The sequence below is a fragment of the Pseudomonas sp. genome (genome assembly GCF_030684895.1).
Classification (GTDB): domain Bacteria; phylum Pseudomonadota; class Gammaproteobacteria; order Pseudomonadales; family Pseudomonadaceae; genus Aquipseudomonas.
On record NZ_JAUXXP010000061.1, the window covers coordinates 1 to 56,996 of the forward strand.

51 protein-coding genes (1 of these 51 running past the window's edge) are annotated in these 56,996 nt (G+C 60.4%); 25 read left to right on the forward strand and 26 right to left on the reverse strand.

Translation table 11 applies throughout. The features are described 5' to 3' along the window. Positions 1 to 112 precede the first annotated feature (112 nt). The 7 genes from Q8M42_RS14395 to Q8M42_RS14425 form a co-directional block, all read right to left on the reverse strand. The gene (locus Q8M42_RS14395) at positions 113 to 2,074 is read right to left on the reverse strand and encodes an acetyl/propionyl/methylcrotonyl-CoA carboxylase subunit alpha (protein ID WP_304869236.1); all 1,962 of its coding nucleotides are present in this window, start codon (positions 2,072 to 2,074) and stop codon (positions 113 to 115) included. Positions 2,075 to 2,138: 64 nt separating this feature from the next. Further along, complete coding sequence (locus Q8M42_RS14400) at positions 2,139 to 2,933, reverse strand: gamma-carboxygeranoyl-CoA hydratase (RefSeq protein ID WP_304869234.1); 795 nt, start codon at positions 2,931 to 2,933, stop codon at positions 2,139 to 2,141. A gap of 96 nt (positions 2,934 to 3,029) precedes the next feature. Continuing rightward, complete coding sequence (locus Q8M42_RS14405; protein WP_304869233.1) at positions 3,030 to 4,637, reverse strand: carboxyl transferase domain-containing protein; 1,608 nt, start codon at positions 4,635 to 4,637, stop codon at positions 3,030 to 3,032. 109 nt (positions 4,638 to 4,746) lie between these two features. Continuing rightward, entirely contained in the window at positions 4,747 to 5,910 is a 1,164-nt protein-coding gene (locus Q8M42_RS14410) for an isovaleryl-CoA dehydrogenase (RefSeq protein WP_304869231.1), read from the reverse strand. Between the two features lie 29 nt (positions 5,911 to 5,939). After that, positions 5,940 to 6,341 (reverse strand): MerR family DNA-binding transcriptional regulator, encoded by a 402-nt coding sequence (locus tag Q8M42_RS14415; RefSeq protein ID WP_304869230.1) that lies wholly within the window; start codon positions 6,339 to 6,341, stop codon positions 5,940 to 5,942. 280 nt (positions 6,342 to 6,621) lie between these two features. Continuing rightward, entirely contained in the window at positions 6,622 to 6,843 is a 222-nt protein-coding gene (locus Q8M42_RS14420; RefSeq protein ID WP_304869228.1) for a hypothetical protein, read from the reverse strand. A 132-nt stretch (positions 6,844 to 6,975) separates the two neighbouring features. Next, the gene (locus tag Q8M42_RS14425) at positions 6,976 to 7,893 is read right to left on the reverse strand and encodes a LysR family transcriptional regulator (RefSeq protein ID WP_304869227.1); all 918 of its coding nucleotides are present in this window, start codon (positions 7,891 to 7,893) and stop codon (positions 6,976 to 6,978) included. Positions 7,894 to 8,100: 207 nt separating this feature from the next. Here Q8M42_RS14425 and Q8M42_RS14430 point away from each other — a divergent pair, with 207 nt between their 5' ends. Further along, positions 8,101 to 9,330, forward strand: coding sequence for an acyl-CoA dehydrogenase (locus tag Q8M42_RS14430; RefSeq protein ID WP_304869225.1), 1,230 nt, complete (start codon positions 8,101 to 8,103; stop codon positions 9,328 to 9,330). A gap of 54 nt (positions 9,331 to 9,384) precedes the next feature. On the opposite strand, the gene Q8M42_RS14435 is transcribed toward Q8M42_RS14430, so the two are convergent. From Q8M42_RS14435 to xthA, 4 genes are all read right to left on the reverse strand, one after another. Continuing rightward, a complete protein-coding gene (locus Q8M42_RS14435) occupies positions 9,385 to 9,636 on the reverse strand; it encodes a hypothetical protein (RefSeq protein ID WP_370692743.1) in 252 nt (83 codons plus the stop codon). 58 nt (positions 9,637 to 9,694) lie between these two features. Beyond that, complete coding sequence (locus tag Q8M42_RS14440; protein ID WP_304869223.1) at positions 9,695 to 10,444, reverse strand: ABC transporter substrate-binding protein; 750 nt, start codon at positions 10,442 to 10,444, stop codon at positions 9,695 to 9,697. 122 nt (positions 10,445 to 10,566) lie between these two features. Beyond that, positions 10,567 to 11,949: a phosphate ABC transporter substrate-binding/OmpA family protein gene (locus Q8M42_RS14445; RefSeq protein ID WP_304869222.1), complete on the reverse strand. Its 1,383-nt coding sequence runs from the start codon at positions 11,947 to 11,949 to the stop codon at positions 10,567 to 10,569. A 104-nt stretch (positions 11,950 to 12,053) separates the two neighbouring features. After that, positions 12,054 to 12,869, reverse strand: a complete 816-nt coding sequence (gene xthA, locus Q8M42_RS14450) for an exodeoxyribonuclease III (protein ID WP_304869220.1) — start codon at positions 12,867 to 12,869, stop codon at positions 12,054 to 12,056. Positions 12,870 to 13,012: 143 nt separating this feature from the next. On the opposite strand from xthA, the gene Q8M42_RS14455 reads away from it, so the two are divergent. The 9 genes from Q8M42_RS14455 to Q8M42_RS14495 all read left to right on the forward strand — a co-directional run bounded on the left by Q8M42_RS14455 (position 13,013) and on the right by Q8M42_RS14495 (position 30,695). After that, entirely contained in the window at positions 13,013 to 13,654 is a 642-nt protein-coding gene (locus tag Q8M42_RS14455) for an N-acetyltransferase (protein WP_304869218.1), read from the forward strand. A 99-nt stretch (positions 13,655 to 13,753) separates the two neighbouring features. After that, the gene (locus Q8M42_RS14460; RefSeq protein WP_304869216.1) at positions 13,754 to 15,481 is read left to right on the forward strand and encodes an autotransporter assembly complex family protein; all 1,728 of its coding nucleotides are present in this window, start codon (positions 13,754 to 13,756) and stop codon (positions 15,479 to 15,481) included. Further along, on the forward strand, positions 15,478 to 19,152 hold the full coding sequence (locus Q8M42_RS14465) for a translocation/assembly module TamB domain-containing protein (protein WP_304869214.1): 3,675 nt from the start codon (positions 15,478 to 15,480) through the stop codon (positions 19,150 to 19,152). The genes Q8M42_RS14460 and Q8M42_RS14465 overlap by 4 nt, the downstream gene beginning before the upstream one ends. A gap of 294 nt (positions 19,153 to 19,446) precedes the next feature. Then, a complete protein-coding gene (locus Q8M42_RS14470; RefSeq protein WP_304869212.1) occupies positions 19,447 to 20,790 on the forward strand; it encodes a sodium:alanine symporter family protein in 1,344 nt (447 codons plus the stop codon). 143 nt (positions 20,791 to 20,933) lie between these two features. After that, complete coding sequence (gene tpx / locus Q8M42_RS14475; RefSeq protein ID WP_304869210.1) at positions 20,934 to 21,434, forward strand: thiol peroxidase; 501 nt, start codon at positions 20,934 to 20,936, stop codon at positions 21,432 to 21,434. Positions 21,435 to 21,627: 193 nt separating this feature from the next. After that, complete coding sequence (locus Q8M42_RS14480) at positions 21,628 to 22,854, forward strand: MdtA/MuxA family multidrug efflux RND transporter periplasmic adaptor subunit (RefSeq protein WP_304869208.1); 1,227 nt, start codon at positions 21,628 to 21,630, stop codon at positions 22,852 to 22,854. Then, a complete protein-coding gene (locus Q8M42_RS14485) occupies positions 22,851 to 25,943 on the forward strand; it encodes an MdtB/MuxB family multidrug efflux RND transporter permease subunit (protein ID WP_304869206.1) in 3,093 nt (1,030 codons plus the stop codon). The genes Q8M42_RS14480 and Q8M42_RS14485 overlap by 4 nt, the downstream gene beginning before the upstream one ends. Positions 25,944 to 26,076: 133 nt before the next feature. Next, positions 26,077 to 29,184, forward strand: a complete 3,108-nt coding sequence (locus tag Q8M42_RS14490; protein ID WP_304869204.1) for a multidrug efflux RND transporter permease subunit — start codon at positions 26,077 to 26,079, stop codon at positions 29,182 to 29,184. Between the two features lie 86 nt (positions 29,185 to 29,270). Further along, positions 29,271 to 30,695 carry an efflux transporter outer membrane subunit gene (locus Q8M42_RS14495; protein ID WP_304869202.1) on the forward strand — a complete coding sequence of 475 codons (1,425 nt, stop codon included), beginning with the start codon at positions 29,271 to 29,273 and terminating at the stop codon, positions 30,693 to 30,695. Positions 30,696 to 30,753: 58 nt separating this feature from the next. Here Q8M42_RS14495 and Q8M42_RS14500 read toward each other — a convergent pair whose 3' ends face one another. The 3 genes from Q8M42_RS14500 to Q8M42_RS14510 form a co-directional block, all read right to left on the reverse strand. After that, positions 30,754 to 31,761, reverse strand: a complete 1,008-nt coding sequence (locus tag Q8M42_RS14500) for a DctP family TRAP transporter solute-binding subunit (RefSeq protein WP_304869201.1) — start codon at positions 31,759 to 31,761, stop codon at positions 30,754 to 30,756. A 190-nt stretch (positions 31,762 to 31,951) separates the two neighbouring features. Further along, on the reverse strand, positions 31,952 to 32,962 hold the full coding sequence (locus Q8M42_RS14505) for a DctP family TRAP transporter solute-binding subunit (RefSeq protein WP_304869200.1): 1,011 nt from the start codon (positions 32,960 to 32,962) through the stop codon (positions 31,952 to 31,954). A gap of 316 nt (positions 32,963 to 33,278) precedes the next feature. Continuing rightward, positions 33,279 to 33,779, reverse strand: a complete 501-nt coding sequence (locus tag Q8M42_RS14510; protein WP_304869198.1) for a disulfide bond formation protein B — start codon at positions 33,777 to 33,779, stop codon at positions 33,279 to 33,281. Between the two features lie 260 nt (positions 33,780 to 34,039). On the opposite strand from Q8M42_RS14510, the gene Q8M42_RS14515 reads away from it, so the two are divergent. After that, positions 34,040 to 34,540 (forward strand): DUF1203 domain-containing protein, encoded by a 501-nt coding sequence (locus tag Q8M42_RS14515; protein ID WP_304869196.1) that lies wholly within the window; start codon positions 34,040 to 34,042, stop codon positions 34,538 to 34,540. A 1-nt stretch (position 34,541) separates the two neighbouring features. Here Q8M42_RS14515 and Q8M42_RS14520 read toward each other — a convergent pair whose 3' ends face one another. Both Q8M42_RS14520 and Q8M42_RS14525 read right to left on the reverse strand, forming a co-directional pair. Beyond that, positions 34,542 to 34,940, reverse strand: coding sequence for a cupin domain-containing protein (locus tag Q8M42_RS14520; protein WP_304869195.1), 399 nt, complete (start codon positions 34,938 to 34,940; stop codon positions 34,542 to 34,544). A gap of 25 nt (positions 34,941 to 34,965) precedes the next feature. Then, positions 34,966 to 35,172, reverse strand: a complete 207-nt coding sequence (locus tag Q8M42_RS14525) for a hypothetical protein (RefSeq protein ID WP_304869193.1) — start codon at positions 35,170 to 35,172, stop codon at positions 34,966 to 34,968. Positions 35,173 to 35,378: 206 nt separating this feature from the next. On the opposite strand from Q8M42_RS14525, the gene katG reads away from it, so the two are divergent. Both katG and Q8M42_RS14535 read left to right on the forward strand, forming a co-directional pair. Continuing rightward, positions 35,379 to 37,589 carry a catalase/peroxidase HPI gene (gene katG / locus Q8M42_RS14530; RefSeq protein ID WP_304869191.1) on the forward strand — a complete coding sequence of 737 codons (2,211 nt, stop codon included), beginning with the start codon at positions 35,379 to 35,381 and terminating at the stop codon, positions 37,587 to 37,589. Between the two features lie 156 nt (positions 37,590 to 37,745). Then, on the forward strand, positions 37,746 to 38,297 hold the full coding sequence (locus Q8M42_RS14535; RefSeq protein WP_370692742.1) for an ATP-dependent zinc protease: 552 nt from the start codon (positions 37,746 to 37,748) through the stop codon (positions 38,295 to 38,297). A gap of 85 nt (positions 38,298 to 38,382) precedes the next feature. Here Q8M42_RS14535 and Q8M42_RS14540 read toward each other — a convergent pair whose 3' ends face one another. From Q8M42_RS14540 to dsbD, 4 genes are all read right to left on the reverse strand, one after another. Further along, positions 38,383 to 39,132, reverse strand: coding sequence for a 3-oxoacyl-ACP reductase family protein (locus Q8M42_RS14540; protein ID WP_304869189.1), 750 nt, complete (start codon positions 39,130 to 39,132; stop codon positions 38,383 to 38,385). A 260-nt stretch (positions 39,133 to 39,392) separates the two neighbouring features. Further along, positions 39,393 to 40,136, reverse strand: coding sequence for a thiol:disulfide interchange protein DsbG (dsbG, locus tag Q8M42_RS14545; RefSeq protein WP_304869338.1), 744 nt, complete (start codon positions 40,134 to 40,136; stop codon positions 39,393 to 39,395). A 29-nt stretch (positions 40,137 to 40,165) separates the two neighbouring features. After that, positions 40,166 to 40,975 carry a TlpA disulfide reductase family protein gene (locus Q8M42_RS14550; protein ID WP_304869187.1) on the reverse strand — a complete coding sequence of 270 codons (810 nt, stop codon included), beginning with the start codon at positions 40,973 to 40,975 and terminating at the stop codon, positions 40,166 to 40,168. Then, on the reverse strand, positions 40,975 to 42,735 hold the full coding sequence (gene dsbD, locus Q8M42_RS14555; protein ID WP_305284317.1) for a protein-disulfide reductase DsbD: 1,761 nt from the start codon (positions 42,733 to 42,735) through the stop codon (positions 40,975 to 40,977). The genes Q8M42_RS14550 and dsbD overlap by 1 nt, the downstream gene beginning before the upstream one ends. 175 nt (positions 42,736 to 42,910) lie before the next feature. On the opposite strand from dsbD, the gene Q8M42_RS14560 reads away from it, so the two are divergent. Both Q8M42_RS14560 and Q8M42_RS14565 read left to right on the forward strand, forming a co-directional pair. Then, positions 42,911 to 43,606, forward strand: coding sequence for a response regulator transcription factor (locus tag Q8M42_RS14560; protein WP_304869183.1), 696 nt, complete (start codon positions 42,911 to 42,913; stop codon positions 43,604 to 43,606). Then, the gene (locus Q8M42_RS14565) at positions 43,603 to 44,934 is read left to right on the forward strand and encodes a sensor histidine kinase (protein WP_304869181.1); all 1,332 of its coding nucleotides are present in this window, start codon (positions 43,603 to 43,605) and stop codon (positions 44,932 to 44,934) included. The genes Q8M42_RS14560 and Q8M42_RS14565 overlap by 4 nt, the downstream gene beginning before the upstream one ends. A gap of 7 nt (positions 44,935 to 44,941) precedes the next feature. Here Q8M42_RS14565 and Q8M42_RS14570 read toward each other — a convergent pair whose 3' ends face one another. From Q8M42_RS14570 to Q8M42_RS14585, 4 genes are read right to left on the reverse strand one after another with little or no spacing between them, the layout of a single operon-like run. Further along, complete coding sequence (locus tag Q8M42_RS14570) at positions 44,942 to 45,286, reverse strand: hypothetical protein (protein WP_275962701.1); 345 nt, start codon at positions 45,284 to 45,286, stop codon at positions 44,942 to 44,944. Between the two features lie 31 nt (positions 45,287 to 45,317). Then, positions 45,318 to 46,361, reverse strand: a complete 1,044-nt coding sequence (locus Q8M42_RS14575; RefSeq protein WP_304869179.1) for a hypothetical protein — start codon at positions 46,359 to 46,361, stop codon at positions 45,318 to 45,320. Beyond that, positions 46,351 to 47,481 carry an HlyD family secretion protein gene (locus Q8M42_RS14580; RefSeq protein WP_304869177.1) on the reverse strand — a complete coding sequence of 377 codons (1,131 nt, stop codon included), beginning with the start codon at positions 47,479 to 47,481 and terminating at the stop codon, positions 46,351 to 46,353. Before Q8M42_RS14580 ends, Q8M42_RS14575 begins: the two co-directional genes overlap by 11 nt. A gap of 48 nt (positions 47,482 to 47,529) precedes the next feature. After that, positions 47,530 to 48,054, reverse strand: a complete 525-nt coding sequence (locus tag Q8M42_RS14585) for a transporter suffix domain-containing protein (protein ID WP_304869175.1) — start codon at positions 48,052 to 48,054, stop codon at positions 47,530 to 47,532. An 806-nt stretch (positions 48,055 to 48,860) separates the two neighbouring features. Here Q8M42_RS14585 and Q8M42_RS14590 point away from each other — a divergent pair. The 10 genes from Q8M42_RS14590 to Q8M42_RS14635 all read left to right on the forward strand — a co-directional run bounded on the left by Q8M42_RS14590 (position 48,861) and on the right by Q8M42_RS14635 (position 53,637). Continuing rightward, a complete protein-coding gene (locus Q8M42_RS14590; protein ID WP_304869174.1) occupies positions 48,861 to 49,094 on the forward strand; it encodes a hypothetical protein in 234 nt (77 codons plus the stop codon). Between the two features lie 103 nt (positions 49,095 to 49,197). Then, positions 49,198 to 49,548 (forward strand): hypothetical protein, encoded by a 351-nt coding sequence (locus Q8M42_RS14595; protein ID WP_275962709.1) that lies wholly within the window; start codon positions 49,198 to 49,200, stop codon positions 49,546 to 49,548. Positions 49,549 to 49,696: 148 nt separating this feature from the next. After that, positions 49,697 to 50,347 carry a hypothetical protein gene (locus Q8M42_RS14600; protein ID WP_304869172.1) on the forward strand — a complete coding sequence of 217 codons (651 nt, stop codon included), beginning with the start codon at positions 49,697 to 49,699 and terminating at the stop codon, positions 50,345 to 50,347. A 104-nt stretch (positions 50,348 to 50,451) separates the two neighbouring features. Further along, entirely contained in the window at positions 50,452 to 50,883 is a 432-nt protein-coding gene (locus tag Q8M42_RS14605; protein ID WP_304869170.1) for a hypothetical protein, read from the forward strand. Positions 50,884 to 50,964: 81 nt separating this feature from the next. Continuing rightward, positions 50,965 to 51,273 (forward strand): hypothetical protein, encoded by a 309-nt coding sequence (locus Q8M42_RS14610; RefSeq protein ID WP_304869168.1) that lies wholly within the window; start codon positions 50,965 to 50,967, stop codon positions 51,271 to 51,273. A gap of 29 nt (positions 51,274 to 51,302) precedes the next feature. After that, complete coding sequence (locus Q8M42_RS14615) at positions 51,303 to 51,521, forward strand: DUF6500 family protein (protein ID WP_304869167.1); 219 nt, start codon at positions 51,303 to 51,305, stop codon at positions 51,519 to 51,521. Between the two features lie 53 nt (positions 51,522 to 51,574). Further along, positions 51,575 to 52,129: a YdeI/OmpD-associated family protein gene (locus Q8M42_RS14620; RefSeq protein ID WP_275962714.1), complete on the forward strand. Its 555-nt coding sequence runs from the start codon at positions 51,575 to 51,577 to the stop codon at positions 52,127 to 52,129. A gap of 49 nt (positions 52,130 to 52,178) precedes the next feature. Further along, positions 52,179 to 52,703: a GNAT family N-acetyltransferase gene (locus Q8M42_RS14625; protein ID WP_304869164.1), complete on the forward strand. Its 525-nt coding sequence runs from the start codon at positions 52,179 to 52,181 to the stop codon at positions 52,701 to 52,703. Positions 52,704 to 52,789: 86 nt separating this feature from the next. Next, positions 52,790 to 53,230, forward strand: a complete 441-nt coding sequence (locus Q8M42_RS14630) for a hypothetical protein (protein ID WP_304869162.1) — start codon at positions 52,790 to 52,792, stop codon at positions 53,228 to 53,230. Positions 53,231 to 53,292: 62 nt separating this feature from the next. Next, entirely contained in the window at positions 53,293 to 53,637 is a 345-nt protein-coding gene (locus Q8M42_RS14635; protein ID WP_304869160.1) for a YciI family protein, read from the forward strand. 264 nt (positions 53,638 to 53,901) lie between these two features. Here the strand turns inward: Q8M42_RS14635 and Q8M42_RS14640 are convergent, their stop codons facing one another. Beyond that, on the reverse strand, positions 53,902 to 55,305 hold the full coding sequence (locus Q8M42_RS14640) for an efflux transporter outer membrane subunit (RefSeq protein ID WP_304869158.1): 1,404 nt from the start codon (positions 55,303 to 55,305) through the stop codon (positions 53,902 to 53,904). Beyond that, positions 55,302 to 56,996: the 3' portion of an efflux RND transporter permease subunit gene (locus Q8M42_RS14645; RefSeq protein WP_304869156.1), read on the reverse strand. The gene runs 1,485 nt beyond the window's last position; the window shows 1,695 of its 3,180 coding nt (coding positions 1,486-3,180); its start codon lies beyond the right edge, outside the window; it ends in the stop codon at positions 55,302 to 55,304. The genes Q8M42_RS14640 and Q8M42_RS14645 overlap by 4 nt, the downstream gene beginning before the upstream one ends.

Consider the following 56,996-nt stretch of genomic DNA (forward strand, 5'->3'; position numbering starts at 1 on the left):
TCGTTGTTTATTTCGATGGGGCGCGCGCTTAGGTGAATTACTGCGTTGTAGGAGGCGCTTTAGCGGCGAGCTTTTTATCGCTGATCGCGGCTAAAGCCCCTCCTACAAAAGGTTATGCGCTGATTTCTTCAAGCTCCACCAGTACCGCGCCCTCACTGACCATCTCGCCTTCATTGCAATACAGCGCCTTTACCGTACCGGCATGGGCGGCGCGGATGCTGTGTTCCATCTTCATCGCTTCCAGCACCACCAGCGCAGTGCCGGCTTCGACCGGCTGGCCGGCTTCCACCAGCACCCGCACGATACTGCCGTTCATTGGGGCGGTCAGACCGCCGTGATGCTGATGGCTGGCTTCCACTTCGGCAATCGGGTCGACGCGTTGGATGCTGCGCAGCTCGCCGGCATAGTGCAGGTACAGGGTATCGCCGCGACGAATTGCCAGATGCTGCTGGCGCAGGCCATCGCGCTCTACCTGCAGGACTTCGCCCTGTAATTGCACAGTGGAAGCCGAAGCATGGCGCAGGCGTACCACCTGGCGCTCGCCCTGGCAGCTCAGGTGCAAGTCGGTTTCTGCCGGCAGGCCCAGACGCAGGCCGTTGTTGCGTGACCAGGGCGAATGGAAATCGTCGTGGCGTTGCTGCGGCGCTTCGCTCTGCACAAAGGCTTCGGCGGCCAGTTGCCAGAATTCGGCGGGCAATTCGCTCACTGGCGGCAGCAGCTGCGCTTCATGGCGCGGGATAAAGCCGGTGTCCAGCTCCGCATTGGCAAAGGCCGGGTGGGCCAGTACGCGGGTGAGAAAGGCCAGGTTGGTTCTGACGCCGCCCACGCAGGTTTCTTTAAGCATGGCCAGCAGGCGCAGCCGTGCTTCCTCGCGGTTTTCGCCCCAGGCGATCAGCTTGCCAAGCATCGGGTCATAGAAGGGCGAGACTTCATCGCCTTCGCTGACGCCGCTGTCTACCCGGCGACCTGGGCCGGCAGCGGCTTCGCGGTACAACGCCAGGGTGCCGGTGGCCGGGAGAAAGTCGTTGTCCGGATCTTCCGCATACAGCCGCACCTCGATGGCGTGGCCAATCAGAGGCACCTGATCCTGGCTGATCGGCAGCACCTCGCCACGGGCTACGCGAATCTGCCAGGCGACCAGATCCAGGCCGGTGATCAGCTCGGTCACCGGGTGCTCGACCTGCAGACGGGTGTTCATCTCCATAAAGAAGAAATCGCCGCGCTCATCCAGCAGAAACTCCACGGTGCCGGCGCCGACATAGCCGATGGCCTGAGCAGCCTTGACCGCAGCCTCGCCCATGGCGCAACGCAGTTCCGCTAACAGACCCGGAGCCGGTGCTTCTTCGACGACCTTCTGGTGACGCCGCTGGATCGAGCAGTCGCGCTCATTCAGGTACAGGCAGTTGCCATGCGAGTCGGCAAAAACCTGAATCTCCACATGGCGCGGCTTGAGGACGTATTTTTCCACCAGCATGCGCGAGTCACCGAACGACGATTGCGCCTCGCGCTGGGCGCTGGCCAGGGCTTCGGCCAGTTCGCTTTCACGCTCGACCACTTTCATGCCCTTGCCACCACCACCGGCCGCCGCCTTGAGCAGCACGGGGTAGCCGATTGCGTTCGAGGCTGCGCGGAAGGTTTCTACATCCTGTGCTTCGCCGTGATAGCCCGGCACCAGCGGTACGCCGGCGGCTTCCATCAGCGCCTTGGCGGCCGATTTGCTGCCCATGGCGTCGATGGCCGAGGCGGGCGGGCCGAGAAAGATCAGCCCGGCTGCTTCGATGGCGCGAGCAAAGCCGGCGTTTTCCGAAAGAAAGCCATAACCGGGATGGATCGCCTGGGCACCACTGGCCTTGGCCGCAGCGATCAGCGCGTCGATTCGCAGGTAGCTGTCCGCCGGTTTGGCACCGCCCAGATTGACCGCCAGATCGGCTTCGCGCACATGGCGGGCGTTGGCGTCGATGGCGCTGTGCACCGCCACGGTTTGGATGCCCATGGCTTGGGCCGTGCGCATCACCCGGCAGGCGATCTCGCCACGGTTGGCCACCAGCAGGGTATCGATAGGCTTAAGGCTCATGCTTGTGGCTCCTGCCGGAGGTATGGGCGTTTATCCAGCCGGCTATTGCGGGGGATATTCATGCTTATTGCTCCTGCCAGGCGGGCTTGCGTTTATCCAGAAAGGCGCGCAGACCTTCCTGGCCTTCGGGGCTGACGCGGATACGGGCAATCGCGTTCTCGGTATAACGGCGCAGCGCTGGAGTCAGCACGCCGCTGCCCACTTCGCGCAGCAAATCCTTGCTGGCGAGCATCGCCTGCGGGCTATTGAGCAGCAATGTGTCGACCCACTCGGCCACGGCCTGCTCCAGGGCATCGGCGGCATAGCATTCGGCAAACAGCCCCAGCTCCTGCGCGCGCTGGCCGCTAAAGCGCTCAGCCGTCAGGGCGTAGCGCCGTGCTGCACGTTCGCCAATCGCCTGTACGACAAAGGGGCTGATCACCGCTGGCGCCAGGCCGATGCGCACTTCGGACAGACACAGCTGGGCGTCATTGGCGCCGATGGCCATATCGCAGCAGCTGATCAGCCCCAGGGCGCCGCCGAAGGCCGCGCCCTGCACCACGGCCAGGGTGGGGATCTTCAGCTGATACAGGTTGTGCATCAGCTCGGCCAGCTCGCGCGAGTCGGCCAGGTTGGCGTTGTAGTCCAGGGTTGCCGCGTGCTGCATCCAGGCCAGGTCGGCGCCGGCGGAGAAGTGCTTGCCACGGCCGCGCAGCAGCAGGAAGCGCAGGCTTTTGTCGGCCATTACCGCGTCAAGGGCGAGAATCAGCTCGCGGATCATCTCGGCGTTAAAGGCGTTGTTCTTGTCCGCGCGATTGAGCCAGAGGGTGGCAAAACCGCGTGGGTCTGTTTGTAGTTCGAGGGTGTTGAAGTCGGTCATGGTCACTCACTGGGGCGCGTGCGTTGCACCTGTAGGATGGGTGCTAACCCATCAAACGATATCGATGGGTTGCACCCATCCTACGGTTTGTCCTGATTACATTCTGAACACACCAAAGGTGGTCGGCTCAATCGGCGCGTTAAGGCTGGCGGACAGCGCCAGGCCCAATATCTCGCGGGTTTGCGCCGGGTCGATAACACCGTCGTCCCACAGGCGGGCGCTGGAGTAGTAGGGATGGCCCTGGCGCTCGTACTGTTCGAGGATCGGCTGCTTGAGCGCCGCCTCATCCTCGGCGGAGAAGCGCTGCCCGGCGCGGGCGGCCTGTTCGTGTTTGACCTGCACCAGTACGCCGGCGGCCTGTTCGGCACCCATCACGCCGATGCGCGCATTCGGCCACATCCACAAAAAGCGTGGATCGTAGGCGCGGCCGCACATGCCGTAGTTACCGGCGCCGAAGCTGCCGCCGATGATCACGGTGAATTTCGGCACCTTGGCGCACGCCACTGCGTTGACCAGTTTGGCGCCGTGCTTGGCGATGCCGCCGGCCTCGTACTTCTGCCCGACCATAAAGCCGGTGATGTTCTGCAAAAACAGCAGCGGAATGCCGCGCTGGCAGGCCAGCTCGATAAAGTGCGCGCCTTTTTGTGCAGACTCGGCGAATAAGATCCCGTTATTGGCGAGGATCGCCACCGGATAGCCGTGGATATGCGCAAAACCGCAGACCAGGGTGGCGCCAAACAGTGCCTTGAACTCATCGAATACGCTGCCATCGACGGTGCGGGCGATCACTTCACGCACATCGAACGGCTGCTTGGCATCTGCCGGAATCACCCCGTACAGCTCTTCGCCGCTGTACAGCGGATTGATCGGTGCGCGGTTGTTGAGCACGCCGAGCTTGCGCCAGTTGAGATTGCTGATGCTACGCCGGGCCAAGGCCAGGGCATGTTCGTCGTTGTCGGCGTAATGGTCGGCCACGCCGCTGGTTTTGCAGTGCACATCGGCACCACCGAGGTCTTCAGCGCTGACCACCTCACCGGTGGCGGCTTTTACCAGCGGCGGTCCGGCGAGGAAGATGGTGGCCTGGTTGCGCACCATGATCGCTTCATCGGCCATGGCTGGCACATAGGCGCCGCCAGCGGTGCAGGAGCCCATGACCACGGCGATTTGCGGGATGCCCATGGCTGACATATTGGCCTGGTTGAAGAAGATCCGCCCGAAGTGCTCGCGGTCCGGGAACACTTCATCCTGACGCGGCAGGTTGGCGCCGCCGGAATCCACCAGGTAGATGCACGGCAGGCGGTTCTGCTGAGCGATGGTCTGCGCGCGCAGGTGTTTTTTCACCGTCAGTGGGTAGTAGCTGCCGCCTTTTACCGTGGCGTCGTTGGCCACGATCATGCACTCGACACCCTCGACCCGGCCGATACCGGCCACCACACCAGCCGCCGGTACATCCTCACCGTAGACCTCGTAGGCAGCCAACTGGCCGATTTCCAGAAAGGGCGAGCCGATATCCAGCAGGCGATTAATGCGTTCACGCGGCAGCAACTTGCCGCGCGAGGTGTGGCGTTCCTGGGCCTTGGTACCGCCGCCTTCATGAACGCGGGCGAGCAGGGCGCGCAGGTCGTTTACCTGGGTAAGCATTGCCGCACTATTGGCGGCGAACTCTGGTGAGCGGGTGTTGATCTGGGTGTGCAGGATGGCCATTCGGCTCACTCCATTCGTAGCCCGGATGCAATCCGGGGACACTGTGTCGCACCAACTGCTCCCGGATTGCGCCAAGGCTTATCCGGGCTACGGTTCCTGCGGCTTATGGTTATTTCGTCTCGTTAAACAGCTCACGGCCGATCAGCATTCGGCGGATTTCGCTGGTGCCGGCGCCAATCTCATAGAGCTTGGCGTCGCGCAGCAGGCGGCCGGCCGGGTACTCGTTGGTGTAGCCGTTACCGCCGAGCAGCTGGATGGTGTCCAGGGCCATTTTGGTGGCCATTTCGGCGGTGTAGAGGATCACTGCGGCGGCGTCCTTGCGCGATTCCTCACCGCGATCACAGGCTTTGGCGACGTTGTAGAGGTAGGACTTGGAGGCGTTCATGCCGGCGTACATATCGGCCAGCTTGCCCTGCACCAGCTGGAACTCGCCGATCGACTGCTTGAACTGCTGACGCTCGTGCACGTAGGGCAGCACGACGTCCATGCAGGCGGTCATGATTCCGGTGGGGCCGCCCGAAAGCACGGTGCGCTCGTAGTCCAGGCCGCTCATCAGCACGCGTACGCCGCCGCCTTCGGCGCCAAGGATGTTCTCTTCCGGTACTTCGCAATCCTCGAACACCAACTCGCAGGTGTTGGAGCCGCGCATGCCCAGCTTGTCCAGCTTCTGGTGGCGGGAGAAGCCCTTGTAGTCACGCTCGACGATAAACGCGGTCATGCCGCGTGAGCCGGCGCTGATGTCGGTCTTGGCGTAGATCACGTAGGTGTGGGCGTCGGGGCCGTTGGTGATCCACATCTTATTGCCGTTGAGCACGTAGCGGTCGCCGCGCTTCTCGGCACGCAGCTTCATCGACACCACGTCAGAGCCGGCATTCGGCTCGCTCATGGCTAATGCACCAATGTGCTCGCCGGAGCACAGCTTGGGCAGGTACTTGGCCTTCTGCGCGTGGGTGCCGTTCTTGCGGATCTGGTTCAGGCACAGGTTGGAGTGCGCGCCGTAGGACAGGCCGACCGAGGCCGAGGCGCGGCTGATCTCTTCCATGGCCACCACATGCGCCAGGTAACCCATATGGGTGCCGCCGTATTCCTCTTCCACGGTCATGCCGAGCAGGCCCATGTCGCCAAACTTGCGCCACATGTCCATGGGGAACTCGTTGTCGCGGTCGATCTGCGCGGCGCGCGGCGCCAATTCGGCTTGTGAGAACTGATACACCGAGTCGCGCAGCATATCGATGGTCTCGCCGAGACCGAAGTTGAGGGATGGGTAGCTCATGGTTCCACCTGTAATTGTTCGAATTAAGTTCAGGAGATAACGGATTGTTTTTTATCAGTTTCAGCTAAAGCCGCCAGGCAGCGCTCTTCGGCGGTATCCAGCTCAAGCTGCATCTGTTCGATGTCCAGCAGTTGCTGCTGCAGCTGGGCGCGGCGTTCGGCGATCTTCGCCATAAAGGTGTGCAACTGCTTGTGATTGCCGTGCACCGGGTCGTACAGCTCGATCAGTTCCCTGCACTCGGCCAGGGAAAAGCCGATGCGCTTGCCGCGCAGGATCAGCTTGAGGGTGACCTTGTCCTTGGCCGTGTAGATACGTTCCTGGCCGCGACGTTCGGGGCAGAGCATCTGCTGCTCTTCATAGAAGCGAATGGCGCGGGTGGTGATGTCCAGCTCGCGGGCCAGTTCGGAAATAGAGTAGGTGGTGGCGGACATACGGCAGCGCTCTTGTTTACCTTTACGTTAACGTAAGGCTGCGGACCGATTTAGTCAACTCGATTGATTAAGCACCGAGTGAGTGGAGTTTTTAGCGGGCATTGATCAATTTAAAAACAATGGGTTAGAGCAATAAGCTAAACAAGCTGTGACGTATTGAGATGAGACTACCAGTTGGGCTGTTTACCCTGGGATAAGCGATGGGTCGCGAACGGGCCGCCGCGCAGGCCAATAGCACGGCAGTCACGTGTTGTGCCGGTCAATCAGTCCTGGGTGCGACTCAAGGCTTTCTACCGGCAAAGCCGAACAGCAAACCGCCCGCGAGTATCGCCCCGATGCCCGCCCAAACAGGCACGTTGACTCTTTCCTTCTCCTGCACCGAAAGTTCGATTGGGCCGAGCTTCACGGCGGTGGTGTCCTTGGTGTAGCTGAAACCGCCATACAGCAGCCCTAACAGGCCCGCCACGATCAGTGCGATGGAGATAATCCGGATTGCATTCATGCTGTGATCCTCGTGCGGCGCCTGAGCTAATCGCCAGCGGTTTCAAAGGCAGGGCCGTCCAAGTCATTGAAGCACAGTGCTGGCATTCGCCAGGCGATTTGCTTGCTCACAACTGGCGCAGTGTATTCGCCTTTAGGCTTTCTTTTCCTGGGCCGTGGCTTGCTGGGAAATCTCGATGATCTGCTCGCGCATCCAGCGGTTGGCCGGGTCCTGGTCAGTGCTTTCGTGCCAGTAGAGGTGGGTTTCCAGCGGCGTCATGTCCTTGATCGGCAGTTCGACAAAGTGCAGGTCGTTACGCCGGGCGAAGCGCTCGGGCACGGTCATGGCCATGTCGGTGCCTTGCAGCACGGTGGTGGCCATCAGGTAATGCTGTGAACGCAGGGCGATCTTGCGCTGGATGCCCATGCGGCCCAGGGCCAGGTCGACATGACCCAGACCGCTGCGCCGGCTGGAGATATGGATATGGGTCATGCCCATGTACTCGTCCAGGCTGATTTTCTCTTTGGCCAGCGGATGGCCACGGCGCATGGCGCACACGTAGCGGTCCTCCATCAGCTTGACGTGGCGCACCTGCGGGTCGGTGTTGAGCGGCGCGTCGACGGCAAAATCCAGGCGGCCAGCGGCCAGCTCTTTAGTGGTTTCGCGGCGCCGGGCCAGCATGCTTTCGATGTTCACGTTCGGCGCTAGGCGGCGCAGGCGCTGGAACAGCGGCGGCAGGACGATGGCCTCGGTGAGGTCGGTCATGCTGATGCGGAAGGTCTTGTTGGCCTGCGCCGGGTTGAAGATGCGGCTTTCCTGCACGGAGATGCGCAGCTGCTGCAGCGCGTTGCGCACCGGGCCGATGATGTTCTGCGCCATTGGCGTGGGCACCATGCCCTGGGCGGTGCGCACAAACAGCGGGTCATTGAAGGTTTCACGCAAACGCGCGAGGGCGTTGGAGACTGCGGGCTGGGTAATGCCGACGATCTGCCCGGCACGGGTCAGATTGGCCTCGGTGTAGATGGCATCGAAGACGACAAAGAGGTTGAGGTCGACCTTGTTCAGATTCATTACACGCTCGCTCCGCAGGTTGTCGGTATTAGGGTCCGTTGCTGTTTCGTTCGTTCGTGAAGAAACGGCAACAGACCCTAATCAATCATATATCGGTGATGAATGTTTATACACGGTGAGAATAGATTAGATAAATCCTAAGCCCTGTTCTAGCATCATTTCCACTTCACCGAACTCCCCAAAAATCAGCGTCAGAAGGTAGCCACCATGGATTTCGCCTACTCCCCCAAGGTTCAGCAGCTGCGTGAACGCGTCACCGCGTTTATGGAGAGCCATGTCTATCCAGCCGAGGCCGTGTTCGAGCAACAGGTCAATGAAGGCGACCGCTGGCAGCCCACCGCGATCATGGAAGAGTTGAAAGCCAAGGCTAAAGCCGAAGGCCTGTGGAACCTGTTTCTGCCGGAGTCCGAGCTGGGTGCCGGGCTGACCAACACCGAATACGCGCCGCTTGCGGAAATCATGGGCAGCTCACTGATCGGTCCTGAGCCGTTCAACTGCGCCGCGCCGGACACCGGCAATATGGAAGTGCTGGTGCGCTACGCCAACGACGCGCAGAAAGAGCAGTGGCTCAAGCCGTTGCTGGACGGCACCATTCGTTCCGCCTTCGCCATGACCGAGCCGGGCGTGGCGTCCTCGGATGCCACCAATATGCAGGCCAGCGCTGTGCGCCAGGGTGATGAGTGGGTGATCAACGGCCGTAAGTGGTGGACTTCCGGCGCGTGCGACCCGCGCTGCAAAATCATGATTTTTATGGGCCTGACCAACCCGGATGGCCCGCGCCATCAACAACACTCGATGATTCTGGTGCCGATGGACGCCCCAGGCGTGAAAGTGCTGCGCCCGCTGCCGGTATTCGGCTACGACGACGCGCCACACGGCCACGCCGAAGTGCTGTTTGAAAACGTCCGTGTACCTTACGAGAACGTGCTGCTGGGCGAGGGCCGTGGCTTCGAGATTGCCCAGGGTCGCCTTGGCCCAGGACGTATCCACCACTGCATGCGCTCCATCGGCATGGCCGAGCGCGCGCTGAAGCTGATGTGTGAGCGCTCGATCAACCGTACCGCCTTCGGCAAGCCGCTGGCCCGTCTGGGCGGCAATATCGATCACATCGCCGACTCGCGCATGGAGATCAATATGGCCCGCCTGCTGACGTTGAACGCGGCTTATATGATGGACACCGTGGGCAACAAGATTGCCGCCAGTGAAATCGCCCAGATCAAGGTGGTTGCGCCCAACGTCGCGCTGAAGGTGATCGACCGTGCAATCCAGATCCACGGCGGCGCCGGGGTTTCCAACGACTTCCCGCTGGCCTACTGGTACGCCATGCAGCGCACCCTGCGCCTGGCCGACGGTCCGGACGAAGTGCACCGCGCGGCTATTGGCAAGTTCGAGATCGGCAAGTACGTGTCGAAAGAGGTAATGAAAGCCAGCCGCTAAAACGCGTTACTGGAAACGCACAAGGCCCGCAACTGCGGGCCTTGTGCGTTGTGGCTAATGCGGTGTTCCCGGCGGAGCAAACTCATCATCGGGATTAGCGCTCTGTTGCAGCCAGAGCAGGCGCATATGCAGTTGCGCGGCAAAGGCGCGGGCGGCTTGTTCCTGATGAAAGATCAGGCTGCGGCGGCCCATGCGCACTTGCCAACGTAGCTTGCCGCGCTGCACCAGCGACTCGATAACAATGCTCGGTGAACTCAAACGATCAATGCTCCTGAACGGGCTGAACATGTCGACAATGGCCAACACCAATATGGCCTAAGCATTAGCCCCTGCGGAAAACTTGGCAAGCGCAGGAACGGGGGATTCAGTTGCTGTACTGGTAGATGATCGGAGCAAAAATGCCCGTGTCGTGGCCATTCTTCAGGCACTGATTGAACTGCTCAAGGAACCAGCCCATCTTCAGCGCTTTGGCAATGCCCATGTGCTTGCTGTCGCTCTTGAATGGCACCGGCAGAGTGCTGAAGGCATCGGGCTGCAAGCCTGGCCAGCTTTGCGCGAGCCTGCGGATATCGACGCTGGAACCGAGCAGGATCGCATCGATGCGCTCGCGCTGCAGCATGCCCAGGCCGCTGCGGGTATCGTTGAAGCCGACGATGGTCAGGGTGCCGTTGGCCACAGCCTCGTCATACGCAGTGCCATAGCTGGTGCCGATGGTGGCGCCGATCAGTTTGTCTTTCAGGTCTGTGATGTTCTGGTAGGCAAACTCGCGGCCTTTCTGCACCACCAGCACGATATGTTCGGTGAAGATCGGCTCGGAAAAGTCGAACAGCGTCAGGCGTTCATCACTGATCGACAAACCGATCACGCCGCCTTCGCTGCGCTCGGCCATGGTGTAGGCGCGTTTCCACGGCATAAGCTGAATCTGGTAGGGCACCTGCATCTGATTCAGGCAGTGTTTGCTGATGTCCACGACAATGCCCTTGGCCTCGCCATCCTCTTCAAAGTATTTGGGGAAGCCATCGTGTGCGCCAAACACCCGGAACACCTCGGCCTGGGCGCTTTGGACAAGCAGTAGAGCCAGTAACAGGATTAGCCGCAGAGGTGTAGCGGGCATGGCAGAACCTCAAATAGAGGCGAGAAAGTCTGTTCAGCTTAGCCACTCGGCGTTGTTAATCACTGCCAGATGCAGCAATTGCTGCAAACAACGCCGGGTTTTCTATGTGGTTAACCCCTGGCCTAGTAAACCCAAACCTCCACCCGACGGTTCTTGATCCGCCCCTCATCGCCGCTGTTGGCAGCCACCGGCAGTTCATCGCCCAGGCCGATGATGTCGCGGAAGATCACGCCGCTCTTGTTCAGCTCGCGACGCACGGCCATGGCGCGCAGCTTGGACAGCAGCTCGGCGCGGGCCGGGTCCGCCTTGGCATCGCCGAAGCCCACCAGCACCACCTTGTCGTGCAGCTTGTTCTGCTCGCGCAGGTAAGCCATCAGCCGGTTGAGGTCGCGCAGGGCCTTGTTGTCGAGGTTGGCACTGCCTTCCTGAAAGCGAAAGTTAACCGACAGACGCTGAGCGTTCTGCGCCAGAGCCTGGTAGTTCGCCGGCATTTGCGCGTTGGCGGGAATTTTTACCGCTTGCACGGTCTGCGCGATAAAACCGTTTTGATCAACAATCGCCTGGCCGCGGACGCTGTGGGCGAACTGCACCAGTGCACGGCCCCAGGGGTTGCTCAAGTCCGGCTGGTTATAGAAGAACAGCCGGCGTGACAGTGGGTAATCCTCGGTGGCGATCAGGGTCAGGCTCGGCAGCATCGGTTGTGAGTCACCGGCGGCAATCGCCACAGCCTTGGCCTGGCGGATATAGGGCAAGCCGATAAAGCCGATGCCGTTAGGGTCCTGACTGACAAAATCAGAGAGTTTTTCGCTGGATTCAAATCGCTTGGCACCAGGTGACAGGGCTTTGCCGTTGGCACTGAGCACCAACTCCTTGAAGGTGTCGAAGGTGCCGGACTTGTCATCACGGGCGTACAGGGTGATGGCGCCGGCTGGTGCACCGAGTTGTGCCCAGTCGCTGATCTCGCCAGCAAATATCTGCGCCAGCTGCGCAGTGTTCAGCGCCGCGATTGGGTTGCTGGGGTGCAGGATGATAGCCAGGCCGTCGAGGGCGATGATCTGCTCGGCGCTGGCGCTTTTCAGGTCACCTAGGCTCAGCAGGCTGGTGGCTTCGCTGTCCTTGATCGGCCGGGACGAGGCGGCCAATTCGGCGCTGCCGTCGGCCAGTGAAGTAAAACCGGTGCCTGAACCGTGGGCCGCCACCTCAATGCTGACGCTGCTGCCATCGGCGGTTTTACCGGTGATCTTCTGCTCGTTTTCTGCGTTGCCTGCCTCAATGCGGATGGCGCTCAGCCCCTGTTCTTCGAATAGGCCTTTGACCAGTGCAGGGCCAAGCCGCGCACCAATGGTGTTGGAGCCCTGAATGCGCAGCACGCTGCTGTTATCGCTGGGGACGGGCAGGGCGGCGAACACCGACCAGGGCAGGGCGTAGCAGATGGAGCCAAGCAGCAGAAAGCTGGCGGTGCGAATCCAGGTATCACGGTCTGAGGCAGCGGAGGCGCGCGACATGCGGCAAACACCTTATATGGGTGAGTGAAAGTGCCGCGACGATAAGACAAAAAAGTGACTGCAATATGACAGTCACTTAACTCTGTGAAGGCCCTGCTACAGGCCTACTGTGCCAGTTCCAGCCAGATCGGCGCGTGATCCGATGGTTTTTCCATGCCGCGCAGGTCGTAGTCGACACCGGCATCCTTGATCCGCGCCTGCAACGCCTGGGAGGCAAGAATCACGTCGATGCGCAGGCCGCGCTTGGGTTCGTCCTCGAAGCCGCGGCTGCGGTAATCGAACCAGCTGAAACGATCATTCACCGCTGGGTTGAGATGGCGGAAGCTGTCGACCAGGCCCCAGCTCTTCAGGGTGGCCAGCCACTCGCGCTCTTCTGGCAGGAAGCTGCATTTACCGGTTTTCAGCCAGCGCAGGCGATTGGGCTCACCAATGCCAATGTCACAATCTTCCGGTGAGATATTGATATCGCCCATCACCACCAGCGCCTGTTCGGGGCTGAACTGGCTGAGCAGCAGCTGTTGCAGGTCGGCATAGAAACGTTGCTTGGCCGGGAACTTGGTCGGGTGGTCGCGGCTTTCGCCTTGCGGGAAGTAGCCATTCATTACCGTGACCGGGTTGCCCTGGGCATCGGCGAAGGTGCCGTAGATAAAACGCCGCTGCGCGTCTTCGGCATCGCCGGGAAAGCCCTTGTGCAGGCTCAACGGTTCCTGACGCGAGAGCAGGGCGACGCCGTAGTGGCCTTTCTGGCCGTGGTAATGCACGTGGTAGCCGAGCTGGCGGATATCCGCCTCGGGGAACTGCTCGTCGGCCACCTTGGTTTCCTGCAGACCGATCACATCCGGCTGGTGTTTCTCGATCAGTGCGGCCAGTTGATGGGGGCGTGCACGCAGGCCATTGATATTGAAGGAGACGATCTTCATGGGCGGCAGTCCTGGCTGTGGCTCTGGAAAGCTCGCGATGCTAGCCCATTAGCGACCCTGCCGGCCAGCCTGTGGCGGTGCTGGGTGCGCGGTGCTAACGTGGCTGCAGGCCCAGTAAATCAAGAACAACAGAGGTCAAGCAGATGCCCAACAGTCTCGCCGAAGTACGCATGCTCGATGGCGGCTATGCCCGCGAAGCACGCTCGCTGCTGTACCACGCCTACCGCCACGACCCCACCTTCGCCTACCTGTTTGAAGCCGAGCGTCCCGGCTATGACCAGCGTGTGCGCGCCACCGTGCGCGAGCTGGTGCAGCAGCACTTTAATGAGGACCTGCCGGCGATTGGCCTGCTGATCGACGACCGCCTGATCGGCATGGCGCTGATCGCACCGCCGCAGCGGCGCATGGACATCACCGAAAGTTGGGGCTGGCGCATGCGCATGCTGCTGACCGCGGGTTTCCGTTGCACCAAGCGCTATCTGGAATACCACGATGCAGTGATCGCCTGCCTGCCGCCGGGGCCGTACCACGTTCTGCCGCTGCTCGGTATTCACCCAGAATACCAGGGCAAGCACCTCGGCGAGCAATTGCTGGAGGCGCTGCACAATTGGTGCGCCGAAGACGCCAGTTCCCAAGGCGTGGTGCTCGATACCGGCAATGGACATTACCTGGATTTCTATAAGCGTCAGGGCTACGAGGAAATCGGCGAAGTGGCCATTGGCCCGATTATCGAGCACGTGTTTTTCCATCCCAGCCCGCAAGTGGCAATCAAGGCCAGCGCCTGAGAATGGCCGACTCGGTGTGTCTGCCGACACATCGAGTCGCAACTATTTGCCCGCACTGCTGCTCTAAGTCGGCCCTGAGCTCGTGCTAGCATCGCCCCCATGTCTGTTTTACCCAACCTTCTCACCGGGCTTTGCCTGCTTTTGCTGAGTGCTGCGGCCCTGGCCGAAGCACAGCTGCGCGTGCGGGTTGAGCCGGCCAATAGCGCGCTGAAAAGCAATATTGAAGGCTATATCGGCAGCCTGGGCGAGCGCGATGCCGAGGCCCTGCAGCGTTATCGTCGGGTGGCCGAGAACCAGGCGGAAAAAGCCGCTCAGGCGCTGGGCTACTACCAGGCGCAGATCACCACCGAAGTCAGCGAGGGCACGACACCGCGCCTGACCCTGCGTATTCAGCCCGGTGAGCCGGTGCGTCTGCGTGATGTGCTGGTACGCGTCGAAGGGCCTGCCGCGCAGCTGCGCGCCTTCCGCACCCCCAATGACCCGCAGCTGCGTAGCGGGGCGCCGCTTAACCACGGGCGTTACGAGGCGGCCAAGCGCGAGATTCAGAATCAGGCCTCGCGCTATGGCTTCTTCGCCGGGCGCTTTAGCAGTCAGCGCCTGACGATTGACCCCGATGCCGGGATTGCCGATATCGAACTGATCTATCTCAGCGGGCCGCGCTATCAACTGGGCGCAGTGAGCTTTGTCGGCGATGCGCCGTTCGATGAGCAGCTGCTGCAGCGCATGGTGCCGTTCCCGGCCGATAGCCCTTATGACTCGGCGCTGATTGCCGAGCTGTATCAGGCGCTGCGCTCCAGCGGTTATTTCGAGTCGGTGCAGGTGGATGCCAACCCTGGCAGCGCTGCGGGCGAGCAGATCCCGGTGCAGGTTCAGCTGCAGGCACGCAAGCCGCGCAGCATGGGCCTGGGGCTGGGGTTCTCTACCGACGTGGGTCCGCGTGGCCGGGCTAATTGGACGCGGCACTGGGCTAACCCGCAAGGGCACAGTTATGGGGCGGAGTTGGAGCTGTCGGCGCCGCGGCAGAATGTCGGGCTGTGGTATGACGTGCCGCTCGACCCACCGCTGACCGACAAGCTGCGCGTGGCCGGCGGTTACCAGGCCGAAGACCTGGCTAATACCGATAGCAGCAGCCGCCTGCTGACCTTCGGCCCGGAATGGCACAGCAAGCTCGACAGCGGCTGGCAGCGCGTGCTCTCGCTAAAGTGGCGGCACGAACAGTACGACCTCGGTGATGACGCCGGCACCAGCACGCTGCTGATGCCGGGCCTGAGTTATTCCTACCTGCACAGTGACAACCAGATCGACCCCAACCACGGCTATCGCCTGCAGCTGGATCTGTCTGGCGCGGCCAAGGGGCTGTTGTCCGATGCCAATGTGCTGCATGGCAATATCCAGCTCAAAGGCCTGACCACTGTATTTAACCGCCATCGACTGCTCGGCCGGGTGCAAGTGGGCGGCACTGAGTCCGACGGCTTTGCCAAGGTGCCGCCATCGCTGCGTTTCTTTGCCGGGGGCGACCAGAGTGTGCGCGGTTATGACTACCAGAGCCTGTCGCCGGAGAACCGTGCCGGCGACAAGATCGGCGGGCGCTATCTGTTTACCAGCAGCCTGGAATACCAATACAGCCTGACCGAGCGCTGGCGCCTGGCGAGCTTTTTCGATCAGGGCAATACCTTCGACTCGCTGCAGATTCCCTCGCTAAAAAGCACGGTGGGCGTTGGCGTGCGCTGGGTGTCGCCGCTGGGGCCGTTGCGCCTCGATCTGGCGCATCCACTGGACGATCAGGGCGGTGTGCGCCTGCATTTCTCCATGGGGCCGGAACTGTGAAGCGCGGGCTACGTTATGGGCTGTTCGGTCTGCTGGGGCTGCTGCTGGTGCTGGTGCTGGCCATCAGTCTGAGCCTGTTATTGGGCACCCAGGCTGGTAGCCGCTGGTTATTGGCGCAGGTGCCGGGCTTGCAGGTGGACGATTTCAATGGCCGCCTGGGCGGTAGCTGGAGCGCGACACAGCTGCGTTGGCGGCAGGGCGATGACAGCGTGCAGGTGATGGCGCCTCGCCTGGAGTGGTCGCCTGTATGTCTGCTGCGCCTGACGCTGTGTATCGAACAGCTGCACAGCGGGCCGATCAGCCTGGTGTTCCCGAATGATCAGCAGCCCAGCAGCGAGCCGTTCAGCCTGCCGGACCTGAGCCTGCCGTTGGCACTGCAACTTGGGCAGGTGCAGATCGACAGCCTGCAGCTCAATGGCGTTGAACAGTTGCAAGGGCTACAGCTGGCCGCGCGCTGGACTGCGCAGGGCATTCAGATCGCTAACCTCAGCCTGCGCACTGCTGACCTGCAGCTGACACTGCAGGGCCAGCTGCAAACCTCTGGCAACTGGCCGCTGCAACTGAGCGGGCAACTGCAATTGCCGGCGCCCGAGCAGCAGGCCTGGCCGGTGGCGCTGCAGCTCAAGGGTGAACTGCGCGAGCGCGTGCAACTGACAGCCAATAGCAGCGGCTATCTGCAAGGTGAGCTGACGGGCTGGCTGCAGCCATTGGCAGAGCATCTGCCGGCACAACTGCGCTTGCAGGTCGCCACCTTCAAGGCCAGCACCGAACTGCCCGATACCTTGAGTCTTGAGCAGGTTGAGCTAAATGCCCAGGGCGATCTGCAGGATGGCTATCAGGTCGCCGGCAGTGCCAGCCTGCCGGCAGCTGAAGGACCGATTGCCTTGGCGCTGGCGGGTTTGCTTAAGGCTGACGGCGCTGCGATCAGCAACTTAAGCCTGACCGCCGAACCTGAGCAGCAGGTACAGATCAGCGGCGAGCTGAACTGGCAGCAGGGCCTGAGCCTGGATAGCCGCTTCAACTGGCAGAATTTCCCCTGGCAGCGTCTGTATCCGCTGGCAGAACCAGCGCCTGTGGCATTACAGGTGCTCAATGGTGAGCTGGCTTATCAGGATGGCAATTACCTTGGCCATTTCGCCGCCGAGCTGGATGGCCCGGCCGGCGCCTTCAGCCTGCAAAGCCCGCTGAGTGGTGATCTGCAGAAACTGTATCTGCCCGAGTTGCGCCTGCAAGCCGGCCAAGGCCGCGCCGAAGGCCAGGTCAGCCTGGGTTTTGCCGAGCAGCTGAGCTGGGATGTGCGGCTGCAGTTGAGTCAGCTTGACCCGGCCTACTGGCTGGCCGAGCTGCCTGGCACACTGGCCGGCCCGTTAAACAGCTCCGGCAGCCTGATCAATCAGCAGCTCAAGCTGAATGCCGATATCGACCTCGCTGGTCGCCTGCGCGGCCAGCCAGCCAAGGTGCTGGCAAAGTTTGCCGGCGGGTTGGAACAGGGCGAGTTGAGTGCCCTGGATATCCGCCTGGGTGATAACCGCATCAGCGGCCAAGCGGTGCTGCGTCAACAGCTGAGCGGTCAGTTGCTGTTGGCAATGCCGCGTCTGGGTCAGCTCTGGCCGGGCTTGCAGGGCCAACTCAATGGCCAGCTGGATTTGGCTGGGAGTCTGCAAGCGCCCCAGGGCCAGTTGCAGCTGCAGGGTCAGCGCCTGGCTTTTGACGACCAGCGCCTGCAACAGCTCAAGCTCGATGCCAGCCTGAACAGTGCCCAGCGTGGCCGAATCACCCTGGAGGCATTGGGTATTCAGCTGGGTGAAACCGAGTTAGGGCGCCTGGATGTCAATGCCGCCGGTGACCAACAGCAACAAAGCCTTGAGCTGCAGCTGCAAGGCCCCCTGCTACAAAGTCAGCTGGCCCTGGCCGGTAAGTTGGACAAGGGCAACTGGCGCGGCAGCCTGAGCCGTGGCGAAGTGCAAAGCGGTGGCCAGGATTGGCGCCTGCAGCAGCCGGCCACGCTGGTGCGGCTGGCCAATGGGCAGCTCAGCCTGGGCGCGCATTGCTGGCGTTCTGGCGAGGCCAGCCTGTGCGGTGCAGAACAGCGCCTGCTGCCGCAGCCCAAGCTGAACTACCAGCTAAGCAACTTCCCCATGGATAGCCTGGCGCAGTGGTGGCCCAAGGACTTCGCCTGGCAAGGCCAGCTCAATGGCCGGCTGCAGCTGGATCTGCCGGCCAGCGGGCCGAATGGCAGCCTGGAGTTGGATGCCGGCAGCGGTATCTGGCGTATTCGTGATCAACAACAGTGGTTGGACTTTGCTTACGACAGCCTGCGCCTGAGCGCGCAATTGCTTCCACAACGCATCGACAGCCTGCTGGAGTTGCGTGGCCCGGCTATCGGCGAGCTGTCGCTGCAGGCCCAGCTTGATCCGCGCCCGGCGAGCAAGCCGCTGTCCGGCAGCTTCCGCCTCAACGGCCTGGACCTGGCGCTGGCGCGCCCGTTTGTGCCGATGGTCGAGCATATCGCCGGGCAACTGAATGGCGCGGGCACCTTGTCAGGCGGTCTGCTGGCCCCGCAGATCAACGGCAACCTGCGCGTGGTCAATGGCGAAGTAAGCGGCGGCGAACTGCCGATGAATATCGAGCAGCTGCAACTGCAGGCGCAGATCGCAGGTGAGCGACTGCAGCTGGAGGGTGCTTGGCGCAGTGGCGAACAAGGTCAGGGCAGCCTGAATGGCGAGCTGAGCTGGGCCGATGGACTGCTGGCGGACATGCAGCTGCGCGGCAGCCGGCTGCCAGTGATGCTGGAGCCCTACGCCGCACTGGAGGTCGCGCCGGATCTACGTTTGCGCTTGCATGATGAGCAGCTGTCGCTGGCCGGCAAGGTGCTGATTCCCAGCGGCAAGATTGAAGTGCGCGAACTGCCGCCCTCAACCGTGCAGGTTTCCAGCGATGCTCGGGTGGTGGGCCGCGACAGCACGCCGCAGCAGGCCACGGCAATTGCCATGGATATTGATGTTGAGGTCGGCCAACAGCGCCTGACTTTCAGCGGCTTTGGCCTGGAGGCCGAGCTGCTTGGCCGCGTGCATATCGGTAATGATCTGGACACCCGTGGCGAGCTAAGCCTGAACAAGGGCCGTTTCCGCGCGTACGGCCAGCGCCTGAATGTGCGCCGCGCGCGTCTGCTGTTCGCCGGGCCGATTGATCAGCCGTTTCTCGATATCGAAGCGGTGCGTCAGGTCGATGACGTAACGGCCGGCCTGCGCCTCAGTGGCAATGCCGCGCAACCGACCAGTACGGTGTTTTCCGAACCGGCCATGAGCCAGGAGCAGGCGCTGTCCTACCTGGTTATGGGCCGGCCGTTGGGGCAGGGCGGCGGTGACAACAATATGCTGGCGCAGGCAGCTCTGGCCCTGGGCATGGCCGGCAGTGCGCCGCTGGTCAATAGCCTGGCGCAGGGCCTGGGCATCAGTGATTTCCAGCTCGACACCCAAGGCTCGGGAGTGACCACCAGTGTGGTGGCCAGCGGCAACCTGTCCGAGCGTCTGAGCCTGCGTTACGGCGTGGGGGTGTTTGAGCCGGCGAATACCATCGCGCTGCGCTACGAACTGAGCCGCAAGCTCTATCTCGAGGCTGCGAGCGGGTTGGCCAGTTCTCTGGATTTATTCTATCGGCGCGATTTCTAGGCCATGTTTCTGCGGGGTGAGGCTGGATTAGCCCAGTTAATTCGCGTTTAAATTGCGCCCCTCGCTCAAAACGTCTGAGCGTTGAAATCTAAACAGTGAAAACCACTATCACAGTCTTCATATACTGACCGCCGCTGATCACCGGGCAGTCGTTGTGCTGACTGGTATAGCCCGATCGGTTGTTTGCAAGCGCGCCAACCCGGCTCGTGTTCTGCGTAACAGCCTGGCCTACCCGGCAATCGGACAAGCGAAGGCTACCCACCTCGCGTTCACTACAAGAATAAGGAAATGAGCATGGAATTCGTCAACACCCTGGTCAATCAACTCAATGGCGTGGTCTGGGGCCCGCCCATGCTGGTGCTGATTCTCGGCACTGGTCTGTTCCTCATGTTGCGCCTGAAATTTATGCCGCTGAGCAAGATCGGCGCAGGCTTCAAGCTGATGTGGCAAGGCCGCAAGAAAGGCGATGCCGAAAGCGGCGAGATCAGCCCGTTCCAGGCATTGATGACCTGCCTGGCCGCCACTGTGGGTACCGGCAATATCGCCGGTGTAGCCACCGCGATTTTCCTCGGCGGCCCGGGTGCATTGTTCTGGATGTGGTGTACCGCACTGGTCGGTATGGCCACCAAGTACTGTGAAGTGGTGCTAGCGGTGCATTACCGCGAGAAGGATAAGCGCGGCGAGCATGTCGGCGGCCCGATGTACGCGATCAAGAACGGCCTGGGCAAGAAGTGGCTGTGGCTCGGCACTGCGTTCGCCATCTTTGGCGGCTTTGCCGGTTTCGGCATTGGCAACATGGTGCAGGTCAACAGCATGGCCGCAGCCCTGCAGACCACCTTTAATATTCCGCTGTGGGTCACCGGTGTGGTGACCATGGTCTTTGTGGGCATGGTGATCCTCGGCGGTATCAAGCGTATCGGTAAGGTGGCGGCGACTCTGGTTCCGTTTATGTGTGTCGCCTACATCATCGCCGCGCTGGTGGTGCTGGTGGTCAACGCCGCGGAAATTCCGAAAGCCTTTGAAATGATCTTCACCTACGCCTTCACCCCGATTGCGGCTACCGGTGGTTTTGCCGGTGCTGCGGTGATGGCAGCGATTCGCTTTGGTGTGGCGCGCGGTATCTTCTCCAACGAAGCAGGTCTGGGTACTGCAGGTATCGCTCAGGCAGCCGGCACCACCAACAGCCCGGTACGTTCGGGGATGATTGGCATGCTCGGGACCTTTATCGACACCATCATCATCTGCTCGATGACGGGCCTGGCGATCATTACCTCCGGCGTGTGGACCAGCGGTGCCAGCGGTGCGGCGCTGTCGGCGGCAGCCTTCGAGCAGGCCATGCCAGGCGTCGGTGGTTATATTCTGACCATTGCCCTGGTGGTGTTTGCCTTTACCACCATCCTCGGCTGGAGCTACTTTGGCGAGAAGTGCTGGGAATACATGGTCGGCACCAAGTCGATCCTGCCGTTCCGCATTCTCTGGGTGGTCGCCGTGCCGTTCGGCGCGATTGCCCATCTGGACTTCGCCTGGCTGGTGGCGGACACCCTCAATGGTTTGATGGCGATCCCCAACCTGCTGTCGCTGCTGTTGCTTAGCCCGATTGTGGTCAAGCTGACCAAGGATCACTTCGCAAAAAATTGATGTGTCGCCTGGGCGGGCAGGGTAGTCTGACTCCTTGGTCAGCTATGCCTGCCTCCCCTCAAAGGTGCACGAGCTTGCCATTTGGCAGGTTCGCGCCCTTACTTGTTTTCCGCCCCTCAATTCCACTGAAAAGGATCGTTCCCATGGCACAAGTCACTCTCAAAGGCTCCCCGGTTGAAGTCACCGGTCAACTGCCACAGATTGGTCAGCAAGCGCCGGCGTTTAGCCTGGTCGCCGGTGACCTGAGCGATGTGAGCCTGGCCAGCCTGGCCGGCAAGCGCAAAGTCCTGAATATTTTCCCAAGCGTCGACACCCCGACCTGCGCCACCTCGGTGCGTACGTTCAATGCCAGCGCAAGCAAGCTGGCCAACACCGTGGTGCTGTGCATTTCCACCGACCTGCCGTTCGCCCAGGCGCGTTTCTGCGGTACTGAAGGTCTGGAAAACGTGATCAACCTGTCGACCATGCGTGGCGCCGACTTCCTGCAGAACTATGGCGTGGCCATTGCCAGCGGCCCGCTGGTCGGTGTTGCCGCCCGCGCAGTGGTGGTGCTGGATGAAAACGACAAGGTGCTGCACAGCGAGCTGGTTGGCGAAATTGCTGATGAGCCGAACTATGACGCCGCGATTGCTGCGCTCAAGTAACACCCGCTCAATGCGTGTCCAACGGCCTGCTCTGCAGGCCGTTTTTGTTGATGCAGGTTTTTATGACAAGCACTTTTCATTTGTGGATCAGATATTTAGTTACGTAAGGGAAAGGTAAATAGGCGGTAAAGAAGCTTTGCAGGCCGGCTGATACTGCATATCGTTCACGCTCCCCAAGGAAGTGATCGTCGCCATGCCTGATACACAGCTCACCACCCGTCCTCGCAACCTGTCGCGCCAATGGCTGGTCGGCTCGCTCGCGCTGGTTGTTCTCGCCTTACTGCTGTGGTGGTTCTGGCCCAGCCCGCCGGAAGCGCCCAAGCGTGGCGGGCCTTGGCGTGATGGCGGGCCGGTGCCGGTGCGTGTGGCCAGCGTCAGCCAGGGCGACTTCCCGGTTGAGCTCAAGGCCCTGGGCACCGTTACCGCCTATAACACGGTGAATGTGCGTGGCCGGGTGGAGGGTGAGCTGGTCAAGCTGCTGTTCAAAGATGGCCAACAGGTTAAGGCCGGCGACCTGCTCGCGGTGATCGACCCACGCGCTTATGAGATCGCCCTGCAGCAGGCCCAGGGCGCGTTGCAGGAAAGCCAAGCGCAGCTGCGTAATGCCGAGCTGGACCTGGCGCGTTACCGTGGTCTGTACGCCGAAGACTCGATAGCCAGGCAGACCCTCGACACCCAGGAAGCCCTGGTCAATCAGTACCGGGGCGGCATCAAGAGCCTGCAGGCGAATGTTGCCACCGCGCGGCTGAACCTGGATTTCACCCAGGTGCGCGCGCCTATTAGCGGCCGCCTGGGCATCCGCCAGGCCGATGTCGGCAATCTGGTTAGCTCCGGCGATGCATTGCCGCTGGTGGTGATTACCCAGACCCTGCCGATTGCCGTGATGTTTACCCTGCCCGAAGCCGAATTGCCTGCGGTGGTGCAGCAGCTGCGTAGCGGCGCAACCCTGGCCGTCGAGGCCTGGGACCGCAGCGAGAAACTCAAGCTAGCCGAAGGTGAGTTGGAGAGCGTCGACAACCTGATCGACACCGCCACCGGCACGGTCAAGCTCAAGGCGCGTTTTGCCAACGCCGAAGAACTGCTGTTCCCCAACCAGTTCGTCAACGTGCGCCTGCGGGTGAAAACCCTGCATAACGTCACCCTGATGCCGGCCGCCGCGCTGCAGTTCGGCGCCAGCGGCACCTTCGCCTACGTGGTGGACGCTGAAGACAAGGTACAGCTGACGCCGATCAGCGTCGGTGCCAGCGATGGCCTGCTCAGTGTGGTCGAGCAGGGCCTCAAACCGGGAGATCGCCTGGTACTGGAAGGCACTGACCGTCTGCGCTCCGGCAACAAGGTCGAGGTGATTGGCGACACACCCGTCGCCGCCCAGATCGAGCAGGCAGCGCCTGAGCGCAAAGGAGCGCCGCGCGTCCAATGAATGCCTCCCGCCTGTTTATCCTGCGCCCGGTCGCCACCACGCTGATCATGCTGGCGATTTTCCTCAGTGGCCTGATCGCTTACCGGATGCTGCCCGTATCGGCGCTGCCGGAAGTGGATTACCCGACCATCCGGGTGATGACCCTGTATCCCGGCGCCAGTCCGGATGTGATGACCAGCGCGGTCACCGCGCCACTGGAGCGCCAGTTCGGCCAGATGGCCGGGCTCAAGCAGATGTCCTCAACCAGCTCGGGCGGCGCCTCGGTGATTACCCTGCGTTTCAACCTGGAGGTGCAGCTGGATGTCGCCGAGCAGGAAGTACAGGCGGCGATCAATGGCGCGAGCAACCTGCTGCCCAGCGACCTGCCGGCACCGCCGGTGTACAACAAGGTCAACCCGGCCGACACCCCGATACTGACCCTGGCCATCAGCTCGAAAACTCTACCGCTGCCGCAGGTGTTCGACCTGGTCGATACCCGCCTGGCGCAAAAACTCGCGCAAACCAGCGGCGTCGGCCTGGTCAGCCTGGCCGGCGGACAACGCCCGGCGGTGCGCTTGCGGGTCAATCCGGAAGCGCTGGCCTCCTATGGCTTGAACCTTAGCGATGTGCGCACGCTGATTACCGCCAGCAACGTCAATCAGCCTAAAGGCAACTTCGACGGCCCGACTCGGGTGTCGCAACTGGATGCCAACGATCAGCTGAAATCGGTCGACGAATACCGCGAGCTGATTCTCGGCTACAAGGACGGCGCCACCCTGCGCCTGAAAGATGTCGCCAGCATCATCGACGGCGCCGAGAACCAGCGTCTGGCTGCCTGGGCCAACCGCAACGAAGCGGTGCTGGTCAACGTGCAGCGTCAGCCCGGGGCCAACGTCATTGATGTGGTCGACCGCATCAAGACCCTGCTGCCCAATCTGACCCAGGGTCTGCCGGCCAGCGTTGAGGTTATTGTGCTGACCGACCGCACCGAAACCATCCGCGCCGCAGTCAAGGGCGTGCAGCATGAGCTGCTGCTGGCCATTGCCCTGGTGGTACTGGTGACCTTCCTGTTTTTGCGCAAGGTGTCGGCGACCCTTATTCCGTCCATCGTCGTGCCGCTGTCGCTGATCGGCACCTTCGGCGTGATGTACCTGGCGGGCTTCACCATCAACAACCTGACGCTGATGGCGCTGACTATTGCCACCGGCTTTGTGGTGGACGATGCCATCGTCATGCTGGAGAACATCGCCCGCCATCTGGAGGAGGGTGAAACCCCGCTGAATGCCGCGCTGAAAGGCGCCAAGCAGATCGGCTTTACCCTGGTGTCGCTGACCATCTCGCTGATCGCGGTGCTGATTCCGCTGCTGTTTATGGCCGATGTAGTGGGGCGGCTGTTCCGCGAGTTCGCCATCACCCTGGCGGTGGCCATCCTGATTTCCCTGGTGGTGTCGCTGACCCTGACGCCGATGATGTGCGCGCGCCTGCTCAAGGCGGAAAAGCCCGAAGAAGAAGGGCGCTTCTACCGCGCCGCCGGCGCGCTGATCGACGCTATGATTGCCCGTTACGGCGTGTGGCTGACCTGGGTACTCAAGCATCAGCCGCTGACCCTGCTGGTGGCCATCGGCACGATGGCGCTGACCGTAGTGCTGTACCTGGCGGTGCCCAAGGGCTTCTTCCCGGTGCAGGACACTGGGGTGATCCAGGGCATTTCCGAGGCGCCGCAGTCGATTTCCTTCCGCGCCATGAGCGAGCGCCAGCAGCGCCTGGCCGAGGTGATTCTGCAGGACCCGGCCGTGGCCAGCCTGTCGTCCTATATCGGCGTAGACGGTGATAACCCGACGCTGAACAGCGGTCGCCTGCTGATCAACCTGACGCCACGGGCCGAGCGCGATGTCAGCGCCAGCCAGATCATCGAGCGCCTAAGGCCGGAACTGGCGCGGATTCCCGGGATTGAGCTGTACCTGCAGCCGGTGCAGGACCTGTCCATCGAGGATCGGGTCAGCCGCACCCAGTTCCAGTTCAGCATGGAATCGCCGGATATCAGCCTGCTGGAAGAGTGGGTGCCCAAGCTGGTCAGCGCGCTACGCGAGCAGCCGGAGCTGACCGATGTGGCCAGTGACCTGCAGAACCGGGGCCTGCAGGTGTTTCTGCAGATCGACCGCGACATGGCCGGGCGGCTTGGTATCAGCATCGCCGATATCGACAACGCGCTGTACGACGCCTTCGGCCAGCGGCAAATCTCCACCATCTACACCCAGGCCAGTCAGTACCGCGTGGTGCTGGAAAGCGAGAATGCGGGCAGCATCGGCCCAGCGGCGCTGCGGCAGATTCACGTCAAGGCCGCCGATGGCCAGCAGGTTGCGTTGTCGACCCTGGCCCAGGTCGAGGAGCGCGCCGCCAGCCTGCTGATCAACCATATTGGCCAATTCCCGGCCGCCACTCTGTCATTCAACCTGGCCAGCGGCGTATCCCTGGGCGAGGCGGTGGCGGTGATTGAGCGGGTTGAGCAGGAGATCGGTATTCCGCCAGCGGTGCAGACGCGCTTCCAGGGTGCTGCCGAAGCCTTCCGCGCCTCCTTGTCGAGCACCTTGCTGCTGATTCTGGCGGCCATCGTCACCATGTATATCGTGCTCGGCGTGCTCTACGAGAGTTATATCCACCCGATCACCATTCTCTCCACCTTGCCCTCGGCGGGCGTTGGCGCGCTGCTGGCGTTGCTGATCAGCGGTAACGAACTGGGGCTGATTGCGATCATCGGCATCATTCTGCTGATCGGCATCGTCAAGAAGAACGCGATCATGATGATCGACTTCGCCCTCGACGCCGAACGCAACCAGGGCATGCAGCCGGAAGCGGCGATCTACCAGGCGGCGTTGCTGCGCTTTCGGCCGATTCTGATGACCACCCTGGCCGCACTGTTTGGCGCGATTCCGCTGATGTTAGCCACTGGCTCCGGGGCTGAACTGCGTCAGCCGTTGGGCCTGGTGATGGTTGGTGGGCTGTTGCTGAGCCAGGTGCTGACGCTGTTTACCACGCCGGTGATCTACCTGTACTTCGACCGCCTGTCGCGGCGGGTCAGCGGCCGTAGCGCGGCAGGGGTGACGGTATGAGTGGTATCTGGCTCTTCCTCCCTTCTCCCGCTTGCGGGAGAGGGGCCGGGGGAGAGGGTGGAGATCGCGTGACGTTCTTGACCCTCTCCCCAACCCTCTCCCATAAATGGGAGAGGGAGCAGGGCATGCATCCATGAACCTCTCCGCGCCCTTTATCCGCCGGCCGGTGGCCACGCTGCTGCTGAGCCTGGCGATTCTGCTGCTTGGCGGCGTCAGCTTCGGCCTGCTGCCGGTAGCGCCGCTGCCGCAGATGGATTTCCCCACGATTACCGTGCAGGCCAGTTTGCCCGGCGCCAGCCCGCAGATCATGGCCTCCAGCGTGGCCACGCCGCTGGAGCGCTCGCTCGGCACCATCGCCGGCATCAGCCAGATGAACAGCCGCAGCAGCCAGGGCAGCACGCGGATCATGCTGCAGTTCGATCTGGATCGCGATATCAACGCCGCCGCCCGCGAGGTGCAGGCGGCGATCAATGCTTCGCGCGAGCTGTTGCCCAGCGGCATGCGCAGCATGCCGACCTACCGCAAGGTCAACCCGTCGCAGGCGCCGATCATGGTGCTGTCGCTGACCAGCGAGGTGCTGAACAAGGGCCAGTTATACGACGTGGCCTCGACCATCCTGGCGCAGAAACTCGCTCAGGTAACCGGCGTCGGTGAAGTACAGATCGGCGGCAGTTCCTTGCCCGCCGTGCGCGTGGCGCTGGAGCCGCGCCTGCTTGACCAGTACGGCATTGCCCTCGATGAAGTGCGCCAGAGCATCAGTGCGGCCAACGCCAAACGGCCGAAAGGCGCGGTGGAAGATGGCGAGCGGCACTGGCAGGTGCAGGCCAGCGACCAGCTGGAGAAAGCCGCCGATTACCTGCCGCTGATCATTCGCTACCAGGACGGCGCGGCGGTGCGTTTGGGCGATGTGGCGCAAGTTACCGATGGCGTAGAAGACCGCTACAACAGCGGTTTCTTCAACGATGAACAGGCGGTGCTGCTGGTGATCAACCGCCAGACCGGCGCCAATATCATCGAAACCATCGCCGGCATTCGCGAGCAACTGCCGGCCCTGCGTGCGGTGATTCCCGCGAACATCGAGTTGGAAGTGGCAATGGACCGCTCGCCGGTAATTCGCGCCACTCTGCATGAGGCCGAGCAGACCCTGTTGATCGCCGTGGTGCTGGTAATTCTGGTGGTGTTCGCCTTCCTCGGCCGTTGGCGCGCGGCGTTGATTCCCGCGTTGGCCGTGCCGGTATCACTGGTCGGTACCTTTGCTGTGATGTACCTGCTGGATTTCTCGCTGAACAACCTGTCGCTGATGGCGCTGATCATTGCTACCGGTCTGGTGGTAGACGACGCCATCGTCGTGCTGGAAAACATCTCGCGGCATATCGAGGCCGGTGAAACGCCGATGGCGGCGGCGTTCAAGGGCGCGCGGGAGGTGGGTTTCACCTTGCTGGCGATGAACCTGTCGCTGGTCGCGGTGTTTATCTCGATTCTGTTTATGGGCGGTATTGTCGAGCGGCTGTTTCGCGAGTTTTCCATCACCCTGGCCGTGGCCATCGTGATTTCCCTGCTGGTGTCACTGACCCTGACGCCCATGCTCTGCGCTCGCTGGCTCAAGGCCGAAACCGCCGCCCATCAGCCCAGCGCCATGCAGCGTTGGGGCGCTGCCGTGCAGACCCGCGTGCTGGCGTTTTACGCACGCGGTTTGGATTGGGCGCTCAAGCACTCCTTGCTGATGCTGTTTAGCCTGCTGGCGACCATCGCGCTGAATATCTTTCTGTTTGTCAGCGTGCCGAAGACCTTTATGCCGCAGCAGGACACCGGCCAACTGATCGGCATGATCCGCGGCGATAACGGCCTGTCGTTTCAGGTCATGCAGCCGAAGATGGAGATCTTCCGCCGCGCGGTGCTGGCTGACCCGGCGGTGGACAGTGTGGCGGGCTTTATTGGTGGCAGTGGCGGGATCAACAACGCCTTTATGATCGTGCGCCTCAAGCCGGTCGCCGAACGTAAAGTCAGCGCCCAGGAGGTGATCAACCGCCTGCGTCAGTCGGTGCCGAAAGTCCCAGGCGGGCGGATGTTTCTGATGCCCGATCAGGACCTGCAGATCGGTGGGCGCGAAGGTCGCAGCTCGGAAAACGAATACATGCTGTTGTCTGGCGACCTGGACGAATTGCGCAAGTGGCTGCCACCGGTGCGCGAAGCACTGCGAGCCTTGCCGGAGCTGACCGATATCGACGCCAAGGAGGCCGACGGCACCCAGCAGATCCGCCTGGTGGTTGATCGCGACATGGCCAAACGCCTGGGCGTGGATATGAACATGATCACCGCCGTGCTCAACAACGCCTTTAGCCAGCGCCAGGTCTCGACCATCTACGACAGCCTGAATCAGTACAGCGTGGTCATGGAGATCAACCCGCAGTTTGCCCAGTACCCGGAAACCCTCGAACAGATTCGGCTGATCACCGCCGAGGGCGCGCGGGTGCCATTGTCCAGCTTCGCCCGCTGGGAGCGCAGCCTGGAGGAAGACCGGGTCAACCACCAGGGCCAGTTCGCTGCGGAAAACATCGGTTTCGCCCTGGCCGAGGGCGTCAGCCTGGATCAGGCCAGCCAGGCCATCGACAGAGCTATTGCCCGGCTCGGTTTACCGACCGAAGTGCAGGGCATGCTCGGCGGTACGGGTGGGGCTTTCAAGCAGACCCAGCAGAACCAGCCGTGGATGATTTTGCTGGCCCTGGTGGTGGTGTATATCGTGCTCGGCGTGCTCTACGAGAGCTATATCCACCCACTGACCATTCTCTCCACCTTGCCCTCGGCCGGCGTCGGCGCGCTGCTGGCGTTGCAGCTGATGAGCATCGAGTTCAGCCTGATCTCGTTGCTCGGGCTGTTTTTGCTGATCGGTATTGTCAAGAAGAACGCGATTCTGATGATCGATCTGGCGCTGCAACTGGAGCGCCAGCAGCACCTCAGCCCGCAAGAGTCGATTCGCCAGGCCTGCCTGCTGCGTTTCAGGCCGATCATGATGACCACCCTGGCGGCGATTCTCGGCGCGCTGCCGCTGATGCTGAGCAGCGCCGAAGGCGCGGAAATGCGCCAGCCGCTGGGCATCACCATTGTCGGCGGGCTGGTTTTGAGCCAGCTGCTGACCCTTTACACCACACCGGTGATCTACCTGTATTTCGACCGCCTGCGCCACCGGGTCAACCGCTGGCGCGGTGTGCGCACTGACGCTGCTCTGGAAACCCCGTTATGACCCTGCTGCCAATACCCGTAGGAGCGAGCCATGCTCGCGACCCCCTTTCTATTGCCAAGCCATTCGCGGGCAGGGCCCGCTCCTACATGGGGCTGCTTGCACTCAGCGTATTGTTAGGCGGCTGCGCCATCGGCCCGGATTACCAGCGCCCGCAGCTGCAAACCCCGGCGCAGTTCAAACAGATCGAAGGCTGGACCCAGGCCAAGCCCGGCGATGTGCTGGCGCGTGGCAGCTGGTGGCAGTTGTATGGCGATGCCGAGCTGAATGCCCTGGTCGAGCGGCTGAATATCTCCAATCAGAACCTGGCCGCCAGTGAAGCGCAGTATCGCCAAGCCCGCGCTTTGGTGCGCGGCGCGCGTGCAGCGTTTTACCCGAGCCTGTCGAGTAGCGCGGGGGCCAGCCGCAGCAGCCAGGGCAGCGGTTCCAGCAACACCACGACCACCAATGGTGGTGTTAGTAACAGCTACGATCTGAGCCTGAATGCCGCCTGGGAGCTGGATATCTGGGGCAAGCTGCGCCGCTCGCTGGAGTCCAGTCGGGCCGGCTTCGAGGCCAGCGCCGCGGATCTCGCCGCGCTAAAACTCAGCCTGCAGGCCGAACTGGTGCAGAACTACCTGCAACTGCGCGTGCTGGATGATCAGCAGCGCCTGCTCGATGCCACCGTCGCGGCCTATGCGCGTTCGCTGAAACTCACGGAAAACCAGTACAACGCCGGCATCGTGCCGAAATCCGATGTCAGCCAGGCGCTGACCCAGCTGAAAAGCACCCAGGCCCAGGCCATTGACCTGAAGTGGCAGCGCGCTCAGCTGGAACATGCGATTGCCGTATTGGTCGGCGTACCGCCCAGCGAGCTCAGCATTGCAGCTCGTGAACAACTTCCTGCGCTGCCAGAAATCCCCGTGGCGCTGCCGTCGCAACTGCTGGAACGCCGTCCGGATGTGGCCGCTGCCGAGCGCCGGGTGATCGCCGCCAACGCCGAGATCGGCGTCGCCGAAGCCGCCTGGTACCCGGATCTGACCCTCTCCGCCAGCGGCGGCTACCGTGGCAGCAGCTTTGCCGACTGGATTGATCTGCCCAACCGCTTCTGGTCCCTTGGCCCGCAGCTGGCGCTGACCCTGTTCGATGGCGGCGCGCGCAGCGCCGAGCTGGAACGCAGCGAGGCGGCCTACGACCAGACCGTGGCGCAATACCGCCAGTCGGTGCTCGACAGCTTCCGTGAGGTGGAGGACTACCTGGTGCAACTGCGCGTACTGCAGCAGGAAGCCGTGATCCAGCAGGAAGCGCTGGACGCCGCCCGTGAATCCCTGCGCCTGATCGAAAACCAGTACCGCGCCGGCACCGTGGACTTCAACAGCGTGGTCAACGTGCAGGCCACGGCGCTGAACAACGAACGCAGCACTCTCAGCCTGCTGGGCAGCCGTTTGACCACCAGCGTGCAGTTGATCGCTGCGCTGGGTGGCGGTTGGCAGGGTGAGTTAGAGGTGCAAGAGCAAAAGCAAGAAGACCGCTAAGCCAGCCAAGCGTCAGTACGGATGGCCGCCGTATTGACGCTTAAGGCTTCGTGAGACGCTATTCGCGGGATTTGCGATTAACCGTTTGCGCGGCCTTGAGTATGTCTGCGCCGATGTCGGCTTCAAACTGCTGCCAAACCGGTTGCATGGCGGCGCGCCAGGCAGCGCGTTGTTCGTCGTTGAGGCTGATGATCTGGCTGCTGCCCGACGCCTCGATACGCTGACGATCAGCACGATTGGCGGCCTCGGATTGGCGGTTCACCTCAAAGCTCACTTCATCGATGATGGCTTCCAGCTCGCTGCGGATCTGGTGAGGAATGGAAAACCAGAAGCGCTGGTTGCTGACCAGCATATAGTCGAGGGCGCCGTGGTTGGTCTCGGTAATAAACGGCTGCAGGGTGTGCAACTGCTTGGTGTAGATGTTCGACCAGGCATTCTCGGTGCCCTGCACCTTGCCGCTCTGCAGCGCATCGAAGACTTCGGCAAAGGGCATGGCCAAGGGCGCCGCACCGATTTGATAGAACTGCGCTTCCAGCACGCTGGAAGGCTGAATACGGAACTTCAACCCCGCCGCATCACTGGGCACGTGCAGCGCTTTGGTTGCCGAGAGCTGCTTCATGCCGTTATGCCAATACGCCAGGCCAATGATGTTGTGCGTCTCCATCGAGCGCAGCAATTGACGGCCCTTGGCGCGTTTCTGGAAGCGCGTGACGGCTTCTAGGTCATCGAAGAGAAAGGGCAGGTCGAATACCTGAAGTTGTTTGGTGTATTTCTCGAACTTGGCCAGCGACGGTGCCAACAGTTGCACCTCGTTGTTAGCCAAGGCCTGCAATTCGTTGTCATCGCCGAATAGGCTGGACGCCGGGTAAACCTCGACGCTGACCTTGCCTGCCAGGCGCTGATCGACCAGCTGTTTGAACAGCAGCGCGCCCTGGCCCTTGGGCGTGTGCTCATCGGCGACATGGGCAAACTTGATCAGGATGGGCTCCTGTTCTTGAGCGTTGCAGAGGTTGAATGCACTGAACAGCAGGGTGCCAACGGCTATAACAGCAATCGACTTGAACATAGAAGAGTCCTTGGTAGAGGCAGGCGAGCAGTCTTGAATAATCGAGTGAATCAGGTGCTATACGTACTTTCAGCGTAGCGGCTTTTTGCCGGCATCCCTGGTGATCAACCAGGGATGGGCAGAGGGGCTAATTAGAGCGGCGCGCAGGTTACTGCACTTGGCGGGGGCGTGGAGTGCTATGGCGCACGTCTTAACGCTTGTTGCGGTTAACCGTTTGCGCGGCCTTCATCACGTCAGCGCCAACCACACCTTCGAATTGCTGCCAGACCGGCTGCATGGCCTTGCGCCAGGCATCACGCTGTTCGTCGCTAAGGGCGATGATCCGAGTCCCTGCGGCTGCGGCTGCGGCGATGCGGTCGCGGTCGGCCTGGTTGGCGGCTTCGGCCTGGCGGTTTACCTCGTAGGTCACCTCGTCGATGATGCCTTCGAGCTCCATGCGGATCTGATGCGGGATGGCGTACCAGAAACGCGGATTACTCACCAACATGTAGTCGAGCACGCCGTGGTTGGTCTCGGTGATAAACGGCTGCACGCTGTGCAGTTGCTTGCTGTAGATGTTTGACCAGGGATTTTCCGCGCCCTGCACCTTGCCGCTTTTCAGCGCGTCGAAGACCTCGGCAAACGGCATGACCAAAGGTGTTGCGCCGAGCTGATTGAATTGCGCCTCAAGCACCGAGGACGGCTGAATGCGGAATTTCAGACCGGCGGCGTCGCCCGGCACCAACAGCGCCTTGGTGGCCGATAGCTGCTTCATGCCATTGTGCCAATAGGCCAGCCCGACGATGTTGTGGTCTTCCATGGAACGCAGCAGTTGGCGGCCTTTGGCGCGTTTCTGGAAGCGGTTGACGGCGTCCAGGTCATCGAACAGGAAGGGCAGGTCAAACACCTGCAACTGCTTGGTGTATTTCTCGAACTTGGCCAGTGACGGTGCCAGCAGTTGCACCTCGTTTTTAGCCAGGGCTTCGAGTTCGTTGGCATCGCCGTACAGGGTAGAGTTGGGATAGACCTCGACGGTTACCTTGTCGCCCAGGCGCTCCTCGGCCAGCTTCTTGAACAGCAATGCGCCTTGGCCTTTGGGGGTGTTGTCTGCAACCACGTGGGCAAACTTGATCACGATTGGCCCCTTGTCGGTTGCCGCGTGAAGCGTGGTAGACGCCAGCAGCAGGCTGCCAGCGGCAATAGCGCAGATCGACTTGAACATAGCGTTGTTCCTGTTGTTCTTATGTTGTGGTGTTGACGGCGTGCCAGGGTAAGTTTCAGCAGACTGGCTGGTGCAGGCTGTCAGGTTGGCGCGGCAGCACGATAGGTTGCCGTGCGCAGTGCACCGGCTATATCGCAATGCCTATGCCAGAGTGGCAAAACGGCTGCAGGGCTTGAACGGCCACGAAGTGACCGTGATCGAACGCACAGCGACTGGCGAGAAATCGCCATTTATGCGCAAAAAACGGCAAAAAACCGCTTACTGAGGGCGTGGGTGGCGTTTTACCGCCACCTGCAGGGGAAGTGCTACCGGCGGATCAGCGGCGTGCGGCGCGCCAGGCAGTAAACAGACACAAAGCCAAAAGCAGGGCGACGCTGAGCAGGGTCCAGTGGGTAAACGACAGACCGAGAATGCTGTAATCATTCTGCCCGCACACGCCGGCGCTCATAAATACGCTGGGCAACCAGTCATGCAGTGGCAGGTAGAAGGCATAAAAGGGGAAGGGCGAGCAACTGGAGCTTTCCAGCACGCCGGTTTCGATCAGCACCAGGTGCGTGTTGTCATACACCGCCATACCCGCAGCGGCCAACAGCAAGGGCCATAGCGGCAGGGTCAGCCAACGCAGGCCGAGGGCTTCTGCGGCCAGAATCAACAGGCTGACAACACCACCACAGAGCAGCCACAGGCGAATCTGAATACACAGGGTGCAAGGCTCCCAACCGGCCAGATGCTGCAGCAGCAAGGCACCGCCGAGCATGGCAAAACAGGCGAGGGCAATCAGGGCGAGCAGTGGCTTGAGTGAAGTGGGGCGGGACATCTGAATCTCCGAAAGGGCCGCCAAGGCCGGAAGTGAGCTGACGTTTAAGACGTACAGTGCAGGCTTAAGTTGCAGACCTGTTTGAGCAATCCAGATACAGGGCCAGCCGCGCAAGGATGATCGCCAGCGAATAGGTAGACAAGCCCGGATTCAAGCACGAAATGTTCTCGGCCAGCATAGTTTGAAAGTCAGAACTGCATCGCAGGCAGCATTTCAGCTGGTTAAGGTCTGTCGCACACCCCGTACAAAGGAGCTTGGCGATGAACCCATCCACTGATACAGCACCCATTGCGCTGCGCGTTCGCGGCATAGCCAGTGCCGAGGCCATGCATCTCTGGCAGGGCGGGCTGGATGCCAACGGCCAGTTGCCCGTGCAACGCCCGGCTGAAGGCCTGGCCAATCCCTGCAGGCACTGCCTGAGCTTGATAACCCCCGGCGCCACCAAACTTGTGCTGGCTTACCGGCCCTTTGCGGCGCTGCAACCCTATGCCGAAACCGGACCGATCTTTCTGCATCAGCAGCCCTGTGAGCGCTACGAACAGGCGACATTGCCAGCCTGGTTTGCCTTTCTGGAACCGGCGATTGTGCGTGGCTATGGCAGCGACGACTGGATTCGTTACGACACCGGCCAGGTGGTGTCAGGCAAAGCGCTAACAGCGGTCTGTCAGCAGATTCTTCGCGACCCCAGCGTGGCCTACGTGCATATCCGCTCCAAGTTCAACTGCTTCCAGTGCCGGGTCGAGCGGGCAAGCGAGGGCTAGATCAAACAGGGCGATGTTCGGTGCCGGCGCCGGGGGTAAGAAACAACAGGGTAGTGTGTTGTGTGGTTCTGGCCGTGTGCCACACACCCTGTGGCACCAGCACGTAGTTGCCAACCATATCCAGCAGTAGCTCGCGCTCGCCGTTTGCTTCTTCAAGCAGTAGCACTGCACTGCCACTTAGTAGCATGACCAGCTCTTCACCAGCCGGGTGGCGTTCCCAACTGGGCCAGTCTGCCGAAAAGCTGAAGGCGGACATCAACCTGCCCTGGTCCAACTCAGGCTTGGCCCCGCCAGCAATATCACTCCAGAACTGTTCGGTGACGGCAACCTGCTGGGTTTTTCCGCCATCTTGAACATGCAGATACGTATGTAGAATTTCCTCGACGCGGCTGGCGGGCATGCTGTGCTCCTTGTCCTGTTCTGGCTCAGCGTTTGAGTAGAGAAGAGTCCAACTGATTGAAGCACTGCACGATGCGCTCATGGCTGACATCGGCGAACTCCTTTTGCGTCAGGCTCACCAGCACGCTCGGTTTTACGCGGCCGGAGCGCAGTTGACGCTGCATATAAGCCAGCACTTCGGCGTCGCTGGCGGCGGCTGTTTGGCGGGTCTCTTCCACAGATTTAGCGCTCATTTGGGGTGATTTAACACGGTGTTTTTCGGCGCGAACAGGGCGCAGACACCTGCCACTTTATCAGCTGTTTTACGGCGATGACTCTATAGTCACTGAGTCATATACCCTGACTACTATAAAGGTCATACCCAAATCCTATTGGCTCGTTCGCAGTCCAGCTACCAAGCTGAGTCCACCCCGTTAGGTAAAAACAACAGGAGAGAGACATGTCAAACGATGCGAAATGCCCGTTCTCGGGTGCTGCCGGAACCAACAGTGTGGCTGGCGGCGCACCGAAGAACGCCGACTGGTGGCCTAACCAACTCAGCCTGAAAATTCTCCATCAACATTCCTCCAAGTCCGACCCCATGGGTGCGGGCTTCAACTACGCCGATGAATTCAAGACCCTTGATCTGCATGCCGTGATCAAAGACCTCACGGCATTGATGACCGACTCGCAAGACTGGTGGCCAGCCGACTGGGGGCATTACGGCGGCCTGATGATTCGTATGGCCTGGCACGCCGCGGGTACTTACCGCATCCACGATGGCCGTGGCGGTGCGAGCACCGGTAACCAGCGTTTTGCGCCGCTCAACAGCTGGCCGGATAACGGCAACCTGGACAAGGCCCGTCGCCTGCTCTGGCCGATCAAGCAGAAGTACGGCCGCAAGCTGTCCTGGGCTGACCTGTTCGTTCTGGCCGGTAACGTCGCCCTGGAATCCATGGGCTTCAAGACCTTCGGTTTTGCCGGCGGCCGTCCGGATATCTGGGAGCCGGAAGAAGACACCTACTGGGGTTCGGAAACCGAGTGGCTGGCCACCAGCGACAAACCACACAGCCGTTACACCGGCAATCGCGAGTTGGAAAACCCGCTGGCCGCCGTGCAGATGGGCCTGATTTACGTCAACCCGGAAGGCCCGGACGGCAACCCTGATCCGCTGGCATCGGGCCGCGATGTGCGCGAAACCTTCGCCCGCATGGCCATGAATGATGAAGAAACCGTGGCCCTGGTAGCCGGCGGTCACACCTTCGGTAAAGCCCACGGCGCGGGTGATCCATCACTGGTCGGCCCTGAGCCGGAAGCCGCACCGCTTGAAGAACAGGGCCTGGGCTGGATCAACAAGTTCGGCACTGGCAAAGGCGTGCACACCACCACCAGCGGTATCGAAGGCGCCTGGAAGCCTAACCCCACCACCTGGGATAACGGCTATTTCGACATGCTGTTCGGCTACGAGTGGGAACTGAGCAAAAGCCCGGCCGGTGCCCACCAGTGGACACCGAAGAACGTCAAACCTGAGCACTTGATCCCGGACGCTCACGACCCGGCGAAGAAACACCCGCCGATGATGACCACCGCCGATATGTCGCTGCGTATGGACCCGGCCTACGAGAAAATTTCTCGCCACTTCCACCAGAACCCACAAGCGTTTGCCGATGCATTTGCCCGCGCCTGGTTCAAACTGACCCACCGTGACATGGGCCCGCGTACCCGTTACCTCGGCCCACTGGTACCTGCCGAAGTGCTGATCTGGCAAGACCCGGTTCCGGCCGTCGACCACGCCCTGGTGGATGCGCAAGACATCGCCAGCCTCAAGGCCAAGGTGCTGGCATCCGGCCTGTCGATTGCGCAGCTGGTCAATACGGCCTGGGCATCGGCTTCCACCTACCGTGGCAGCGACAAACGTGGTGGTGCCAACGGCGCGCGTATTCGTCTGGCGCCGCAAAAGGACTGGGAAGTTAACCAGCCGGCCGAACTGGCCAAGGTGCTGGCAGCGTTGGAAGCCATCCAGAAGGACTTCAACGCCTCGGCCGCCGGCGGCAAGAAAATCTCCCTGGCCGACCTGATCGTTCTCGCCGGCTCCGCAGCGGTGGAAGCCGCGGCGAAGAAGGGCGGTGTGGATGCAGTGGTGCCGTTCGCCCCAGGCCGTACCGACGCCTCGCAGGATCAGACCGATGTCGAATCCTTCGCGGTGCTGGAGCCCAAGGCCGATGGCTTCCGTAACTACGCCCGCAAGGGTTACGAAAACGTTGCTGCCGAGTTGCTGGTCGACAAGGCGCAGCTGCTGGAACTGACCTCGCCGGAGATGACCGTGCTGATCGGCGGTCTGCGCGCGCTGAATGCCAATGCCGGCAAAGCCCAGCATGGCGTGTTCAGCAAGCGCCCGGAAACCCTGAGCAATGACTTCTTCGTCAACCTGCTCGACATGGGTACCAAGTGGCAGAAGTCTGCCAGCGAAGGTGTGCTGGAAGGCCGCGACCGCAAAACCGGCGATTTGAAATGGACCGCCACCCAGGTTGACCTGGTGTTCGGCTCCAACTCGCAGCTGCGCGCTCAGGCTGAGGTTTATGCCACCAGCGATGCACCCGCGAAGTTTGTGCAGGACTTCGTCGCCGCCTGGACCCAAGTGATGAACCTGGATCGCTTCGATCTCAAGTGATCCGCATAGAGGCCTAACCGGCCTCAATTGAAACCACTTCGCCCCGCCATGGTCATTCATGGCGGGGCGAAGTTTTTTATAAGTGTCTGATTAAGCTTGAATTCAGCCAGCGCCGTTAACTTAGCCTGACTTTCTAAATGCTATTGGAGTCACCTGATGTCGAACCTCGCCGGCGTACCGCTCAAACAGATCCCGGGCGCATTCGCACTCTGCGCCGCACTGTTCGCCACCGGCGCGATGGCCAACCAGCCGCAGATATACGGCCTGCACGAGAAGGTTTCGCTGCATGAACTGGCCCTGGAGCTGCCCGCCAAGCTCGATACCGGCGCCGAAACCGCCTCGCTCAGTGCCAAGAATATTGAAATGTTCAAACGTGATGGCGGCGAATGGGTGCGCTTCCAACTGGGTATGCAAGACGCCAAGCAGGCGCAGATCATCGAAAGGCCGCTGGCGCGTATGAGCTATATCAAACGCCGCGCCGATGACCGCAAACCCGGCGACAAACAGCTGTATACCGCCCGCCCGGTGATCGAGATGGACGTCTGCGTGGGCGATGAACTGAAGAGCATCGAGGTCAACCTGACCGACCGCAGCGCCTTTGAATTTCCGCTGCTGATCGGCTCATCGGCCCTGAAAGAATTCAACGCCGCAGTCAGCCCCGGCGTGCGTTACTCGGCTGGGCAGCCAAGTTGCACCCAGACCAGCTGATGCGCAATTGATCGAATTTCCCGAAGGCCTCGCCAGCTGATCGGGGCATGTGGCGAGTCGCACATGCCCTTGTTTCAGTCAGAGGTTAGGCCGAGAAACCGCCATCAATCATCAAGCTGGCCCCGGTGATGTAACCCGCTTCCGGGCCGGCCAGGTAGGCGACAAAGCCGGCGATTTCCTCGGCTTTACCGAAGCGATCCAGCGCCATTAGACCCTTCAGGAACTCGGCACCCTCGCCATCGGCTGGGTTCATTTCAGTATCCACTGGGCCGGGCTGTACGTTGTTCACGGTGATGTTGCGTGGGCCCAGATCGCGGGCCATGCCTTTGGCCAGGCCGACCAGCGCCGACTTGCTCATGGCATAGATCGCGCCGCCGGCCACCGGGATGCGCTCGGCGTTGGTGCTGCCGATGTTGATGATGCGTCCGCCATCGGTCATGTGCTTGGCGGCTTCCTGGCTGGCGACGAACACGCTGCGCACGTTGACCGCCAGAGTGTGATCCAGCTGTTCCAGGGTCAGTTCTTCGGTACTGCCCCAGGCCAGCACACCGGCGTTGTTGACCAGAATATCCAGGCCGCCGAAGTGCTCGACCGCAGCGCGAATGGCCTGTTGCACGGCTGCTGCATCGGCACTGTCGGCCTTGAGGGCGAGGGCCTTGCCGCCAGCGCTGGTGACTTCGCTGGCCAGGGCATTGGCCCGCTCGGCGGAGGACACGTAGGTGAAGGCCACTGCCGCGCCTTCACGGGCCAGGCGCTTGACGATAGCCGCGCCGATGCCGCGCGAACCGCCCTGGATAAAAGCCACTTTGCCTTGCAGGGTTTGGATGGTTGTCATGCTGTATCTCCATTACAAAAATTGAGTCAGTCGGTCTGACTAAGAGCCGGTTCACGATCTCCTGGCCGTCGGCCATACCGCGTTAAAAACAGGCTCGGAATGCTCATTTACAGCTCGTAAACTCCGCTTCCTCGCCTGTTTTTGCCTTGTCTGGCTCTAGTCCAAAAGATCGTGAATAGGCTCTAAGGTGTGGGCAATCTATTGCCACGCGCCTGGGGCTCGGATTATCGACCGAAACCGCTCAGCGCGCGATGTAGCGATTAGGAGCGCGGCCCCATGATCTGTTTGAGAACATCCGGGCTTGGCGCCCCTCGCTGCTGGCGCAGCTGGCCGTTTTCGTCCGGGTAGAAAATCGCTGGCGTAGCCGCTACGCCCATCTCAGCCATCAGGCCAAGGTTGTTGTCGAGCTGCTGCTGGATCGCAGCTGGAATCTTCTTCAAGCCTTTTAGCTTGCTGGCTTTGCCGGCGGACTCATGCTCATGCAGCGCCGCCTGCTGATCTTTGGCACTGAGCAGGGCTGCGGCCTTCTCGACACTGTCCTGGCGCAGCATGCCAACCATTATGTGGCGGATCTGTACGTCACCGGCCTCGACCCAGGGTCGCGCCTGTTTCCAGAACATGTTGCAGTAGGGGCAGTTGGGGTCGGAGAACATATAGAGAATGCGCGGCGCCTTGGCGCTGCCGTCGGCGATCCAGGTGCTGCGCTCCAGCTTGCCGAGCATTTCCTTGCCCAGCGGCTCGTACACCAGCTTGTCCAACGGCTGGCGCGAGAGGTCTTCACCTTTAGCATTGAGCAGGCTGCCGACCAGCACATGCTGGCCATCCTCCGTCAGGTACAGGGCGACGCCCTGGCCGTTGTAGCGGGCGGCATAACCCTGGAGGCCGCCTGGTGCATCGAAGCGCTGGATAATTTCAGCGCCGCGCGCTTCAACGGCTTTGATCGGCTCGGGCCAATCCTCTGCATGCAACAAGGGCACGGTCAGCAGGGTTAAGGCTGAAATCATTACGGGGAGATTGATTAGTTTTTTCACTGTTACTGTTCCTTGTTAAATACTTCAAACGCACGAGCCAGGCTGGCGCGGGAGAGCTCACCCAGGTGGCTGCTAACCTGGCGACCTTCGGCGTCGTAGAACAGCGTGCTGGGCAGAGCCATGGAGCCGACGTGCTGACCCAGGCGGCCGCCGCTGTCGAGCAGTACGTTGTCCAATCCCAGGGCTTCGGCCGCCAGGTACTGGTTGACCACGCCCTGGCCTTCGCCCTGGTTGACGAAGAGGATGGTCAGTTCGGGGTTGTCGCGTTGTGCTTCGGCCAGTACCGGCATTTCGCGGCGGCACGGTGGGCACCAAGTGGCCCAGAGGTTGACCACCAGTGGTTTGCCGACGTAGTCCTCCAGCGCCACGGTGGCACCGTTACTGTCGCGGAAGGACAGCTCTGGCAGGCGCGTGCCTTGTTCCAGACCATGCAGGGTCAAGCTGCCCAGGCCCCAGCTGAGTACGCCGACAGCCAGCGCGCTGGCCAGCGAGGTTCTGATAGTTGGCGTGCGCCAGGCCAGCCAGGCACCTAGCAGTAGGGCAGCCAACAAACCAGGCCAGGCGATAAAGCCGCCGTCACGGATATCCAACACCTGCCAGGGTTGCTCGCGGTAGTGCTCGAAATACACCGCCACGAACGCTATACGGGCGACCAGCATGGCCACCAGCAGCAAGCGAAACAGCTGTTTCTCGGGATTTATCGCGCTGCGCCGGCCGACGTACCAGCCGGTAAACGTCGCCAGCAGCAGGCTGAGCAGCAACAGCACATGGGCGGTGCTGAGTGCCAGCGGCCCAATATTGATCGTTAACATCAACCACGCTCCTTGGTATTGCTCCATATCTGCAGAAACTGCTCGGCATCCACCGCGCCGGTTATGCGCTGCGAGCGGCGTTCCTCACCATTCGGGCCGATCCACAGCAGCGTGGGCGGGCCCAATACTTCAAAGCGGCTGAGTAGCGCGCGGCTTGCCGCGTTGCTCTCGGTCACGTCGGGGCGCAGTACGCGCACGCCCTGCAGGCTGGCCTGCACTTCGGGATTGCCGAACACGGTTTTCTCCATGACTTTGCACGACACACACCAGTCCGCGTAGTAATCCACCAGCACCCATTGGCCCTCGGCCTTGGCAGCGGCCAGCTCACGCTCCAGCGCGGCCGGCTCGCTCAGGTCGATAAAGTGCTGCTCGCTCGGTGCAGCGGCAACGGCGGTGCCAGTGAACACTTTGAGCGGTTGCAGCGGATCGCTGGCACCGCCGGCGGCGCCCAGCAGCATCGCCATGCCCCAGAGACCCAGCAGCGCGCCAGTCGCCTTGCTCAGGCTGGTGTGCTGCTGCACCTGACGCGCCAGTTGCAGCAGGGCACTGGCCAGCAGAATCAGCAGCGCACCCCACAGGCCCAGCCAGATCGACTCGTCCAGCAGCGGGCGGATCACCAGCAACGCAGTCACCAGGAACAGGAAGCCAAACACCACCTTGACCCGATCCATCCACGCGCCCGGTTTCGGCAGGAAGCGGTTGCCCAGGGTCACCAGCAATACCAGCGGCGTACCGATACCCAGGCCCAGGGCAAACAACACCAGACCGCCGTGCAGCGCGTCGCCACTCTGCGCGATATACAGCAGCGCGGCAGCCAGCGGTGCGGTCATGCACGGGCCGACCAGCAGACCGGAGAACAGGCCGAGCATGCTGGCACCCATCAGGCTGCCGCCTTGCTGCTTGCGGCCGGCATTTTCCAGGCGGTCACGCAGGGCTGCCGGCAGTTGCAACTCGAACAGGCCAAACATCGGCAAGGCCAGCAGTACAAACAGTGCGGCAAAGCTGGCCAGCAACCAGGGTTGCTGCAGCAGGCCTTGCAGGTTGGCGCCCATCAGGGCTGCCACTACGCCCAGTGCGGCATACACCAGCGCCATGCTCACCACATAGGCCGAGGCCAGCGCCAATCCACGCCGCGGCGAGGCACCACTGCCCACCACAATGCCGGCGAGAATCGGCAGCATCGGCAACGAGCAGGGGGCAAAGGCCAGCAGCAGGCCCAGGCCGAAGAACACCAGCAGGCTCAAGGCCAGAGTCTGGTTCTGCAGGCCGCCAACCAGCGCCTGGTCTTCAGCCAGGGTAGTGTCCGGCTGGCTTGTCGCAGCACTGCCTGACAGGTCGATCTGCTGGGTCTGCGGCGGATAGCAGAGCCCGGCATCGGCGCAGCCTTGCCAGCCAATCTGGATGCTGCCGGTGTTGCCGGCAGGCAGAATCAGTTCCAGGCGGTCGCGATAGATTTGCGAGTCGCCGAAGAACTCATCGCTATAGGGCAACCCAGGCGGCAGCTCGGGCTTGACCCCGGTAGGCAGACCGCTGAATTGCAGACGATGCTGGTAGAGGTAGTAGCCGGGGGCAATATCCCAGCGCAGCAGGGTTTCGCCATTGGCCTGCGGTTCGACACTGAGCTCGAACGCCTGCTCGGCGGGGAGAAAGTCCGCCTGCTGGCTGTTACCCGTCAGCAATGGGCTGGTTGAAAAGCTGGAGGCCTGTACCGGCTGCAGTAGCCAGGCCCACATCAGAGAGAACAGTAGAAGCGTGCGCATGCATAACCACGTCTGTGAATGTCGAGGCGCAGAGCATCGCAGTTGGCGGTTAAGTCAGGATTAACGATGTGATAATCGGCGCAAATTGCAGTCGCCGGTTATCATTTCGTGCCTAGCGATAACGTCGGCTTAATCCTGACAACGGATAATTCAATCTCCTCCACGGACTGGTTCCATGTACATATTGCTGACTGAAGACAACGCCCTGATCGCCAGCGGCGTGGTGGCTGGGCTCACCGCCCAGGGCTTTCGCGTGATGCACGCCGCGACTGCGGCCGAGGCTGAGGCGCTGCTGCGTACAGTGGAGTTCGACGCCCTGGTGCTGGATCTGGGCCTGCCGGACGAAGACGGTTTAAGCCTGCTGCGCCGCCTGCGCCAGCGCGGTGTGACGTTGCCCGTGTTGCTGCTGACCGCCCGTGACTCGGTAGCCGACCGCGTGTCTGGCCTGCAGGACGGCGCCGACGATTACCTGGTCAAGCCCTTCGACCTGCGCGAACTCGCCGCGCGCCTGCATGCCTTGCTGCGTCGCGCCGCCGGACGCGCCAGCCCGCAGGTCGAGCATGGCCCATTGCGATACGACCCAGTGGCCTGCCAGGCGTTTTTGCACGAGCAATCGATTGACCTGTCGCGCCGTGAGCAGGTGCTGCTGCAGGCGCTGTTGCACAGCCCAGGTCGGGTGCTCAGCGGCGAACAGCTCAAGGACGCGGTCTACGGCCTCGACGGCGAAGTCGAGAGCAATGCCCTCAACGTGCATATCCACCACCTACGCCGAAAGCTGGGCAACGGTATTGTCGAGACGGTACGCGGCCTGGGCTACCGCCTGGGGCCAGCCGGGCATGCAACCCCTTCTGACGAGAGCAACAGCCCATGAGCCTGCGTCTGCGGCTGACCCTTATTCTCGGCTCGGCCTTTGTGCTGCTCTGGTCGCTGGCCGCCGTGTGGATGCTGTTCGACCTGCGTAACCAGCTGACCCTCTCGCTCGATCAGCGCCTGGCCTCTTCCGCGCGTATGGTCGCCGGATTGCTCGCCCAGCTACCGCCACCGCAACAGGGGGAGGGCGGTACACCACTCAGCACCGAGCAGCTGGGTATTCCCGAAGGCATCGCCTGCCAGATCAGTTCGGTGCGTGGCGAGATACTCGCCAGCAGTCGCGCGGCACCGGACAGCGCTTTGGGTATGGCGGAAACGGGTTTCCATGAACGCACTATTGGTGATCTGACCTGGCGCACCTTCACCCTGGTTGAAGGCGATATGCGCGTGACCACGGCAGACCGACTGGACGAACGCGACACGCTCAAACGTTCCATTCTGCTTGCCGCCGCCGCCCCAGTGCTGCTGGCCTTGGTTGGCAGCCTGCTGGTGCTCTGGTTTGGTCTCAGCCGTGAGTTGTCGCCTCTGCAACGCATTCGCCAGGCGCTGGCCCAGCGTCGTGCCGACTGCATCGAACCACTGCAAATCGACGGCCTGCCGCAGGAACTGCAACCGCTGGTGGCTACCCAGAATCAGCTGTTTCAACGTATCGCCCAGGCCATCGAACGCGAGCGCCGCCTGACCGACGATGCCGCCCATGAACTGCGCAGTCCGCTGACCGCGATCAAGACCCACCTGCAGGTGGCCGGCATGACCGAAGGCGAAACCGCCCGCCAGGCACTGGCCAACGCTGAAGCCGGTGCCGACCGTCTGCACCAGACCCTGGAGCAATTGCTGCTCCTGGCGCGGGTTGAAGGCCGTCTGCCGTTTGACGAGAACCTGCAATACAGCGCCGAGCAAGTGGCGCAGATGGCTATTGGCGACGCCCAGCAACAGGACCAGCCCGCCATCGAACTGCAGTTGCTCGACGCCAGCGCCCAGCGCTTGCTGGATATGCCGCCAACCCTGGCGATTGCTGCCTTGCGCAACCTGCTGGACAACGCCCAGCGCCATACCCCACCCGGTACTGCCGTCAGCCTGAGCGTGCAAATGCGCGGCGATAAGGTGTGCTTCAGCGTGCGTGATTCCGGGCCAGGAGTCGCCCCGGACAAGCTCGCTCAGTTGACCGAGCGCTTCTGGCGCAACTCCAGCGGCGAAGGCAGCGGCCTGGGGCTGTCCATCGTCAAGGCCATCGCCGAGCGCTGTGGCTGCGAACTTGAGTTTGCCAATACGGGCAATGGGTTCTGCGTGAGCTTGCTGGTCGTTACCCGCGCGGCCGGTGAGCTGTAGTGGGGCGCTATGTGCTTCTGAAGCTCCAGACGATTTCCACCACGCGCACAGCCAGGATCAGGTAAAGCAGAAACAGGATGAGCTGCAGCACCACGTGATGGCGCAGTTTGGCCAGGCGCCGCAGGGCGTCGCTGATATTCAGTAGCAGCAGAAGCGCCGATACGATGATCAACCCCCAACCTGCCAGGGTTGAGCCCCAGAGCCCCATAAAGATCTGATGGTTGCCATGCAACGCGTCAGTGCCGGCGGCAAACAGCAGCGCGCAGACCAGCAGGTTTTTGATGTTGTCGAAGATCTTGGCGCTTAAATCTGCATCCAGCAGCGCCAGGTACTTGCTCCAGAGCTTGCGCATAGACGGCACCTGATTAGCAGCAGTACAGCGATTAATGACTGGCGTTACGCGGCCTGGGCCAGAACAGGCTGGCCATGCACAAGGCATACAGAACCGCGAACAGCACATAGGCAATTCGCGTAGAAAACAGCTCCGGCGTTTCGCCGGGCAATGGCGAAACGCCCAGACCAAAGAGAATCAGAAAGGTCGTCAGCCCGCCGCCAAACACCTTGCCCGTCACGGCGCCCATTACGGCTCGGCCGGCAAACAGCAGGCTCACCGTCAGCAGGATTAGGATGGCCCACAAGAGGCTGGGTCGCAGTTCGATCACGGTAAATGCCAGGGATGCGACAACCCCGCCCAGCAGGTTGATGACGATCAGCGCGGCAGCGGTTCGGCTGCTCATCCCCAGCTCGAACTGGCTGAGCAACGAGGCCACGGTAATCGGTATGACCATCGCCGTGGCCAGGCGCGAGTCGATCAAGCACAGCGCAACCATGCCCAACAGGATGGCGCCACTGACCATGGCCTGGCGCGTCACGCTGCCCAGCTCCGCGCGCGGCAAAGGCGCAGGGGTTACCGGCGCGGGGCCGAGATCCGGGAATACTGCGTGAGCGCCCCAGGCAAGCAGCAGGCCGATACTGACCGCCTTGGCCAGAACCAAGACAATCGACTCGCCGAGGTCACGCTGGAGGATGTCGAGCAGCGGCACCACAATCGCAATCACCAGCATCAACGCCGGCCCCGCGCCACCCACCCGGCGACCCTGGGCGAAAAAGCAGCTGAAGTAGCACAGCCAGAGCAACGGCAGCAGCACCAACGGCCGCTCACCGAGCAGGCCGGTAAGGAAGATCAGCAGTGCGCCCACGATAAAGATCAGCAACACAGTGCCCAGCCCCTGACGCAAACCGGGTGGGCTGTAGCTGGCCAGCAGAAACTGAGTGGCAAATAGCGGTGCGAGAAAGGGCAGCACACTGCCGTTGAGCAAGCCCAGGCTGAATCCCAGCGTTACTGCCAGAGCCACACGCAAGCCTTGACGCTTGGCGCGCGCCAGATCGATTGACGGGGAGGGGGCCGCCAAGGCCTCAGTTGACATAGGTCAGTAGTGCTACAAGCCGCGCGGTGATCACGCCAAACATATTCGCCAGCGGGTTATCGCCGGTGTAAATCACCACCGTAACCTGCGAGCCGTAGCGCAGGCCTTTCGGGTAAGGCTCCATCACCACCAAGCGCACGGGAAAGCGTTGCGGGTCACGTACCCAGCCGCTCTGGTTGCGTACCGAGGGCAGGGCAGAAGAGCTGCTGCCTTCTGTTGCAACGCCCCAGCCGACACTCTCGACCCGCGCATTGAAAATACGCCCAGGCAACACGTCGAACACCAACTCGGCCGTATCATCGGCCTGCACGTGCTCCAGGCTGTTTTCTTTGAAGGCTGCGGAAATCCACACGGTGCCGGTGTCGATAAAGGTCAGCGCGGGCTGGCCGGAGCTGACCACCTGGCCAACGGCGAGCTGCAGATTGGTGATCACCCCGTCGGCCGGCGCGGTAATTTCCGTACGCACCAGATCAAGACGGGCCTTTTCCAGCTGCGCGAGGGCCTGCTTGAACTGCGGGTTATCCGTACCGGTTGGCCCCAGTTCCTGACGGGCCCGCTGCAAATCGGCCTGCGCCTTGACCACGGCAGCTTCGGCGGAGTTCAGCGACGCGGTGGCTTCATCCAGACGCGCCCGCGCATAAACGCCGCGTTCAACCAGCTGCATTACCCGGCGCGCTTGCTCGCGCACATTGTCACGCTGGGCGCGGGCAGAAACGAGCTGAGCCTGGGCCGCATCCACCGATGCGGTGTTGGCCCCCAACGACTGGCCTGTTTGCTCAAGGCGCGCCTCGGCTTCGGCAATGGCGATCTTGTAAGGCTGCGGATCAATGCGAAACAGCAGCTGCCCAGCCTCCACCCGCGCATTGTCGAGCACCGCGATTTCCACCACGCGGCCACCCACCTCGGATGCCATCTGCACCACATAACCCTGCACCACCGCCTGCGAAGTGGACGGGGTACTGCGCTCCATCAGGATGGACAGCACAAACAGCGCGGCGGCAACTGACACCACGATCAACGCAATACGTCGCAGCGGGTTGGTTGGCGGCGCGGATTTATCGACAGCCACCGGCGTTTCGGCCGGTGGCGTGCTGTCAGGCTGCTCTAATGCTTCAGACATAAGGGTTCCCGTAAGGCAGATGGAGCAAGCACCAAGGTTGACTCGGCATCACGCCGCGTCGGGGCTGCTAACCCGTGCGGTGCGAATAAACAGCGCACGCAGCTTTTCCCAGAAATTGCCGCCCAAAACAAAGAAGCTGCCAATCAACATGGCATCGCCGAGCATCTGCAGCGCCCAGTTATTAGGCCGCAGACCGGGCGCGATAGCGTCGATATAGGGTTCAAGAAAGGAAGAAATCAGTGGCAGGCAGAACATCACCAAGCCAATGCGATGGCGCATCGGGCTGATCTCATCCTCAGTGCTCGGCACCATCGAAGACATATAGCCGTAGATATGCTGCTTCAGCTCCTGGAAACCCGCCTTGCCCATGATGGCGATAACCAGCAGCAAGAGAATCTTGTTAAGGATAAACAGCGCCCCCGAAAGCGCCGCCACCTTGGACCCCGGCACATCCGCCGCCGCTGCCAGCGGCACCAGAAGCCACAAAGCCGGAATCAAACAGATAATCGCGATACCCAACTTAAACCGCCAATGGGCGGACTTGGGCTGGGCTGTGTTCAGCTCTGTACTCATATGCACGTACCGTCCCTTGCGATTATTGTTTTGGGGTTTAAAAAAACAGCAAAACTATCAGCTAAATATCTAGCACAAAACCAGCGTGGCGCCGCTTTATCAGCCCATGCCTGCTCGACGCCCGCATGCTGCTGGTTTGGTGAGCATTTTTTAGGGGGGGCTTGTTTTTAACGTGAAAAACCGAAGCTTGGCATTGGGCTGACGCTACTGAGGAATTGATCGAGGGCTGCTAGACAGTACGGCGGCAAAGACGTAGGTTCTGGCTGGTGTTGAGTGGTGTCGGTTTGGCATTTGGCAATTTTTTGGATTGCTCAAACGGGTAGTGCTAGTCCGGGACTTTATACGACATCCTATGGGGTGTTATGCGACGGGAACGTCGTCTAATTATAGTTATGATTCAGTCATGGAATAATGTTGTGCCAGCCATATTTTTCATATACATCACCAGCACTATGTATACCTACATCGGCTTTGAAACATTACTTTATCTTCAGCGAGGCAGGACAAAGCTTCAGACAGTAAGAGCTTTCAGAGTATTGACTTGGCTTTTTACTATTTCAGCCTTGGCTGCTCCAATATTTATCGAGAAAACCATTGAAGAAAATTTTGATTCTGAGTTATTCAAAAACCTTTATCTTCTCAACGTCATACTTATAATAATTTATTTATTTTCACGCTACTTTAAGAAGCAGGCATATGCATCTGCCACTGAATCATAACAACTGGTTCAAACCGTTCGCTGCGCTCACTGGGACGGGCTAAAGCCCGCCCCTTAACCAAACGTTAGAGAAATAAGAGAAAGTTCTATGCGCGACAAATTGAAGCTAAATGAAGGCGACACGCTTATTCAAGAGAGCCATCGGTCTAAAGGGCCTTTGGCAGAGACAGATATCTACACATACTCCATCGTTAACGCTCAAGGAGAAAAGGTCGGCTCGGTTGAGCATGTTGATCACACCTCCATTAAAGGCTTTAACCGCTCTCAATCGGTAGAGCAACGAGATGTCTCAGGAAATTTGGTCGTTGACGTTAGGTGGTAGCTTATTCCTCTAACTAGTGATTCAAATTGCTCGCTGCGCTCACTGGGACCGGCTAAAGCCGGCCCCTTAACCAAACGTTAGAGCTACAAAGCACGAGGTCACAATGGAACTAAAGGATTTTGTCAGAGCAACCCTTGAACAGATAGTTGAAGGAGTTTATCAGGCTCAAGAAAGCATTGATGCCAAAGGTGGCATAGTCAATCCGGCAGGCATGGATTATTTCAAAGATGGACAGCGGAGCATTTATCATCATGCAATGCCGCAGCAAGTAGAATTTGATGTCGGCCTAACTTCAACTGATAAATCGGGTTCAAGTGAAGGAATTGGAGTATTTCTAGGGAGTATATCCTTGGGCAAAAGAAACAACTCTGATTCTGAAAGCGTGGCCGTAACAAAGGTTAAGTTTAGTGTTCCGATTGTGCTGCCAGCCGGCAAAAAACTGGTTAAAAAATAGCCTAGCCCGCTCTAGCAAGTGGTTCAAATCGCTCGCCTCGCTCGCTGGGACGGGCTAAAGCCCGCCCCTTAGCCAAACGTTATGTTTACTTAGTTTGATTGGGTTATTTCAATTTCGTCATCAATGCTAAATAAAGGCAATGCTAATAGTGAAAGAAATTCTTGGTAGGTTATATCTGTGGCAAATAGCCCTAAATAGAATCATTGATCTTTTAGCGCTTAGGCAGCGAGTGCACCGCTTTTGCAACACCGGAAGGCCTTTGCATATTACCGAATTATATGATATTGAGCGCAGAAGATTGAAAACTGGTTTGCGACTTGATGGAGAGGAATTAAATAGCTTTGAAGAAAAACATGGCTCTTTATTTCCTGACATTCATGACATCCATCTCATTGACGAGCTAACAACTGAAGAAATAATTATTAAATTTTGCACTGTTTTTAACGGCGGCTATGGGAAGGAAGGGGTTATTGCCGCCAACAACAAAAAATTTTGGGAGCCGATTCTTGATGAGATAATTTCAGATGCATTTTCTGGTGAAATTAAAGTCAAATTCAATAAATTTATAGAAGATGCCAGAGCTTACCGCAACAAACGCGGCGCGCACTTTGATCAAGAAGGTTTTATCATGACGCATGGCAATAAAAAACCCGACGAAGATGGGGTTATTTATAGCGTAGGCTGGAGCAGCGCCTTATTGACTTTTAACTGGGATTTTGTGAGCAATACCATCCCTGTTTTTAATAAATCCTTGAATGGCTATATTAAAAAACTACAAAAAGAAGCTGGCATAATTTAGAGAGTTGTGCCGAAACATAACAACAGGCTCAAATCGTTCGCTTCGCTCACTGGAACGGGCTAAAGCCTGCCCCTTAGAAAACGCTATACGAAAGAGAAATATCCATGGATCAACAGTTCTCTCTATTCGCTCTTATATTTTCAGTGCTCACATCTTTCTTGGGCAGCCTCGCCTTTTTTTGGTATCTGCGCGGCAGGGAAAAACGCATTAAATCCGCTATTGCAGAACTAGAATATGAAGAACAATTCATTGATAAAATAAGCAGGGGTAACGTCGAGCTAATACGCTCTGGCTTTCGGGTTCTATCACTTGCTCTCTTTATCGTGCTGCTGTCAGGCTCTATGGTCCTCTCAACAAAACTATTCCCATTTTCTGATGTATTGGAAAGAATTATTTATATGTTTGCAGTTGCCGCCTGGGCTGCTGCCGCCGCCGGCTGTTTCTCATACTTTAAATCCCTGGCGCGGTTAAATAATGTAAAACTGGCCAAAGAAAAGCTTGCGGAAAAACGTCAAAAACTGGAAGCGAAATTGTGAGCCTCGTATAACAAATCGTTCGCTTCGCTCACTGGAACAGGCTAAAGCCTGCCCCTTAACCAAACGTTATGCATGCTCGGAATGTTTTTCATCCAGCCGCAAATGGTGCCGCAAATGAAAAATAAATTAGAAAAGTCAAAATTGCTGAGGGTCTTAAATTCACTTTGTGCAGCATTGTTTATGGGGGCTGCAATTTACATTGTCGTGATGGGTTTCAACTCTGTCGCTATGGCAGCTATAGCTATTTCCGTTGCCGGAGCAGCTGCGCCGCTTGTCCAAAGCGATGAAGGAATTTGGGAAATAGTAGTCGGAACCTTCGAGGCCATGATTGATGGAGTGGTGGCAGTTGTCGAGGGCATAGCAAGTGCAATTGCTAGCCTGTTTAGTTAAAAGCGTTAATTAAAAGGTGGCTCAAGTTAATGCGGCAAGGTCTAAGAGATAAAATCATCAGTGTTTGTACAAAGAAGATACTTGCCAAAGGTGAGGTCGTTGGCGTTTCTTTTTATGCGTTCTTCGCAAATAAAAATAATGATCCGGAGCTTCTTATGGAAGCTGCAACGTGGTGGATAGAAACCCATAAACTTGATCATTTCGAGAAGGCAACAAAAATTAAGTTAATGATTGAAGCCGGCGTCTGATTAATTCAGGCAGTGGCCAATTTAACCAGGCGCATATATTGGGTGGAGTGGCAGTGAGCAAAGTCGATGTGACATCCCGATTTGAAGCAAAGCTTCTTCGTCCGGCAAAGCCTGGTAGTGATACATCGTGGGCGTTTGTAGTACTGCCGAGAGATGCCAGTGAAAAGCTTCCGAGGCGAGGCAGAACGACAGTTGAGGGCACAATTAATGGACAGCATTTCCAGGCGACTCTTGAGCCTGATGGTCAGCTGAGCCATTGGCTGCAGGTCAGTAGAGCGTTGTACGAAGGTGCAGGCGCGGTGGTTGGGGATATCGTCACGGTAGAGCTAACCCCGGTGGAGAAGGAGCCAGAGCCTGAAATTCCAGCTGATTTTCAGGAGGCGCTGGCAGCCACGCCTGAGGCCCATAAGGTTTGGACCGATACGACGACCATCGCACGATTGGACTGGATACATTGGATTACTTCAGCCAAGCAACTTAAGACGCGCAGCAAACGAATTGGTGATGCCTGCGATATGCTCGCGTCCGGCAAGAAGCATGTTTGCTGTTTCGACCAGTCGGGCTACTACAGCAAGGCCTTCCGTGCGCCCGATGCCGCAGATTTATAAATTGGCCATGGTGTTGAATGCTTAACGCGTTCGCTTTGCTTATTGGGGCATGATCGATTCGTTCATTCGCTTAATCACAGTACAAACCGCAGAGAATATAAGTATGCGCGTGCAGCTAGAGCCTCCAAACCAGCCTGAAGTTATTGCGCTTATCGCGGAGTTGGATGCGTATCAGGACACCTTGTACCCGGCCGAAGCGCGCTATGCGCTGGACCTGACCACGCTGGAGCAGGACAACGTGTTGTTTGCTGTGGCCAGAGGCAACGACGGGGCGGCCATTGCTTGCGCTGCGGTGGTGCTTGGCAATGGGGCAGGAGAGCTAAAGCGCATGTTTGTGCGCCCAGCCAACCGTGCGCAAGGTGCGGCTGCGCAGGTGTTGCTACAGCTAGAAGTCGAGTCGATACAGCGCGGTTGTCAGTTGCTGCAACTTGAAACGGGCCCTTATCAAGCAGAGGCGCTGGCGTTTTACCAGAAGCATGGCTTCCAGACCTGCGGCGCATTCGGCGACTACCCTGAACATCCGCTGAGCGTGTTTATGCAAAAGAGGCTCAGTGGCGCTCGCGCGGCGGGCTAACTAATCATGCTCATGGACACCCTTACCGCGTGGGCACAAACCAGTGTTTACGGGCTCGGTACAGGCATTAGATATCTGGAGAAGCCGTGAACCGTATTCAGCTTTTTTGCTGGCGTTTACTCGTTGCAGCCACCGCAGGGCTGATGTTGTTCGGGCTTGCGCTTGTGCTGATGCCGGGCTTTACCCTGCAAGCATTCAGCCTGCTGGTTTACGCATCGGCGGCACACCTCAATACCTTCGGCCCCGAAGCCTTGGCTTATATCAGCCTGGTGCATGCCGTGCTGGGCTCGGTGATGTTCGGCTGGGGCGCTGTGCTGATGTTTCTCGCGCTTGGCCCCGTGCGCAGAGGCAGCCAAGACGCATGGTGGATGTTTGTTGTGTCACTGCTCGCCTGGTTTATCCCCGACACAGCCTATTCGCTGCTGTCTGGCTTCTGGCAAAACGCGCTGCTCAATGCCGGTTTTGCATTGCTGTTTGCAAGTGCGCTCGGCGGATTGCGCTCATTCACGACGCAAGAGCGCATATGACGCAGGGCTGAGCGCGTTCAGCATATTTATCCGGGCGACTAAAGCCTGTAGCAGGAGGCGTTATGGCGCAGTATCTGGTGGCGATCCACCATCCCGATGATTACGACCCGGCCATTGCCGAGGATGAGGCAATGACCCGCGATATCGACGTGCTTAATGACGCGATGGTGGCGGCCGGTGTCAGGGTTTTCGTCGGCGGCCTGCTCCCGGCGCACCACGCGAAAGCACTACGAACACAGCCCAATGGCGAGGTGCTTGTTAGCGACGGGCCATACCTGCAGACCAAGGAGCACGTGGGCGGTTTCTGGGTGTTGGAAACGGCTGATCTGGAAGAAGCGCTGGCCTGGGGGCGCAAGGCCGCCATTGCCTGCCGGGCACCGGTTGAGGTGCGGCCGTTTCACTCATAAAAAAGCTCCGTAATTGCGTGTTGCTAGGCGATAAGTCGTAGGTTGGTGTTGAGCGTAGCGAAGCCCAACAGATCGCAGCATGCTCGTTGGGCTTCGTCGCGTTGCTCCTCAACGGAGCGCCGCCCGACCCAACCTACCTATGCGACCCTGCGCTGATGCGTACATTGTGTGCAACTCCTCATAAAAAAGCCCCACGGCAAGGAGCAACTGCCGTGGGGCGGGAAGGGGTTGGCCAAGCCAACCGGGGGAGAGTTTGCAAATAGGTTAAGCGTTAGGCTGCCACCCGCCGCCAAGGGCCTTGTAGATGGCGACGATGCCGCGATACAGCTCGACTTCCGCTTGGGCCTGGGCGTCTTCGGCGCTTAGGCGTTCGCGTTCGGCGTCGAGCAGCACGAGAAAGTCCACTTCACCTTCGCGGTAGCGCACGCGGGCTTGTTCGGCTGCGGCGCGGCTGGCGTCGGATTGGCGCAGCAGGGCGAGCAGGCGCTGCTGACGCTTGCCGTAGTCGCTAAAGGCGTTGGCGGATTCTTCCAGGGCCAGCAGCACCTGCTGTTCATAGTTGGCCAGTGCGCCATCGGCTTCAGCTTCGGCCCCGCGCATACGTGCACGCACGCTGCCCAGATCAAACGCTGCCCAACTGATGGTCGGTGCCAGGCCCCAGGCTTGCGCCGCAGATGAACCCAGCTGCGAGCCACGCCCGGCGGTAAAGCCGAGGAAGCCGGACAAACTCACCCGTGGGAACAAGTCCGCCGTGGCCACGCCAATATTGGCGGTGGCGGCGGCCAATTGCCGTTCGGCGGCACGGATATCCGGACGGCGGCGCAGCAACTCGCCGGGGTCGCCAACTGGTAGGGCTTTGGCGATGGCAGGCAGATCCTGGGCCGAGAGATCGACGCTTAACTGATCCGGGCGCTGGCCGAGCAGGGTGGCGATGCGGTGCTTGGCGCGCTGCTGTTCGGCCTGTAGTTGCGGCAGGCTGGCTTCGGTGCCGGCCAGGCGCGCATCGCTGCGCAGCACATCCAGCTGGCTACCGACACCGGCTTGGCGCAGTTGCTCGGTAATGGCGCGGGATTCCTGCTGGTTTTTCAGGTTGGCGCGGGCAATGCGTTCGCGCAGTTGAGCGCCGCGCAGGCTGCCGTAGGCATCCACCAGCTCGGCAATCAGGCTGACTTGCAGTTGCTGATAGTCGGCTTCGGCCACGTCCAGCTCGGCATCGCTGGCTTCCAGTTCACGCTGAATACGGCCAAACAGGTCCAGCTCCCAGAGCATGTCCAGGCCCAGGTCGTAACGTTCGCCGCGCACGCGCTGCTCGGTGACGCCGGGTTGTTGGGCCTTGCCGAATTCACCGCTGGCACGGCTGGTGACGGTCGGCAACTGATCGTTGCCGAGGTCGTCACGGATGGCCTGGGCCGCCAGCAGGCGGGCAAAGGCCACGCGCAGTTGGCGGTTTTCCTGCAGCGACTGTTGCACCAGTTGATTGAGAACCGGATCGTCGAACTGCTGCCACCAGCTGGCTTCGAAACGCGAGCGGTCGTAGCTGCTGCTTTGCGCGCTGCTCAACTGGGCATCTGCAGTCTGCGGCGCCTGGTAATCCGGGCCGACGGCGCAGGCCGTCAGTGCCAGTGCTAACAGGCTAATCGCTAGAGGTTTGGCAGTAATGGTCTTCATGCCTGTACCTCCTGCAGACGCGCCACTTTCTTCGCTTCGCGCTTCTCCACAAAAGCACGGATCAGCACATAGAACAGCGGGGTCAGCAGCAGGCCGAAGAAGGTCACCCCAAGCATGCCGCTGAATACCGCAACGCCCATGGCGTGACGCATTTCCGCACCGGCACCGGAGGACAGCACCAGTGGCACCACACCCATAATGAAGGCGAAGCTGGTCATCAGAATCGGCCGCAGACGCAGGCGGCAGGCTTCCAATACGGCGCTGACGCGGTCCATGCCTTCTTCCTGTTTTTCCTTGGCGAACTCGACGATGAGGATGGCGTTCTTACAGGCTAACCCCACCAGTACGATCAGTCCGATCTGGGTAAAGATGTTGTTGTCGCCTCCCGCCAGGATGACCCCGGTAATGGCCGACAGCAGGGTCATCGGCAAGATCAGGATCACCGCCAGCGGCAGGCTCCAGCTTTCGTACTGGGCGGCCAGCACCAGGAAGGCAAGCAGTACGCAGAGCGGGAAGACGAAGATCGCGCTGTTACCGGCAAGGATCTGTTGGTAGGTCAGATCGGTCCACTCGAAGCTCATGCCGTTGGGCAGTTCTTCCTTGAGCAGTTTGGCCATCGCTGCCTCGGCCTGGCCGGAGCTGTAGCCTGGGGCTGCCGCGCCGTTGATTTCGGCGGTGAGGAAGCCGTTGTAATGCATCACCCGATCCGGACCGGAGCTGGCACTGACCTTGAGGAAGGCCGACAGCGGCACCATTTCGCCACGGTTGTTGCGCACCTTGAGCTGACCAATCTGCTCCGGTTCCAGGCGGAACTGCTGCTCAGCTTGCACGTTAACCTGATAGGTACGGCCAAAACGGTTGAAGTCGTTGGCGTACAGCGAGCCCAGGTAGATCTGCATGGTGTCGAAGATGTCGCTGATCGCCACGCCGTGGGTTTTGGCCTTTTCGCGGTCGATGGCAGCATCGATCTGCGGCACATTCACCTGGTAGCTGGTGAACACCGACATCGGGTCCAGCTCCGGCAGCTGGCGGGCCTTGCCGATGACGTTCTGGGTTTGTACGTACAGCTCGTCGTAACCCAAGTTGCCACGGTCCTGCACCTGCAGGCGGAAGCCGCCGATGGTGCCCAGGCCTTGTACCGGAGGCGGCGGGAAGATCGCCAGGTAGGCCTCCTGAATACCCGAGAACTGGCCGTTAAGCTCAGCAGCAATAGCCCCGGCGGACATGCTTTCGTCTTTGCGCTGATCGAAATCTTTCAGGGCGACGAAGACGATGCCGCTGTTCGGGCTGTTGGTGAAACCGTTGATCGACAGGCCTGGGAAAGCGATGGTGTTGGCCACACCTGGATGCTTGCCGGCGATTTCCGACATTTTTTTCATCACATCTTCGGTGCGATCCAGGGTCGCGGCGTCCGGTAGTTGGGCGAAGGCCACCAGGTACTGCTTGTCCTGCGGCGGCACGAAACCGCTCGGTGTCGTGGCAAAACCCAGGTAGGTCAGGCCCATCAGCCCGGCATAGACGAACAGGGCGATGCCGCTGCCGCGCAGCACGCGCTTCACGGTGCCGACATAGCCATGGCTGGCGCGGTCGAATGCGCGGTTGAACGGTTTGAACAACCAGCCTCCGAACAGTTTATCGAGCAGTTTGGAGAAGCGGTCCTTCGGTGCGTCGTGGCTTTTCAGCAACACAGC

Bases quoted from the DNA above. Each gene is read 5' to 3' on its own strand.
- Q8M42_RS14395 (WP_304869236.1), bottom strand. From the start codon at position 2,074: ATGAGCCTTAAGCCTATCGATACCCTGCTGGTGGCCAACCGTGGCGAG.
- Q8M42_RS14400 (WP_304869234.1), bottom strand. From the start codon at position 2,933: ATGACCGACTTCAACACCCTCGAACTACAAACAGACCCACGCGGTTTT.
- Q8M42_RS14405 (WP_304869233.1), bottom strand. From the start codon at position 4,637: ATGGCCATCCTGCACACCCAGATCAACACCCGCTCACCAGAGTTCGCC.
- Q8M42_RS14410 (WP_304869231.1), bottom strand. From the start codon at position 5,910: ATGAGCTACCCATCCCTCAACTTCGGTCTCGGCGAGACCATCGATATG.
- Q8M42_RS14415 (WP_304869230.1), bottom strand. From the start codon at position 6,341: ATGTCCGCCACCACCTACTCTATTTCCGAACTGGCCCGCGAGCTGGAC.
- Q8M42_RS14420 (WP_304869228.1), bottom strand. From the start codon at position 6,843: ATGAATGCAATCCGGATTATCTCCATCGCACTGATCGTGGCGGGCCTG.
- Q8M42_RS14425 (WP_304869227.1), bottom strand. From the start codon at position 7,893: ATGAATCTGAACAAGGTCGACCTCAACCTCTTTGTCGTCTTCGATGCC.
- Q8M42_RS14430 (WP_304869225.1), top strand. From the start codon at position 8,101: ATGGATTTCGCCTACTCCCCCAAGGTTCAGCAGCTGCGTGAACGCGTC.
- Q8M42_RS14440 (WP_304869223.1), bottom strand. From the start codon at position 10,444: ATGCCCGCTACACCTCTGCGGCTAATCCTGTTACTGGCTCTACTGCTT.
- Q8M42_RS14445 (WP_304869222.1), bottom strand. From the start codon at position 11,949: ATGTCGCGCGCCTCCGCTGCCTCAGACCGTGATACCTGGATTCGCACC.
- xthA (WP_304869220.1), bottom strand. From the start codon at position 12,869: ATGAAGATCGTCTCCTTCAATATCAATGGCCTGCGTGCACGCCCCCAT.
- Q8M42_RS14455 (WP_304869218.1), top strand. From the start codon at position 13,013: ATGCCCAACAGTCTCGCCGAAGTACGCATGCTCGATGGCGGCTATGCC.
- Q8M42_RS14460 (WP_304869216.1), top strand. From the start codon at position 13,754: ATGTCTGTTTTACCCAACCTTCTCACCGGGCTTTGCCTGCTTTTGCTG.
- Q8M42_RS14470 (WP_304869212.1), top strand. From the start codon at position 19,447: ATGGAATTCGTCAACACCCTGGTCAATCAACTCAATGGCGTGGTCTGG.
- tpx (WP_304869210.1), top strand. From the start codon at position 20,934: ATGGCACAAGTCACTCTCAAAGGCTCCCCGGTTGAAGTCACCGGTCAA.
- Q8M42_RS14480 (WP_304869208.1), top strand. From the start codon at position 21,628: ATGCCTGATACACAGCTCACCACCCGTCCTCGCAACCTGTCGCGCCAA.
- Q8M42_RS14485 (WP_304869206.1), top strand. From the start codon at position 22,851: ATGAATGCCTCCCGCCTGTTTATCCTGCGCCCGGTCGCCACCACGCTG.
- Q8M42_RS14490 (WP_304869204.1), top strand. From the start codon at position 26,077: ATGAACCTCTCCGCGCCCTTTATCCGCCGGCCGGTGGCCACGCTGCTG.
- Q8M42_RS14495 (WP_304869202.1), top strand. From the start codon at position 29,271: ATGGGGCTGCTTGCACTCAGCGTATTGTTAGGCGGCTGCGCCATCGGC.
- Q8M42_RS14500 (WP_304869201.1), bottom strand. From the start codon at position 31,761: ATGTTCAAGTCGATTGCTGTTATAGCCGTTGGCACCCTGCTGTTCAGT.
- Q8M42_RS14505 (WP_304869200.1), bottom strand. From the start codon at position 32,962: ATGTTCAAGTCGATCTGCGCTATTGCCGCTGGCAGCCTGCTGCTGGCG.
- Q8M42_RS14510 (WP_304869198.1), bottom strand. From the start codon at position 33,779: ATGTCCCGCCCCACTTCACTCAAGCCACTGCTCGCCCTGATTGCCCTC.
- Q8M42_RS14515 (WP_304869196.1), top strand. From the start codon at position 34,040: ATGAACCCATCCACTGATACAGCACCCATTGCGCTGCGCGTTCGCGGC.
- Q8M42_RS14520 (WP_304869195.1), bottom strand. From the start codon at position 34,940: ATGCCCGCCAGCCGCGTCGAGGAAATTCTACATACGTATCTGCATGTT.
- Q8M42_RS14525 (WP_304869193.1), bottom strand. From the start codon at position 35,172: ATGAGCGCTAAATCTGTGGAAGAGACCCGCCAAACAGCCGCCGCCAGC.
- katG (WP_304869191.1), top strand. From the start codon at position 35,379: ATGTCAAACGATGCGAAATGCCCGTTCTCGGGTGCTGCCGGAACCAAC.
- Q8M42_RS14535 (WP_370692742.1), top strand. From the start codon at position 37,746: ATGTCGAACCTCGCCGGCGTACCGCTCAAACAGATCCCGGGCGCATTC.
- Q8M42_RS14540 (WP_304869189.1), bottom strand. From the start codon at position 39,132: ATGACAACCATCCAAACCCTGCAAGGCAAAGTGGCTTTTATCCAGGGC.
- dsbG (WP_304869338.1), bottom strand. From the start codon at position 40,136: ATGATTTCAGCCTTAACCCTGCTGACCGTGCCCTTGTTGCATGCAGAG.
- Q8M42_RS14550 (WP_304869187.1), bottom strand. From the start codon at position 40,975: ATGTTAACGATCAATATTGGGCCGCTGGCACTCAGCACCGCCCATGTG.
- dsbD (WP_305284317.1), bottom strand. From the start codon at position 42,735: ATGCGCACGCTTCTACTGTTCTCTCTGATGTGGGCCTGGCTACTGCAG.
- Q8M42_RS14560 (WP_304869183.1), top strand. From the start codon at position 42,911: ATGTACATATTGCTGACTGAAGACAACGCCCTGATCGCCAGCGGCGTG.
- Q8M42_RS14565 (WP_304869181.1), top strand. From the start codon at position 43,603: ATGAGCCTGCGTCTGCGGCTGACCCTTATTCTCGGCTCGGCCTTTGTG.
- Q8M42_RS14570 (WP_275962701.1), bottom strand. From the start codon at position 45,286: ATGCGCAAGCTCTGGAGCAAGTACCTGGCGCTGCTGGATGCAGATTTA.
- Q8M42_RS14575 (WP_304869179.1), bottom strand. From the start codon at position 46,361: ATGTCAACTGAGGCCTTGGCGGCCCCCTCCCCGTCAATCGATCTGGCG.
- Q8M42_RS14580 (WP_304869177.1), bottom strand. From the start codon at position 47,481: ATGTCTGAAGCATTAGAGCAGCCTGACAGCACGCCACCGGCCGAAACG.
- Q8M42_RS14585 (WP_304869175.1), bottom strand. From the start codon at position 48,054: ATGAGTACAGAGCTGAACACAGCCCAGCCCAAGTCCGCCCATTGGCGG.
- Q8M42_RS14590 (WP_304869174.1), top strand. From the start codon at position 48,861: ATGCGCGACAAATTGAAGCTAAATGAAGGCGACACGCTTATTCAAGAG.
- Q8M42_RS14595 (WP_275962709.1), top strand. From the start codon at position 49,198: ATGGAACTAAAGGATTTTGTCAGAGCAACCCTTGAACAGATAGTTGAA.
- Q8M42_RS14605 (WP_304869170.1), top strand. From the start codon at position 50,452: ATGGATCAACAGTTCTCTCTATTCGCTCTTATATTTTCAGTGCTCACA.
- Q8M42_RS14610 (WP_304869168.1), top strand. From the start codon at position 50,965: ATGTTTTTCATCCAGCCGCAAATGGTGCCGCAAATGAAAAATAAATTA.
- Q8M42_RS14615 (WP_304869167.1), top strand. From the start codon at position 51,303: ATGCGGCAAGGTCTAAGAGATAAAATCATCAGTGTTTGTACAAAGAAG.
- Q8M42_RS14625 (WP_304869164.1), top strand. From the start codon at position 52,179: ATGATCGATTCGTTCATTCGCTTAATCACAGTACAAACCGCAGAGAAT.
- Q8M42_RS14635 (WP_304869160.1), top strand. From the start codon at position 53,293: ATGGCGCAGTATCTGGTGGCGATCCACCATCCCGATGATTACGACCCG.
- Q8M42_RS14640 (WP_304869158.1), bottom strand. From the start codon at position 55,305: ATGAAGACCATTACTGCCAAACCTCTAGCGATTAGCCTGTTAGCACTG.